This window comes from Burkholderia sp. 9779_493 (assembly GCF_015712215.1).
GTDB classification, from domain to species: domain Bacteria; phylum Pseudomonadota; class Gammaproteobacteria; order Burkholderiales; family Burkholderiaceae; genus Burkholderia; species Burkholderia cenocepacia.
In genome coordinates, this window is record NZ_JACCQA010000002.1 from 281,311 (window position 1) to 331,032 (window position 49,722).

General features: G+C 66.8%; 44 protein-coding genes, 1 other RNA gene and 1 pseudogene (1 of these 46 only partly in view). 35 read left to right on the forward strand and 11 right to left on the reverse strand.

Features of this window, described 5'->3' with window-relative positions:
• The 7 genes from H0X95_RS02885 to trxA all read right to left on the reverse strand — a co-directional run.
• Window positions 1-683, reverse strand: the 5' end (the start) of a protein-coding gene (locus H0X95_RS02885) for an ArnT family glycosyltransferase (protein WP_006485070.1). Its footprint begins 1,150 nt before the window's first position; the window shows 683 of its 1,833 coding nt (coding positions 1-683); the start codon lies at window positions 681-683; its stop codon lies beyond the left edge, outside the window.
• Window positions 684-828: 145 nt separating this feature from the next.
• Window positions 829-1,089, reverse strand: coding sequence for a type B 50S ribosomal protein L31 (locus H0X95_RS02890; RefSeq protein WP_006485080.1), 261 nt, complete (start codon window positions 1,087-1,089; stop codon window positions 829-831).
• A gap of 156 nt (window positions 1,090-1,245) precedes the next feature.
• On the reverse strand, window positions 1,246-2,079 hold the full coding sequence (locus H0X95_RS02895; protein WP_059720646.1) for a zinc-dependent peptidase: 834 nt from the start codon (window positions 2,077-2,079) through the stop codon (window positions 1,246-1,248).
• 38 nt (window positions 2,080-2,117) lie between these two features.
• The gene (locus tag H0X95_RS02900) at window positions 2,118-3,674 is read right to left on the reverse strand and encodes an MFS transporter (protein WP_059720645.1); all 1,557 of its coding nucleotides are present in this window, start codon (window positions 3,672-3,674) and stop codon (window positions 2,118-2,120) included.
• Window positions 3,671-4,171 carry a MerR family transcriptional regulator gene (locus H0X95_RS02905; protein WP_006485074.1) on the reverse strand — a complete coding sequence of 167 codons (501 nt, stop codon included), beginning with the start codon at window positions 4,169-4,171 and terminating at the stop codon, window positions 3,671-3,673. Before H0X95_RS02905 ends, H0X95_RS02900 begins: the two co-directional genes overlap by 4 nt.
• A 129-nt stretch (window positions 4,172-4,300) precedes the next feature.
• Window positions 4,301-5,563: a transcription termination factor Rho gene (gene rho / locus H0X95_RS02910; RefSeq protein WP_006478662.1), complete on the reverse strand. Its 1,263-nt coding sequence runs from the start codon at window positions 5,561-5,563 to the stop codon at window positions 4,301-4,303.
• A gap of 195 nt (window positions 5,564-5,758) precedes the next feature.
• Entirely contained in the window at window positions 5,759-6,085 is a 327-nt protein-coding gene (gene trxA / locus H0X95_RS02915) for a thioredoxin TrxA (protein ID WP_006402348.1), read from the reverse strand.
• A gap of 391 nt (window positions 6,086-6,476) precedes the next feature.
• Between trxA and ffs the strand changes: the two genes are divergently transcribed.
• The 10 genes from ffs (at window position 6,477) to H0X95_RS02965 (ending at window position 16,037) form a co-directional block, all read left to right on the forward strand.
• An RNA gene (gene ffs / locus H0X95_RS02920) (signal recognition particle sRNA small type) lies at window positions 6,477-6,575 on the forward strand.
• Window positions 6,576-6,702: 127 nt separating this feature from the next.
• On the forward strand, window positions 6,703-9,045 hold the full coding sequence (locus H0X95_RS02925) for a DNA polymerase III subunit gamma/tau (protein WP_059720644.1): 2,343 nt from the start codon (window positions 6,703-6,705) through the stop codon (window positions 9,043-9,045).
• A gap of 95 nt (window positions 9,046-9,140) precedes the next feature.
• Complete coding sequence (locus H0X95_RS02930; RefSeq protein ID WP_006482124.1) at window positions 9,141-9,467, forward strand: YbaB/EbfC family nucleoid-associated protein; 327 nt, start codon at window positions 9,141-9,143, stop codon at window positions 9,465-9,467.
• 31 nt (window positions 9,468-9,498) lie between these two features.
• On the forward strand, window positions 9,499-10,095 hold the full coding sequence (recR, locus tag H0X95_RS02935; protein WP_006478665.1) for a recombination mediator RecR: 597 nt from the start codon (window positions 9,499-9,501) through the stop codon (window positions 10,093-10,095).
• Between the two features lie 48 nt (window positions 10,096-10,143).
• Complete coding sequence (locus H0X95_RS02940) at window positions 10,144-11,349, forward strand: CaiB/BaiF CoA transferase family protein (protein ID WP_006482127.1); 1,206 nt, start codon at window positions 10,144-10,146, stop codon at window positions 11,347-11,349.
• A 221-nt stretch (window positions 11,350-11,570) separates the two neighbouring features.
• Window positions 11,571-12,332, forward strand: coding sequence for a 5'/3'-nucleotidase SurE (gene surE / locus H0X95_RS02945; protein ID WP_006482126.1), 762 nt, complete (start codon window positions 11,571-11,573; stop codon window positions 12,330-12,332).
• The gene (locus H0X95_RS02950) at window positions 12,329-13,261 is read left to right on the forward strand and encodes a protein-L-isoaspartate(D-aspartate) O-methyltransferase (RefSeq protein WP_034201645.1); all 933 of its coding nucleotides are present in this window, start codon (window positions 12,329-12,331) and stop codon (window positions 13,259-13,261) included. The genes surE and H0X95_RS02950 overlap by 4 nt, the downstream gene beginning before the upstream one ends.
• A 5-nt stretch (window positions 13,262-13,266) precedes the next feature.
• Window positions 13,267-14,157 (forward strand): peptidoglycan DD-metalloendopeptidase family protein, encoded by an 891-nt coding sequence (locus H0X95_RS02955; protein WP_034195698.1) that lies wholly within the window; start codon window positions 13,267-13,269, stop codon window positions 14,155-14,157.
• Window positions 14,158-14,168: 11 nt separating this feature from the next.
• Window positions 14,169-15,257 (forward strand): RNA polymerase sigma factor RpoS, encoded by a 1,089-nt coding sequence (gene rpoS / locus H0X95_RS02960; RefSeq protein WP_006484452.1) that lies wholly within the window; start codon window positions 14,169-14,171, stop codon window positions 15,255-15,257.
• A gap of 3 nt (window positions 15,258-15,260) precedes the next feature.
• Entirely contained in the window at window positions 15,261-16,037 is a 777-nt protein-coding gene (locus tag H0X95_RS02965) for a 3'-5' exonuclease (protein WP_006484453.1), read from the forward strand.
• A gap of 30 nt (window positions 16,038-16,067) precedes the next feature.
• On the opposite strand, the gene H0X95_RS02970 is transcribed toward H0X95_RS02965, so the two are convergent.
• A complete protein-coding gene (locus H0X95_RS02970; protein ID WP_006496409.1) occupies window positions 16,068-16,922 on the reverse strand; it encodes an endonuclease/exonuclease/phosphatase family protein in 855 nt (284 codons plus the stop codon).
• 227 nt (window positions 16,923-17,149) lie between these two features.
• Here H0X95_RS02970 and rlmD point away from each other — a divergent pair, with 227 nt between their 5' ends.
• Window positions 17,150-18,550, forward strand: coding sequence for a 23S rRNA (uracil(1939)-C(5))-methyltransferase RlmD (rlmD, locus tag H0X95_RS02975; RefSeq protein ID WP_369718879.1), 1,401 nt, complete (start codon window positions 17,150-17,152; stop codon window positions 18,548-18,550).
• A gap of 63 nt (window positions 18,551-18,613) precedes the next feature.
• On the opposite strand, the gene H0X95_RS02980 is transcribed toward rlmD, so the two are convergent.
• Complete coding sequence (locus H0X95_RS02980; protein ID WP_006761414.1) at window positions 18,614-19,312, reverse strand: Bax inhibitor-1/YccA family protein; 699 nt, start codon at window positions 19,310-19,312, stop codon at window positions 18,614-18,616.
• Between the two features lie 249 nt (window positions 19,313-19,561).
• Between H0X95_RS02980 and ndk the strand changes: the two genes are divergently transcribed.
• The 17 genes from ndk (at window position 19,562) to H0X95_RS03065 (ending at window position 38,276) form a co-directional block, all read left to right on the forward strand.
• Window positions 19,562-19,987 carry a nucleoside-diphosphate kinase gene (gene ndk / locus H0X95_RS02985; protein ID WP_006478674.1) on the forward strand — a complete coding sequence of 142 codons (426 nt, stop codon included), beginning with the start codon at window positions 19,562-19,564 and terminating at the stop codon, window positions 19,985-19,987.
• A gap of 55 nt (window positions 19,988-20,042) precedes the next feature.
• Entirely contained in the window at window positions 20,043-21,182 is a 1,140-nt protein-coding gene (gene rlmN / locus H0X95_RS02990; protein ID WP_006484457.1) for a 23S rRNA (adenine(2503)-C(2))-methyltransferase RlmN, read from the forward strand.
• A gap of 163 nt (window positions 21,183-21,345) precedes the next feature.
• Window positions 21,346-22,362 (forward strand): helix-turn-helix domain-containing protein, encoded by a 1,017-nt coding sequence (locus tag H0X95_RS02995; protein ID WP_012492656.1) that lies wholly within the window; start codon window positions 21,346-21,348, stop codon window positions 22,360-22,362.
• A gap of 112 nt (window positions 22,363-22,474) precedes the next feature.
• Complete coding sequence (ispG, locus tag H0X95_RS03000; RefSeq protein ID WP_006483314.1) at window positions 22,475-23,779, forward strand: flavodoxin-dependent (E)-4-hydroxy-3-methylbut-2-enyl-diphosphate synthase; 1,305 nt, start codon at window positions 22,475-22,477, stop codon at window positions 23,777-23,779.
• Between the two features lie 20 nt (window positions 23,780-23,799).
• Window positions 23,800-25,140, forward strand: coding sequence for a histidine--tRNA ligase (gene hisS, locus H0X95_RS03005; protein WP_058901517.1), 1,341 nt, complete (start codon window positions 23,800-23,802; stop codon window positions 25,138-25,140).
• 55 nt (window positions 25,141-25,195) lie between these two features.
• Entirely contained in the window at window positions 25,196-25,825 is a 630-nt protein-coding gene (locus tag H0X95_RS03010) for a tetratricopeptide repeat protein (protein ID WP_006478678.1), read from the forward strand.
• Window positions 25,826-25,866: 41 nt separating this feature from the next.
• On the forward strand, window positions 25,867-27,012 hold the full coding sequence (gene bamB / locus H0X95_RS03015; RefSeq protein WP_006483316.1) for an outer membrane protein assembly factor BamB: 1,146 nt from the start codon (window positions 25,867-25,869) through the stop codon (window positions 27,010-27,012).
• A gap of 246 nt (window positions 27,013-27,258) precedes the next feature.
• Window positions 27,259-28,596 (forward strand): ribosome biogenesis GTPase Der, encoded by a 1,338-nt coding sequence (der, locus tag H0X95_RS03020; RefSeq protein ID WP_006493685.1) that lies wholly within the window; start codon window positions 27,259-27,261, stop codon window positions 28,594-28,596.
• A gap of 141 nt (window positions 28,597-28,737) precedes the next feature.
• Complete coding sequence (gene hfq, locus H0X95_RS03025; protein WP_006399927.1) at window positions 28,738-28,977, forward strand: RNA chaperone Hfq; 240 nt, start codon at window positions 28,738-28,740, stop codon at window positions 28,975-28,977.
• 72 nt (window positions 28,978-29,049) lie between these two features.
• The gene (gene hflX / locus H0X95_RS03030) at window positions 29,050-30,222 is read left to right on the forward strand and encodes a GTPase HflX (RefSeq protein ID WP_006483315.1); all 1,173 of its coding nucleotides are present in this window, start codon (window positions 29,050-29,052) and stop codon (window positions 30,220-30,222) included.
• A 47-nt stretch (window positions 30,223-30,269) separates the two neighbouring features.
• Complete coding sequence (hflK, locus tag H0X95_RS03035; protein WP_077020209.1) at window positions 30,270-31,616, forward strand: FtsH protease activity modulator HflK; 1,347 nt, start codon at window positions 30,270-30,272, stop codon at window positions 31,614-31,616.
• Between the two features lie 15 nt (window positions 31,617-31,631).
• Window positions 31,632-32,531, forward strand: a complete 900-nt coding sequence (hflC, locus tag H0X95_RS03040) for a protease modulator HflC (protein ID WP_006485903.1) — start codon at window positions 31,632-31,634, stop codon at window positions 32,529-32,531.
• A 36-nt stretch (window positions 32,532-32,567) separates the two neighbouring features.
• Complete coding sequence (locus tag H0X95_RS03045; protein WP_006478685.1) at window positions 32,568-32,759, forward strand: DUF2065 domain-containing protein; 192 nt, start codon at window positions 32,568-32,570, stop codon at window positions 32,757-32,759.
• Window positions 32,760-32,872: 113 nt separating this feature from the next.
• Window positions 32,873-34,021 (forward strand): ATP phosphoribosyltransferase regulatory subunit, encoded by a 1,149-nt coding sequence (locus tag H0X95_RS03050; RefSeq protein ID WP_059720641.1) that lies wholly within the window; start codon window positions 32,873-32,875, stop codon window positions 34,019-34,021.
• A 113-nt stretch (window positions 34,022-34,134) separates the two neighbouring features.
• On the forward strand, window positions 34,135-35,481 hold the full coding sequence (locus H0X95_RS03055) for an adenylosuccinate synthase (protein WP_006496417.1): 1,347 nt from the start codon (window positions 34,135-34,137) through the stop codon (window positions 35,479-35,481).
• A gap of 7 nt (window positions 35,482-35,488) precedes the next feature.
• Window positions 35,489-36,085 carry a phosphoribosyltransferase gene (locus H0X95_RS03060; RefSeq protein ID WP_006485899.1) on the forward strand — a complete coding sequence of 199 codons (597 nt, stop codon included), beginning with the start codon at window positions 35,489-35,491 and terminating at the stop codon, window positions 36,083-36,085.
• Window positions 36,086-36,359: 274 nt separating this feature from the next.
• The gene (locus H0X95_RS03065) at window positions 36,360-38,276 is read left to right on the forward strand and encodes a potassium transporter Kup (protein WP_006485906.1); all 1,917 of its coding nucleotides are present in this window, start codon (window positions 36,360-36,362) and stop codon (window positions 38,274-38,276) included.
• 110 nt (window positions 38,277-38,386) lie between these two features.
• Here H0X95_RS03065 and H0X95_RS03070 read toward each other — a convergent pair whose 3' ends face one another.
• Window positions 38,387-40,711, reverse strand: a complete 2,325-nt coding sequence (locus tag H0X95_RS03070; protein ID WP_034201649.1) for a Tex family protein — start codon at window positions 40,709-40,711, stop codon at window positions 38,387-38,389.
• Between the two features lie 164 nt (window positions 40,712-40,875).
• Here H0X95_RS03070 and H0X95_RS03075 point away from each other — a divergent pair, with 164 nt between their 5' ends.
• The 3 genes from H0X95_RS03075 (at window position 40,876) to H0X95_RS03085 (ending at window position 44,225) form a co-directional block, all read left to right on the forward strand.
• A complete protein-coding gene (locus tag H0X95_RS03075; protein WP_006485898.1) occupies window positions 40,876-41,628 on the forward strand; it encodes a hypothetical protein in 753 nt (250 codons plus the stop codon).
• Between the two features lie 76 nt (window positions 41,629-41,704).
• Complete coding sequence (locus H0X95_RS03080) at window positions 41,705-41,920, forward strand: YdcH family protein (RefSeq protein WP_006478692.1); 216 nt, start codon at window positions 41,705-41,707, stop codon at window positions 41,918-41,920.
• 55 nt (window positions 41,921-41,975) lie between these two features.
• Window positions 41,976-44,225 carry an ATP-dependent DNA helicase gene (locus H0X95_RS03085; protein ID WP_006496420.1) on the forward strand — a complete coding sequence of 750 codons (2,250 nt, stop codon included), beginning with the start codon at window positions 41,976-41,978 and terminating at the stop codon, window positions 44,223-44,225.
• A 121-nt stretch (window positions 44,226-44,346) separates the two neighbouring features.
• Here H0X95_RS03085 and H0X95_RS03090 read toward each other — a convergent pair whose 3' ends face one another.
• Window positions 44,347-45,171: an outer membrane protein assembly factor BamD gene (locus tag H0X95_RS03090; RefSeq protein WP_006484415.1), complete on the reverse strand. Its 825-nt coding sequence runs from the start codon at window positions 45,169-45,171 to the stop codon at window positions 44,347-44,349.
• 41 nt (window positions 45,172-45,212) lie between these two features.
• Between H0X95_RS03090 and H0X95_RS03095 the strand changes: the two genes are divergently transcribed.
• The 4 genes and pseudogenes from H0X95_RS03095 to H0X95_RS03110 all read left to right on the forward strand — a co-directional run.
• Window positions 45,213-46,424 (forward strand): RluA family pseudouridine synthase, encoded by a 1,212-nt coding sequence (locus H0X95_RS03095; protein ID WP_034178468.1) that lies wholly within the window; start codon window positions 45,213-45,215, stop codon window positions 46,422-46,424.
• Between the two features lie 6 nt (window positions 46,425-46,430).
• Window positions 46,431-47,270 (forward strand): peptidoglycan editing factor PgeF, encoded by an 840-nt coding sequence (gene pgeF, locus H0X95_RS03100; protein WP_012492651.1) that lies wholly within the window; start codon window positions 46,431-46,433, stop codon window positions 47,268-47,270.
• A 360-nt stretch (window positions 47,271-47,630) separates the two neighbouring features.
• Window positions 47,631-49,496 carry a class I poly(R)-hydroxyalkanoic acid synthase gene (gene phaC, locus H0X95_RS03105; protein ID WP_006485252.1) on the forward strand — a complete coding sequence of 622 codons (1,866 nt, stop codon included), beginning with the start codon at window positions 47,631-47,633 and terminating at the stop codon, window positions 49,494-49,496.
• A gap of 99 nt (window positions 49,497-49,595) precedes the next feature.
• Window positions 49,596-49,722, forward strand: a pseudogene (locus H0X95_RS03110) (acetyl-CoA C-acetyltransferase); the annotation flags it as partial.

The following is a 49,722-nucleotide window of genomic DNA, read 5'->3' on the forward strand; positions in this document are numbered from 1 at the left end:
CCGATCGCGAGGCCCCACCACAGGGCGCCCTGCAGCGGCTTGTCGATGCCGCGCACGATCCCGTACACGAGCATCGCGATCCACGCGAACTGCGCGAGCTGCGGCGTCGTTTCGTGCCCGCGTTCCGCGAGGCCGAAGCAGGCGACGAGCACCAGCAGCGCACCGTCCGCGAGCGTGCGGCCGTAGTCGCGCGGCTCGGGCTCGCCGCCGAACGCGTACTTGAATGGTTGGACCTCGGCGCGCCGGCCGAGCAGGTAGGCCGCATACCAGACGAACGCGCACGCGACGCAGAACAGCACGCCGGTCGCGACGCGCGACGCGTTGCTCGCGTCGACCCACGGGCCGAGGCCGCGGATCGACAGCGCGCCGAGCCAGTAGCCGAGCGGCCCGTCGGTCGTGATGAACTTGCCGACCAGGTTCGGCAGCAGCCAGTCGTGCCAGCCGCCCTTGGCCATCGTCCACATCACGCCGAAGCCTGCCGCGTCCTCGTTTTTCCACGGGTCGCGGCCGAACAGGCCGAACGCCGCGTAGACGAGGCAGAGCGTGAGCAGCAGCCAGCGCGGCAGCGCACGCGTGGCGGAGGCGGTGAGACGGACGACAGGCTTCATGCAGATGAGCGATTTGTTATGGGCGGGCGGCCAGCGCGGTTGCGCGCGGTCGAGCCGGTTTCGAGCATCCGGCATTGTAGTCGCGCCCGCTGTTGTGCGTCAGGTCGTTGCCCGGGCGCCGGGCGGCGCGTCGTCGGGCGAGCAGAGACAAAAAAGGGCAGCCTGGGCTGCCCTTTTGTGCGATACCGGTACGTTGCAACCACCGGATACGGTGCGAAGCTTACTTCGCCTTGCCGTTGGCGCGTACGCCGAACTTGTTCTTGAACTTCTCGACACGGCCTGCCGTGTCCATGATCTTTTGCTGACCCGTGTAGAACGAGTGCGATTCCGACGACACTTCGATCTTGGCGAGCGGGTAGGTCTTGCCGTCGAGTTCGATGTTTTCGCGCGTCTGGATCGTCGAGCGCGTGATGAACTTGAAGCCGTTCGACATGTCTTGGAAGACGACTTCGCGGTAGTCCGGGTGAATGCCAGGTTTCATGATTTTCCTTGGTGATAGCGGTAGCCAACCCGCCGCTTGCCGTGTCGAGCCGCCCCGATGGAGCGATTCGGCTGACGTCAAGCCCGGCGCGAGCCACTTGCCTAAGGTCGAAAAACGGCGATTATGCCAGAAAATCAGACGGTTGACGAATAATTTTCACGGTGCGTCGAGCGCGCCGGTGCCGGCCGGATCCTGTCGGTAGTAGCGCGCGAGGAGCCGGTACAGCTCCGGAAATTCGGACTCGAACGCTTTCGGTCGCACGAACAGCGCCTCGCTGCATACCGCGAAGAATTCCGACGGGTGATCGGCCGCATAGGGATCGATCAGCGAATCCCGCTCGAAGCGCGCCCATGCGCGATCCGGCACCGCGTCGACGCGCGCGCAGAACTGGTCGTACGCATGTTCGAACACGTCGGCCCACGCCTGCGCGTCGAGGTGCGGCGCATGCCAGCGACGAAACAGGGGCGGATAGCCGTCGGCCGCGCCGCTGACCATGTCGATCTTGTGCGCGAACTCGTGGATCACGACGTTGTACGCGTCCCGGCCGTCCGTCATCTGCGCGTCTTCCCACGACAGGATCACCGGGCCGCCTTCCCAGGCCTCGCCGCTCGCATCCTGCTCGACTTCGTGGACGACGCCGTCCTCGTCCTGCACGGTCTTGCGGATCACGAATTCGCCCGGGTACACGACGACGCCGACCCAGCCGTCGTACAGCGACAGGTCCAGATTCAGCACCGGCAGGCAGGCCTGCGCGGCGATCGCGACGATCATCGCGTCGGTCAGCTCGAGCCCGTGCGCGGTCGAAAACGATTTTTTCGCGACGAACAGGCTCGTCAGCTCGCGCAGCCGCCCGAGCGCGTCGGGCGGCAGGGCGGCGAGGAACGGCAGGCGTTCGACGGTTTCCTGCCACAGCGGATCGGGAATCGGATGGCTGCGCAGCGCGCGGTCGCGGCGGCGGTCGTCGAACCAGCGGGTCAGTTTCGAAAGCATGGAGGCTGCGGACGAAAATCCAAAGCCTGTCTTTTAACTCAATCGATCTGTTTTTGCCATGCCGCGAAGAGGCCGCCGACGAGCGCCACGCCCGCGAGGAAGTAAAAGCCGTCGAGCGACGCGAGGAACGACGCCTGTTGCGCGACCATTCGCGCGATCGACGCGATCGCGAGGCCATGTGCGTCGTTCAGCGCGTGGCCGGCTGCCGCGTAATTGCGCGTCAGCGCGTCGACGGTCTGCTGGAACAGCGGGTCGAACAGGTTCGCGCGCTCGACGAGCCGCGTCTGGTGCACGGCGACGCGATGCTGCTCGACGATGATCACCGACGACGTCGCGAACGAGATCGTCAGTTGCCGCACGATGTTCTTCAGCCGGTAGCCGTGCGTGTATTCGTCGATCGCGAAGATCCGGAACGTGAGGTTCGCGACCGGCAGCACGATGAACAGCAGCAGCAATCCGCGCAGCAGCAGCGGGACGATCAGCGCGGCTTCGCCGACCTGCGGTGTCATCCGCGTCATCCACAGCGCGGCCGTGACGGCGATCGCGAACCCGGGCACGACGAACCACTTCTTGTGCGGGACGAATTTCGCGTAGCGCAGGTACGCGAACAGCGCGGTGGCGGAGATCAGCGACATCGTGCCGACCAGGCGCCCGGCATTCTCGACCGGATAGCCGAGCCCGCCCTCGAGAAATCGCGACGTCAGGTAACTGAAGCCCGTCGTCTCGTAGTAATAGAACATGTAGAGCAGCAGCCCGACCTGAAAAGTGCGCTCGCGGAACGCATGCAGCCGCACGAGCGGCGTCGGATGGTTCCACTGGTGATACGCGAACCACGCGAGCGCGCCGAGCCCGGCAAACGTCAGCATGATCAGCATCGGCGAGCCGCTGTAGAGCTGGTAATGCACCTGCTGCAGCACGATCTGCAGCGCCCCTTGCGCGAGCGCGAACACGACGTACGGCCAGAAGTGTCCGGAGCCGCGCTCGTCGTCCGGCGTGCGGCCCGAATCGGGCAGCGTGAGCAACGCGAGGATGGCGAACGCGATGCCGGCCGGCGCCGTGCACGCGAACAGGGCGCGCCACGTCGAATGCGCGACCAGCAGCCCGCCGACGATCGGCGCGAGCGCGCTGCCGAGCAGGATCATGATCAGGAACGCGCGTGTCGCGGGCGGCCGCTCCTGCGGCTTGAAGCTGATCTGGATCAGGATCCGGCACGCGCCCATCATCGGGCCGATGAAATAGCCCTGGAAGCCGCGCGCGAACGCGAGCTCCAGCGACGTGTCGGCCAGCGCCGCCGCGATCGCACCGAGGGAGAACATCAGCATGCAGCCCGCGACGTAGCGGCGATGGCCGAGCCGGTCGACCCACCATTGCTGCTGCAGGATGCCGAGCACGGCCGTGACCGCGTAGGCGCTCGACGACCACACGAGTTCGTCGGGCGACGCGTTGATGCCGCCCGCGATGTAGCTCGCGAAGAACGAGAAGACGGCGTTGTCGAAGTAGTCGATGCCGGTGACGAGAGCGAGCGCCCACGGGAACAGGTCCCCGCGCAGGTTCGAGCGGCTCCATAGCGGCGGCCGGCCCGGCACGGCGTTCATTCGCGGTCCTTGCGGGCGCGCCGCGCGCCGATTTCCGCCCGCCGCTGCGCGATCAGTTCATCGGCGTTTTCGCCGGCGAGGCGCCGCTCGACGTAGTCGATGTCGTGCTGCAACTCCTTGCGCAGCGCGACGGCTTCCTTCAACTCGCGCTGGACGGCCGCGATCCGCCGGTCGAGCGTGTCGATCTGCTCGGCGAGGCCGGCGCGGATGTCGCGCAACGACGCATCCGAATAGCGGCGCCGGCCGTCGCCCGTTTCTTCCAGCGGACGCTTCAGCATTTCGGTGATGCCGTGCAGCGAGAAGCCGAGCGCGCGCAGCCGCAGGATGCGCGCGAAACGCTCGAGGTCGGCTTCGTCGTAGAGACGGTAGCGGCCTTCGCTGCGCGACGGCGTGACGAGGCCGCGCTCTTCGTAATATTTGAGCGTGCGCGGCGTGACGCCGAGCCGCGACGCGGCGTCGCTGACGGTCAATAGCGGGGTGGAGGCGTCGGTCGGCATCGGGTATCGGGGATTCGGCGGGACAATGGCGCGATTATAGATCAACCTGTACGTTCACGTTCAGGTTGGGGCCGAAAAAACGGCCGCCGGGCAGGATGCGCGGGCGGCCGTGTCGCGGGGCGGGGGCGATCAGCCGCCGCGGCGCATCAGGTCGAAGAACTCGGAGTTGCTCTTCGTCTGGCGGATCTTGTCGAGCAGGAATTCCATTGCCTCGACTTCGTCCATGTCGTGGATGAACTTGCGCAGCACCCAGATCTTCTGAAGGATCTCGGGCTTGATCAGCATTTCCTCGCGACGCGTGCCCGACTTGTTCAGGTTGATCGACGGATACACGCGCTTTTCCGCGAGACGGCGCTCGAGGTGCACTTCCATGTTGCCGGTGCCCTTGAACTCTTCGTAGATCACGTCGTCCATGCGGCTGCCGGTTTCGATCAGCGCGGTGCCGATGATCGTCAGCGAACCGCCTTCCTCGATGTTGCGCGCCGCGCCGAAGAAGCGCTTCGGACGCTGCAGCGCGTTCGCGTCGACACCGCCCGTCAGCACCTTGCCCGATGCCGGGATCACGGTGTTGTACGCACGCGCGAGACGCGTGATCGAGTCGAGCAGAATCACGACGTCGTGCTTCATTTCGACGAGGCGCTTGGCCTTCTCGATCACCATTTCGGCGACCTGCACGTGGCGCGTGGCCGGTTCGTCGAACGTCGACGCGATCACTTCGCCGGCGACCGAGCGCTGCATTTCGGTCACTTCTTCCGGGCGCTCGTCGATCAGCAGCACGAACAGGATCACGTCCGGGTGGTTCTGCTTGATCGCATGCGCGATGTGCTGGAGCATCACGGTCTTGCCGGACTTCGGCGACGCGACGAGCAGGCCGCGCTGGCCCTTGCCGATCGGCGCGATCATGTCGATGATGCGGCCCGTGACGTTTTCCTCGCCGCGCATTTCGCGTTCGAGCGACAGCGGCTTGTTCGGGTGCAGCGGCGTGAGGTTCTCGAACATGATCTTGTGTTTCGAGGCCTCGGGCGGCTGCCCGTTGACTTTGTCGACCTTCACCAGCGCGAAGTAGCGCTCGCCGTCCTTCGGCGTGCGGACTTCACCTTCGATGGTGTCGCCGGTGTGCAGGTTGAAGCGGCGGATCTGCGACGGGCTGATGTAGATGTCGTCGGTGCTCGCGAGGTACGACATTTCCGGCGAGCGCAGGAAGCCGAAGCCGTCCGGCAGCACTTCGAGCGTACCGTCGCCGAAGATCGTCTCTCCCGTCTTGGCGCGCTTTTTGAGAATGGCAAACATCAACTCCTGCTTGCGCAGGCGGTTCGCGTTTTCGATCTCCAGGCCGTTGGCCATTTCGATCAGTTCGGACACGTGCAGAGACTTGAGCTCGGATAAATGCATACGGAGAACCCGCCAGGGAGGAGAAGCGACGAAAGAAAATAAGGGAGGAGGGCGAGCGGAGGCGCTCAGAGACTTAAATGCGTCTTGTCGACGTTTTTTAATTCTAGCATAGGCCGATTCGCGCTTGAGCGAGCGATCGGCGGCTTGACGACGGACGTGTTGCCGACTGACAACACGTCCGTGGAACTGCCGGTATTACAGGTGGCTGTCCAGGAAGGCGGTGAGCTGCGACTTCGACAGCGCGCCGACCTTCTGCGCGGCGGCCGCGCCGTTCTTGAACAGAATCAGCGTCGGGATGCCGCGCACGCCGAACTTCGCGGGCGTGGCCTGGTTGTCGTCGACGTTGATCTTCGCGATCTGCAGCTTGTCGCCGTAGTCCTTCGCGACTTCGTCGAGGATCGGGGCGATCATCTTGCACGGGCCGCACCATTCGGCCCAGAAATCGACGAGTACGGGCTTGTCGGACTTGACGACGTCCTGTTCGAACGATGCGTCGCTGATGTGTTTGATCTGTTCGCTCATTGGGTCAATACCTCTTACGGTTCGGGGACTGCCTGCTTGCGCGTTGCGGCGTACCGGCCGCCGTAGGCTGCCGGCCGCTGCGGCAGGTCACTCCGCCTTCCGGAAGGGAGGGGGCGTAAGCGCTGCATGCCGCGGCTCGCGGGTCGTTCGGGCGTCATATTAGCCTAAATTGCTATCTGCTGCGGGCGGCGATAGTAGCCGCTACGCGAGTAGGGGTACGACGCGACGTTCGACCGTCGTGCCACGCAGGTGGAGGCCGGTCCGCAAATTACAAGGGGGTGGGCCGCATGCGGTGCGCGCGAACGGGCGATGCGCGGGTTTGCCCGGCGATATTCGCTTTGATGCGAACAAACGGTCGCATTCGTCCGGAAGCGGTGATAGAATATGCCGTGACGGGCCTCCTCGCATGGTGGGGCGGTGAACCTGGTCAGGTCGGGAACGAAGCAGCCACAATCGTTTTCCGCCAGTGCCGAGGGTTGGGCTCGTCACCTTCCTTCTCGCCCCGTTCGCAGGGCGTTTTTTATTTCTGCGTCACACTCCGTTCGACCTCCACCTTGCCCGTGTTCCGCACCGTTTCGCGTGTCGGCGCGACGCAGCGTTACTGATACAATTTCCCGATGACCTATCAAGTTCTCGCACGCAAGTGGCGTCCGAAGGATTTCGCTTCGCTCGTCGGCCAGGAGCACGTCGTCAGGGCGCTCACGCACGCGCTCGACGGCGGGCGTCTCCATCACGCCTATCTGTTTACCGGAACCCGCGGTGTCGGCAAGACGACGCTGTCGCGGATCTTCGCGAAGGCGCTCAACTGTGAAACCGGCGTCACGTCGCAGCCGTGCGGCGTGTGTCGCGCGTGTCGCGAGATCGACGAGGGTCGTTTCGTCGATTACGTCGAGATGGACGCGGCGAGCAACCGCGGCGTCGACGAAATGGCCGCGCTGCTCGAGCGCGCGGTGTACGCGCCCGTCGATGCGCGCTTCAAGGTCTACATGATCGACGAAGTGCACATGCTGACGAATCACGCGTTCAACGCGATGCTGAAGACGCTGGAAGAGCCGCCGCCGCACGTCAAGTTCATCCTCGCGACGACCGATCCGCAGAAAATCCCCGTCACCGTGCTGTCGCGCTGTCTGCAGTTCAACCTGAAGCAGATGCCGGCCGGGCACATCGTGTCGCATCTCGAGCGGATCCTCGGCGAAGAACGGATCACGTTCGAGCCGCAGGCGCTGCGCCTGCTCGCGCGGGCCGCGCAGGGCAGCATGCGCGACGCGCTGTCGCTGACCGACCAGGCGATCGCCTATTCGGCGAACGAGGTGACCGAGTCGGCGGTGTCGGGCATGCTCGGCGCGCTCGACCAGACCTACATGGTGCGCCTGCTCGACGCGCTCGCGGCCGGCAACGGCCCGGAAATCCTCGCGATTGCCGACGAGATGTCGCTGCGCAGCCTGTCGTTCTCGACCGCGCTGCAGGATCTCGCGAGCCTGCTGCACCGGATCGCGTGGGCGCAGTTCGCGCCGGGCTCGGTGCTCGACGAATGGCCGGAAGCGGCCGACCTGCGCCGGTTTGCTGAGACGCTGAGCCCTGAGCAGGTGCAGTTGTTCTATCAGATCGCGACGGTCGGGCGCGCCGAACTCGGCCTGGCGCCGGACGAATACGCCGGTTTCACGATGACGCTGCTGCGGATGCTCGCGTTCGAGCCGGCCGTCGGCGCCGGCAGCGCACCGGGCGGTCAGCCGTCCGTGCCGCCGCGTGCGGTGCCGGCTCCGCGTGCTACGGCGGCACCGGCCGCCGCCGCGGCGAAGCCGGTATCGGCCGCGCCGGCAAGCGCAGCGCGCCCGCCGGTCGCCCGTTCGGCGCCGGTGCAATCGAGCGATGAAGCCGAACGGCCGGCCGCCAAGCCGGCTGCCGTTCAGTCACCGGCAGAAGCAGCGCCGGAACCGGTCGCGGCTGACGTGCAAGCTGTCGAGCCTCCTCAGCCGGAAACGAAGGCAGCGCCCGCCGGCGACACGCCGCCTCCCGCGCGCAAGGAACCTGAGCCGCCCGCCGTTGCCGTCGTGCAGCGAAACGACGAACCGGCTCCGCAGGCGGAACCGGCGCAGCGCGTCGCATCGCCCGAGCCGGCCGCCGCACGGCCGGCGGCGCGCGCGGGCGGTGCCGCCGCCGCACTCGACGTGCTGCGCAATGCGGGGATGCGCGTGTCGTCGGACCGCGGGCGCGCAGGCGCTGCCGCCAAGCCGGCTGCGGCCCAGCCGGCTGCTGAAAAGCCGGTCGCGCCGCGTCCGGCCGTCCAGGTGCCGACGCCGCGTGCTGCCGCCCGTGCGCCGCAAGCAGCCGATTCGCGCCAGCCGTCGCCGCCGTGGGAAGACATCCCGCCCGACGACTACGTGCCGCTCAGCGCCGACGAAATGTTCGGCGGGTCCGACGACGGCTTCGTGCCGGTGTTCGACAGCGGTCCCGACGACGTGCGCGTGACGCCGAAGCCGGCGGACGCGCGTCCGGCCGCGCCGATCGACACGCGTCCGCTGCCGCCCGCGATCGCGCTCGATCCGATCGGTTTCGACGGCGAATGGCCGGCGCTGGCCGCGCGGTTGCCGCTGAAGGGTGTCGCGTACCAGCTCGCGTTCAACAGCGAGCTGACGGCCGTCGACGCAACCGCATTGAAATTGTCCGTGCCGGTGCCGCAGTATGCGGACGCCGCACAGGTGGCGAAGCTGAAGGCCGCACTGGCCGATGCGCTCGGCAAGCCGGTCGAGGTGACCGTCGAGGTCGGGCCCGCGCGGCGCACCGCGGCGGCGCTCGATGCGGCCGCGCGCGCGGCGCGCCAGCGCGAAGCCGAACAGGAGATTCACGGCGATCCGTTCGTCCAGCAGCTCGTGCGCGAGTTCGGTGCACGCATCGTCGAAGGGTCGGTGCGCCCGCTCGCCGATTCGGCGCCGGACGGCGCGCCGCCGACGCTGCATTGAACTGAGCGCCCCGCGACAGGCACAATCACGCCCCGCACACATTGGCCGGCACGCGCCGCGTGCCGGTTTTCACACGATCAAGAAGGAGTATTCCCATGTTGAAAGGCAACCTCGCCGGACTGATGAAGCAAGCGCAGCAAATGCAGGAAAACATGAAGAAGATGCAGGAGCAGCTTGCGCTCATCGAAGTCGAAGGGCAGTCGGGCGCCGGCCTCGTCAAGGTGACGATGACGTGCCGCAACGAAGTGCGCCGCGTGTCGATCGACCCGAGCCTGCTCGCGGACGACAAGGACATGCTCGAGGATCTCGTCGCCGCTGCGTTCAACGACGCGGTGCGCAAGGCCGAAGCCACGTCGCAGGAAAAGATGAGCGGCATGACCTCGGGCCTGCCGCTGCCCCCGGGCTTCAAGCTGCCGTTCTGAGCGCGGCGTCCTTGCCACTGTTTGCCGCCGTATGAAACAGCCGTCCGCCCTGTCCGCCCTCGTCGAAGCGTTGCGCGTGCTGCCCGGCGTCGGGCCGAAATCCGCGCAGCGCATGGCGGTTCACCTGATGCAGCACGACCGTGAGGGCGCGGAGCGGCTCGGCCGGTCGCTGCTGTTCGCGACCGAGCACCTGCAGCACTGCGAGAAGTGCAACACGTTCACCGAAGCGCAGATCTGCGAGGTCTGCAGCGACGAGGAGCGTGATCCGACGCTGCTGTGCGTCGTCGAGACGCCTGCCGACCAGATCATGCTCGAGCAGACGATGACCTACCGCGGGTTGTATTTCGTGCTGATGGGGCGACTGAGCCCGCTCGACGGGATCGGCCCGAAGGAAATCCATTTCGACCGCCTCGTGCGGCGCGCGTCCGACGGCGTCGTCAAGGAAGTCGTGCTCGCGACCAACTTCACGAACGAAGGCGAAGCCACCGCCCACTACCTCGGCCAGACGCTCAAGGCGCGCGGGCTGGCGGTCACGCGCCTCGCGCGCGGCGTGCCGGTGGGCGGCGAGCTCGAGTACGTCGACGCGGGCACCATCGCCCGCGCGATGCTCGACCGCCGCACGATGTAAGCCGGGCGCCGCCTGCGGGCGGCGCCGTTCCTCATGCCAGGGAGACACATGAGCACCAGCCAGGGCCCGCTCGCGGGCGTCAAAGTGCTCGAATTCGGAACGCTGATCGCGGGGCCGTTCGCGTCGCGGCTGTTCGCCGAATTCGGCGCGGAAGTGATCAAGATCGAGGATCCGAACGGCGGCGACCCGCTGCGCAAGTGGCGCAAGCTCCATCCGGAGCAGGGCGGCACGTCGCTGTGGTGGTCCGTGCAGGCGCGCAACAAGAAATCGGTCACGCTGAACCTGAAGGCCGACGCCGGCAAGGCGATCGCGCGGCAGCTCGCAAGCGAGGCCGACATCGTGATCGAGAACTTCCGCCCGGGCCTGCTCGAAAAGCTCGGGCTCGGCTACGACGTGCTGTCGGCCGACAATCCGGGCCTCGTGATGGTGCGCCTGTCCGGCTACGGGCAGACGGGCCCGTACCGCGACCGGCCCGGCTTCGGCGCGATCGCCGAATCGATGGGCGGGCTGCGCCACATCACCGGCTATCCGGATCTGCCGCCGCCGCGCATCGGCATCTCGATCGGCGACTCGATCGCCGCGCTGCACGGCGTGATCGGCGCGCTGATGGCGCTCCATCACCGCAAGGTCAACGGCGGCGCGGGGCAGGTGGTCGACGTTGCACTGTATGAAGCCGTCTTCAACATGATGGAAAGCGTGGTGCCCGAGTACGGCGTGTACGGGATGGTGCGCGAGCGCACCGGCGCGTCGCTGCCGGGTATCGTGCCGTCGAATACGTATGCATGCCGCGACGGCAGCATCGTGATCGGCGGCAACAGCGATCCGATCTTCAAGCGGCTGATGAAGGCGATCGAGCGCGACGACCTCGCCGACGATCCCGCGCTCGCGCAAAACGACGGGCGCGTGCCGCGCACGCAGGAAATCGACGACGCGATCGCCGCGTGGCTCGCGCCGCGCACGATCGAAGAGGCGCTCGCCGTGCTGAATGCGGCCGACGTGCCGGCCGGGCGCATCTACAGCGCCGCCGACATGTTCACCGATCCGCAGTTCGTCGCGCGCCAGATGATCCAGCGTTTCAAGCTGGCCGACGGCACCGACATTCCGCTGCCGAACATCACGCCGAAGCTGTCGGACACGCCGGGCGAAACGCGCTGGCTCGGGCCCGAGCTCGGCGAGCACACCGACGAGGTGCTGCGCGGCCTCGGCTACGACGCGCAGGCGATTGCCGCGCTGCGCGAGGCGGGCGCGATCTGAGTGCCCCGCGGCCTGGCGCCTTGCGCCGGGCCGCCCGACGGACGCCTTTTCCGACGAGTCGTTCGTCGGGGCGAAAAACCCCGGCGACCCGGTGTTTTCCCCGGCGCATGGAATGCCGCCGCACGATGCGGCGGCGCATCGTGCGCCCATGCGTATACCCACCCGTCCGCGGCCGCCGGACTGTCGCTCTCGCGCCATCTTTCCTCGGTTACAATCGCCGGATGCGAATCCTACTCAGCAACGACGACGGCTATCTCGCCCCCGGTCTCGCCGCGCTCAGCGAAGCGCTGCAGCCGCTGGCCGAGCTCACGGTGATCGCGCCCGAGCAGAACTGCAGCGGCGCGTCGAACTCCCTCACGTTGTCGCGGCCGCTGTCGGTGCAGCGCGCAGCGGGTACGGGTTTCTTCTACGTGAACGGCACGCCGACCGATTCGGTGCACGTCGCGCTGACGGGGATGGCCGATGAGAGGCCCGACATCGTCGTATCCGGCATCAACAACGGCCAGAACATGGGCGAAGACACGCTCTATTCGGGGACAGTTGCAGCCGCCACCGAGGGCATCATGTTCGGTGTGCCGGCGATTGCGTTCTCGCTGGTCGACAAGGGCTGGGCCCAGCTGCCGGACGCCGCGCGCGTCGCCGCGGAAATCGTCGCGCATTACCTCGCGCACCCGCTGCCGGGCAACCCGCTGCTGAACGTCAATATTCCGAACCTGCCGTACGACGAGCTGAAGGGCTGGAAGGTTACGCGCCTCGGCAAGCGTCATCCGTCGCAGCCGGTGATCCGCCAGACCGACCCGCGCGGCGAGCCGATCTACTGGATCGGTGCCGCGGGCGACGCGCTGGACGCCAGCGAGGGCACCGATTTTCACGCCGTCGCAAACGGTTTCGTGTCGATCACGCCGCTGCAGCTCGATCTCACGCATACGCAGATGCTGCCCGCGACGCGCGAATGGGTGCGCGCCGGAGGGCGGGCTTCATGAGCGGCGAGCGCGCGAAGCGGTTCCCGCTCGCGCTCGAAGATCTCAAGCGAGCGCCACGCAAGTCGGACGGTCGGGCCGGTGAACGCCAGGCGGCGGGCGCGGTGCCGAAGGCCGCCGACAAACCCGCAGCCGTGCTGAAACCGGTTGCGGTGAAGCCGGCCGCCGTGCGGGCGCCGCTGCCGGGTATCGGCGCCGCGAAACCGGCGACCGCACCGAAGCCGACCGTGCTCAAGCCAGCGCTGCCGAAGCCGGCTGCGCCCACGATCGCGCCGGCCGGCGCGTTCGCCCTCACGTCGGAACGTGTGCGCGAGCGGATGGTCGAACGCCTGCGCGCGAACGGCGTGACCGATACGCGCGTGCTGGACGCGATGGCCGCGGTGCCGCGCCACATGTTCGTGGATCCGGGGCTCGCGACGCAGGCCTACGAGGATTCGGCGCTGCCGATCGGCCATCAGCAAACCATTTCAAAGCCGTCGGTCGTCGCGCGCATGATCGAGCTCGCGATGGCCGGCCGCACACTCGAGCGCGTGCTCGAGATCGGCACGGGCTGCGGCTATCAGGCCGCCGTGCTGAGCCACGTGGCACGCGACGTGTATTCGATTGAACGCATCAAGCCGCTGTATGAGCGCGCGAAGCTGAACCTGCGGCCGCTGCGCGTGCCGAACATCCGTCTGCACTATGGCGACGGGCGTGTCGGCCTGCCGTCCGCGGCCCCGTTCGACGCGATCGTGATCGCGGCGGCGGGGCTCGACGTGCCGCAGGCGCTGCTCGAGCAGCTCGCGATCGGCGGGCGGCTCGTCGCGCCGGTCGGCGCGCAGAGCGGGCAGCACCAGGTGCTCACGCTCGTCGAGCGCGTCGCGCACGCGCAATGGCGAGAGTCCCGGCTTGATCGCGTTTTCTTTGTCCCTTTAAAATCCGGAGTGATTTGAAACCGATGAGTATGTTGCGCGCGATGCAAAACAACCGATCCCGGGAACCGCTCACGCTCGCCCAGCGCGCGATCTGTGTGGCTGCGTTCTCCACGCTACTGGCCGCCTGTGCGACGCGGCTCGACAACGCGCCCGTCGTCGACCGCTCCGGGTCGCTCGGCACGACCGCCACCGCGCAGCCCGCGGTGCCGCTCGGCCCGCCGCCGCCTGGCTTCTATCGTGTGAAGCCGGGCGACACGCTGTACCGGATTGCGCTCGAGAACGGGCAGAACTATCGCGACATCGCGTCGTGGAACAACCTGGCGAACCCGAACCAGATCGAAGTCGACCAGCTGCTGCGCGTGGCGCCGCCGGGCGGCGCCGCGGTCGCGGGTGCGCCGGCCGCCGCGCCGATCGTCGGTGGTGCGGTCGCGACGGCACCGCTGAGCAGCGGCCCGGCCGCGCCGGCTGCCGGCACGTCGTCGGCGCTGGCCGCCACGCCGCCGGCGGCGGCAACCGGATCGAGCGATACGGCCGCGGCGCCGAGCGGCCCCGTGACGTTCGCGTGGCCCGCGCGCGGCCCCGTGCTGAACGGGTTCGACGACGCGAAGAACAAGGGTGTCAATATCGGCGGGACGGCCGGCGAGGCCGTGAAGGCGGCGGCGGACGGCCGCGTCGTTTACTCCGGCAACGGTCTGCGTGGTTACGGCAACCTCATTATCATCAAGCACGATGCAACTTACCTCACGGCGTATGCACACAATCGCGCTTTGATGGTAAAAGAGGGGGACGCGGTAACGAAGGGGCAGAAGATCGCCGAGATGGGTAACAGCGATGCCGACCGCGTGATGCTGCATTTCGAGGTTCGCCGGCAGGGTAAGCCTGTCGATCCGCTGAAGTATTTGCCGCCTCAATAACCGAGACGACCATGCCGAAATCGAAGCGCCACGAGCCGCAAGCCGAGTCTGAGAAGATCAGTCGTGCCACGCAAGCATCGGTGGGGCGAGTGGGTGCTTCGACGGACGACGAAGACGACGTCGCGGAAAACGAACGTGATCTCGAGGCACGCGACGCCGAGGCCGAAGGTGGCGACGACGAGCGCGAAGGCCGTCAGGAAGCCGCGCCCGACGTCGACGATTTCCGCACGCTGCTGCAGGCCGAACTCACGGCCGACACGATCCAGCATTACCTGAACCGCATCAGCGTGAAGCCGCTGCTGACCGTCGAGGAAGAGCAGCGCTATTCGCGTCTTGCGAAGGCCGGCGAATTCGAGGCGCGGCAGGTGATGATCGAGCGCAACCTGCGTCTCGTCGTCAGTATCGCGAAGGGGTACCTGAACCGCGGCGTGCCGCTGCTCGACCTGATCGAGGAAGGCAACCTCGGCCTGATGCACGCGATCGAGAAATTCGACCCGACGCGCGGTTTTCGCTTCTCGACCTACGCGACGTGGTGGATCCGGCAGAGCATCGAGCGGGCGATCATGAACCAGGCCCGCACGGTGCGCCTGCCCGTGCACGTGATCCGCGAACTGAACCAGGTGCTGCGCGCGAAGCGCCACCTCGAAAAGAATTCGATGTCGACGGGCGAGGCGGCCGAACGCCGTGAAGCCAGCATCGACGACATCGCCTATCTCACCGGCAAGACCGCCGAGGAAGTCACCGATATCCTCGCGCTCAACGAACACACGGCGTCGCTCGACGCGCCGCTCGACCTCGATCCCGCGAGCAGCCTGCTCGACCTGCTGCCCGACGACCAGAGCCAGTCGCCCGACGCCGAGGTGCAGCACCGCGAGCTCGAAACGCTGACGCGCGCGTGGCTGTCGCGGCTGTCCGACAAGCACCGGCACGTGATCGAGCGCCGCTTCGGCCTGAACCACATCGAACCGGCGACGCTCGAGGAGCTCGCCGACGAGATGGGGCTCACGCGCGAGCGCGTGCGGCAGATCCAGCAGGAAGCGCTGGTGCGCCTCAAGCGGTTCTTTGCCTCCAACGGCGTGCGCAAGGACGCCGTTCTGTAACTGATGACTCCGATTCTCGTTTTTGACATCGAGACGATTCCCGATGTCGACGGCATTCGCCGTCTGGAAGACCTGCCCGCGACGCTCGACGATGCCGCGGTGGCCGAGCATGCATTCGCCGCACGCCGCGAGAAGACCGGCAGTGATTTCCTGCCGCATCACCTGCAGCGGATCGCGGCGATTTCGTGCGTGTTCCGCGACAACAACGGTTTTCGCGTGCGCTCGCTCGGCACGCCGCAGGACAACGAAGCCACGCTGATCCAGTCGTTCTACCGCGTAATCGAGAAATACACGCCGCAGCTCGTGTCGTGGAACGGCGGTGGCTTCGATCTGCCGGTGCTCCATTACCGCGCGCTCGTGCACGGCATTCCCGCCACCCGCTACTGGGATCTCGGCGAGGACGACCGCGAGTTCAAGTGGAACAACTACATCTCGCGCTATCACTCGCGGCATACCGACCTGATGGACGTGCTCGCGATGTATCAGGCGCGCGCCAATGCGCCGCTCGACGCGCTTGCGAAGCTGTGCGGCTTTCCGGGCAAGCTCGGGATGGACGGCAGCCAGGTATGGCCGGCGTTCCAGGACGGGCGAATCGAGGAAATCCGCAACTACTGCGAAACCGACGTCGTCAATACCTACCTGCTGTATTGCCGGTTCCAGTTGATGCGCGGCGGCCTGACGCCGAGCGAGTACGCGGACGAGATCCTGCTCGTGAAGAACGCGCTTGCGCTGGAACCGGCGCCACACTGGGTCGAATACCTGGCCGGCTTCGACGCGTAGCGCGGACAGGCCGCGCCGCGGCCGGCCCGATCAGCCGAGGTCGAGCAGCACCGGCTGGTGATCGGACGCGCGCACGTAATCGTCGATCTCGCAGCGGGTGACGCGCGGCAACAGCGTGTCGGTCACGAACACGAAATCGCACGCGAGCGGCCCGTCCGACCATTGCACCGTATCGTAGACGCCGGCCGTCGGCGGCGGCGTGCGGCCGGGGTGCCGCGCAACCCACGCGTCGATGAAATCCGGCGCGTCGGCAAGCGGCGCCAGGAAGCGCCGGTATGCGTCGCTGCCGAATGCACTGTTGAAATCGCCGCAGACGATCGCATCGCGTGGCTGTCCGGTCGCGCTGAACGGCCCCTCGGCGGTTTCGGCGCGGGCCGGGTGGGTCGCGTGCGCACAGGCCTCGCGATGCCGGTCGCGCAGCGCGTCGACCTGCGCGAGCCGCTGGCGCGCCGAGTAATACTCCAGATGCGTGGTGACCACGCGCAACGGCCCGAACGGCGCCTGCAACTCGATGTCGAGCGCGACGCGCGGCATCGACGGCGCGCCGGCGTCGGCCGGCCACGGCAGCGACTGGCGCAGCACGCGCCCGACCGGCAGCCTTGTCGCGATGGCGTTGCCGAACTGGCGGCGCGGTGCGCCCGGCCGGATGGCCGGCAGGTCGGCGCCGATCGCGTCGACGACCGCATAGCCGGGCAGCAGCGCGGCGAGTTCGGCGAACTGGTCGGGGCCCGGCCGGCCGGGCAGTGCGTCGAAGCCGCGCGTGACTTCCTGCAGGCACAGCACGTCGAAATCGCCGAGCTCGCGAATGGCTGCGACGGTGCGGGGAAGATCGACGACGCCGTCCGCGTCCCGACCCCATTGGATGTTCCAGTCGATCAATCGCATGGTCGAATCTCCCGTCGGGCGAAATGTCGGGCCTTGGGCCTCGGGCGTTGCCCCGGCTGATTTGCGGCCGGGCATTGCCGCAGGCGCATCCCGCAGCCGCATTGCGTGGCCGCCCGGGCGCGCTACGGGCTGTCCGTGCGCAAGTTCGACGCCTGCCTCATCCAAAGCGCGCGACGGAGGCTTTCGTCGTCTACAATCTCGCCTTCTTCAACGTTTGTCAGGAAAAGCTGGTGTCCGAAGCCGTCCCCACTTCTGCGCGCAAATCCAAAAATGCGCCCGTCGCGCCCGGGCCCGCCCCGGTTCTCGAGATCGAATCGCTCGACATGGAAGCGCGCGGTGTCGGCCGCACGGTGACCGAGGACGGCGGGCCGGGCAAGGTGATCTTCGTCGAAGGCGCGCTGCCGGGCGAGCGCGTGACTTATTCGAGCTACCGCCGCAAGCCGAGCTACGAGCAGGCGACGGTCGTCGACATTCTGCGCCCGAGCGTATTGCGCACGCAGCCGAAGTGCAAATTCTTCGGCACCTGCGGCGGCTGCTCGATGCAGCATCTCGACATGCGCGCGCAGGTGGCGGTCAAGCAACGCGTGCTCGAAGACAACCTGTGGCATCTGGCGAAGCTGCGCGCGGAAACGATGTTTGCGCCGATCCACGGCCCGTCGTGGGGCTACCGCTACCGGGCGCGCCTGACCGTGCGCAACGTCGCGAAGAAGGGCGGCGTGCTGGTCGGGTTCCACGAGAAGAAGAGCAGCTACGTCGCCGACATGACGAGCTGCGAAGTGCTGCCGCCGCACGTGTCGGCGATGCTCGTGCCGCTGCGCCGGCTCGTCGAGGGACTGTCGATTCGTGACCGGATGCCGCAGATCGAACTCGCGGTCGGCTCGACCGTCACCGCGCTCGTGCTGCGCGTGCTGGAGCCGATCAATGCGGACGACGAAGCGCTGCTGCGCGCGTTCGCGGACGAGCACAACGTGCAGTTCTGGTTGCAGCCGAAGGGGCCGGACACGGTGACGCCGTTCTATCCGCTCGACGTGTCGCTCGACTACACGCTGCCGGAATTCGGCATCCGCATGCCGTTCAAGCCGACCGACTTCACGCAGGTCAATCACCAGATCAACCGCGTGCTGGTGGGTCGCGCGCTGCGCCTGCTCGCGCCGTCGCGCGACGATCGCGTGCTCGACCTGTTCTGCGGGATCGGCAACTTCACGCTGCCGCTCGCGCGGCTGTCGCGCGAAGTGATGGGCATCGAGGGCAGCGACACGCTGACCACGCGCGCGCTGGCGAACGCACGCGAGAACGGGGTCGACGGCCATACGACGTTCGCGTGCCGGAACCTGTTCGAAGTGACCGGCGACGACCTCCGCGCGCTCGGCGCATTCGACAAGTTCCTGATCGACCCGCCGCGCGAAGGCGCGCTCGCGGTGTCGAAGGCGCTGGCCGAGATCGCGCAGAGCGGCGAAGGTCCGCTGCCGAAGCGCATCGTGTACGTGTCGTGCAACCCGTCGACGCTCGCGCGCGATGCAGGCCTGCTCGTGCACGAGGCCGGCTACCGGCTGAAGGGCGCCGGTGTCGTGAACATGTTCCCGAATACGTCGCACGTCGAATCGATCGCGCTGTTCGAGCGCGATTGAGCCGGGCGGCGGACGTAAAAAAACCGGCCCGCGGGCCGGTTTTTTCGTGGTGCGCAGCGAACGTCAGTTGCGGTTGCCGCCGAAGATGCCGAGCAGCGCGAGCAGGTTCGTGAACACGTTGTACAGGTCGAGGTAGATCGCGAGCGTGGCCGAGATGTAGTTCGTCTCGCCGCCGTTCACGACGCGCTGGACGTCGAACAGCATGTACGCCGAGAAAATCGCGATCGCGAGCACCGATACGGTGAGCATCAGCGCCGGCAGTTGCAGGAAGATGTTCGCGACCGACGCGAGCAGGATCACGATCACGCCCATGAACAGCCACTTGCCGAGCCCGGAGAAGTCGCGCTTGCTGACGGTGGCGATCGTCGCCATCGCGGCGAAGATGATGCCGGTGCCGCCGAACGCGAGCATGATCAGCGACGGGCCGTTCGAGAAGCCGAGGATGAAGCTCAGCAGCCGCGACAGCATCAGGCCCATGAAGAACGTGAAGCCCAGCAGCACGAACACGCCGGCTGCGCTGTTTTTCGTCCGCTCGATCGCGAACATGAAGCCGAACGCGATCGCGAAGAACGCGAGCAGGCTCATCATCGGGCTCGTGGCCGCGAACAGCGAGAAGCCCGTCGCGACGCCGACCCAGGCGCCCAGCACGGTCGGCACCATCGACAGCGCGAGCAGCCAGTACGTGTTCCGCAGCACGCGGTTGCGAACCTCGGCGGTGCTGACGGAACCGCCGCGGCCGAAATTGTACGGATAGTCGTTCATGGTTTCTCCTAACATTGAACGCGTGGGCGTCCGGGGCCGGTTCGGCGCGCGCGATGTGCGGCGCAGCAAACCGGGACAGCTATGGCTAAGATACGTTCCGTGCCGGGAGGTTTCAATGGCCCGGCGGCACAAAACATATGGATTCTGAACCTTTCATTCGTGTAAGGGTTCAATCGCAATGATACACGGGATCGTGCTACAATAGCGGATTCATTTGAACCTGTAACTTCTTAATTTTTTGGAGTTTTTATGGCAATCGAGCGCACCCTGTCGATCATCAAGCCGGATGCGGTGGCAAAGAACGTGATCGGCCAGATCTACAGCCGTTTCGAAGGCGCCGGCCTGAAGATCGTCGCATCGCGCATGGCACACCTGTCGCGTGCTGACGCAGAGAAGTTCTATGCAGTTCACGCAGCGCGTCCGTTCTTCAAGGACCTCGTCGACTTCATGATCTCGGGCCCGGTGATGATCCAGGTTCTGGAAGGTGAAGGCGCGATCCTGAAGAACCGCGACCTGATGGGCGCAACGGATCCGAAGAAGGCGGAAAAGGGCACGATCCGCGCCGACTTCGCCGACAGCATCGACGCGAACGCCGTCCACGGCTCGGACGCTGCGGAAACGGCAGCGGTCGAAATCGCGTTCTTCTTCCCGGAAATGAACGTTTACTCGCGTTAAGCCCTGGCTGACAGCAAGTAGGCAGGATTCAGCGCACGCGGCAAGGCAGCACATCATGACGAGCGAAACTTCCGTCAATCTTCTCGACTTCGATGCCGAGGGTCTTGTCGCGTACTGCGGCAGCCTGGGCGAGAAGCCGTTCCGCGCCAAGCAATTGCAGCGCTGGATCCACCAGTACAACGCCGGCGATTTCGACGGCATGACCGATCTCGCGAAGTCCCTGAGGGAAAAACTCAAGGGCCGCGCGTCGATCGTGATGCCGGAGATCGCCAGCGATCACGTTTCCACCGACGGCACGCGCAAGTGGCTGATCGACGTCGGAAACGGCAATGCGGTCGAAACCGTGTTCATCCCGGAAGAGACGCGCGGCACGCTGTGCGTGTCGTCGCAGGCCGGGTGCGCGGTGAACTGCCGCTTCTGTTCGACGGGCAAGCAGGGTTTCTCCCGCAACCTGTCGACAGCTGAAATCATCGGCCAGCTCCGGATGGCCGAATTTGCATTGCGCGCGTCGCTGGGCCGCGCGCCCGGCCCGAACGGCAAGGCCGAACGGGTCGTCACCAACGTGGTGATGATGGGCATGGGCGAGCCGCTCCTGAATTACAGCGCGGTCGTCCCCGCGATGCGACTGATGCTCGACGACAACGCGTACGGCCTGTCGCGCCGCCGCGTCACGCTGTCGACGTCCGGCGTGGTGCCGATGATGGACCGCCTCGGCGCCGAGTTGCCGGTCGCGCTCGCCGTTTCGCTGCATGCGCCGAACGATGCGCTGCGCGACGAGCTGGTGCCGCTCAACAAGAAGTACCCGCTTCGCGAGCTGATGGCCGCGTGCCAGCGTTATCTCAAGGTCGCGCCGCGCGACTTCATCACTTTCGAATACTGCATGCTCGACGGCGTCAACGACACCGAAGCGCATGCGCGCGAACTGCTGGCCGTCACGCGCGACGTGCCGTGCAAGTTCAACCTGATCCCGTTCAATCCGTTTCCGGAATCGGGCCTCATCCGCTCGAAGCCGGAGCAGATCAAGCGCTTCGCGCAGGTTCTCATCGACGCGGGTGTCGTCACGACCGTGCGCAAGACGCGCGGCGACGACATCGACGCCGCGTGCGGGCAGCTGGCCGGCGCGGTGAAGGATCGCACGCGCCTCGCGGAACGAACGGGCGCAGCAGGAAAAATCATCGAAGTTCGGGCAGTTTGACGGGGGCACCTGGCCGGGGTGCCCGAACCCTTTGGCGGTGCAACACGCGAATAGCGATCGGTCGCGGCGCCTCGGCGCCGCGCAGGGTATGAACAGTTGCGGGTGCCGGCCGGCGGGAGTCGGCGGCGGCCGCCAGTGAAGAAGAATCGACGCGAGGACAAGGATGAGTGAGCCGCAGCCGTCTAACGGCGCAGAGACGAATGCCGCGAAGCCGGCACCGGCGGGACTGGAATCGCTGGCGGCGGTCGGCAGCCGGCTGGCGCAGCTTCGGGAGACGAAGGGCTGGTCGGTCGACGACGTGTCGGCGCGACTCAAGGTCGCACCGCAAAAGCTCCGGGCGCTCGAGGCCGGCGACATCAGCCATTTGCCCGGCGTGACGTTCGCGCTCGGGGTCGTGCGCAGCTATGCGAAGATGCTCGGCGTCGATCCGGAACCGTTCGCGCAGGCGCTGCGCCGCGAGCGCGGGGTGCCGGAAGTCGACCTGTCGATGCCGGCGTCGTCGGGCACGGATCTGCCGCGCGGCCGCGTGTCGATTCCGCTCGGCGGCTCGTCGCGTCACCATCCGTGGCTGTGGGGGACGGGGATCGTCATCGTCGCGGTGGTCGCCGTACTGATGTGGCACACTGGCGGCGATTCGTCGAGCCTGCTCGCACGCTTCAAGGGCGGCGACGCCGAGCATGCGTCGGCCGCGAGCGCGGCGACGGCATCGTCGGCTGCTGAAGAAGCGGCCACGAACGCCGCGTCGGGCGCGGTGACGAATGCGGTTCCGGCCCCGGCTGCTGCATCGGCTGCCCCGGCGCAGGCGATCGCGTCGGCTGTTCCGGCGCCCGCGGCGCCGGTCGCGACTGCCGCTGCGTCGCAGCCCGTGGCGGCCACGGCGGCGGCAAGCACGGCCGCGCCGGCCCAGCCGGCCAGCGTCGTGGTGGCGGCCGGTCAGTCGATGGTCGAACTGAAGGTCAAGCAGGATTGCTGGTTCAGCGTGCGCGACAAGAACGGCAAGGAGCTGTTCTCGGCGCTGGTGCGCGCCGGCGAAACGAAGCAGGTGGCCGGTGACGGGCCGTTCAAGGTCACGATCGGCAACAAGGCCGGCCTCGACGCGGTTGCGTTCGACGGAAAACCGGTCGATCCGGCAAAATATTCGGCAGCGCGGGGTAACGTGGCGCGGTTCACGTTGCCCTGACGTCAAGCGCCGTGGCGAAGGCCTGTCGTCGATCTCGGCAGGCCGTGAGGGCACGGCGCTTTTTCAATTCATGCGCCGCGTCGCGGCGCATTCCGCGTAAATGGATCTATCGATGCAATCCGAAGCTCAATCCCCACGCAGCAGTCAGATTTGTTCAACCGAGCCGGTGTTCGGCGGGCATCAGCCGCGCCGTGTATCGCATGCGGTGGATGTCCGCTGGGGCGGGCAACTCGTGACGATCGGCGGCGACGCGCCGGTGCGCGTGCAGTCGATGACGAATACCGACACGGCCGACGCGATCGGCACGGCGATCCAGATCAAGGAACTCGCGAATGCGGGCTCCGAACTGGTGCGCATCACGGTCAACACGCCCGAAGCCGCGGCCGCCGTGCCGGCGATTCGCGAGCAGCTCGACCGGATGGGCGTGACCGTGCCGCTCGTCGGCGATTTCCACTACAACGGCCACCTGCTGCTGCGCGACTACCCGGGCTGTGCGGAATCGCTGTCGAAGTACCGGATCAACCCCGGCAACGTCGGTCAGGGCGCGAAGCGCGACACGCAGTTCGCGCAGATGATCGAGGCCGCGGCGAAGTACGACAAGCCGGTGCGGATCGGCGTGAACTGGGGCAGTCTCGACCAGGACCTGCTCGCGCGCATGATGGACGAGAACGGCGCGCGGGCGCAGCCGTGGGACGCGCAGAGCGTGATGTACGAGGCGCTGATCCAGTCGGCGATCGGCTCGGCCGAACGCGCGGTGGAGCTCGGCCTGGGCCGTGACCGCATCGTGCTGTCGTGCAAGGTCAGCGGCGTGCAGGACCTGATCGCCGTGTACCGCGAACTCGGCCGCCGCTGCGGCTTCGCGCTGCACCTCGGACTGACCGAGGCCGGCATGGGTTCGAAGGGCATCGTCGCGTCGACGGCGGCGCTCGGCGTGCTGCTGCAGGAAGGGATCGGCGACACGATCCGCATCTCGCTGACGCCGGAACCGGGCGCGTCGCGCACGGGCGAAGTGATCGTCGGCCAGGAAATCCTCCAGACGATGGGCCTGCGCTCGTTCGCGCCGATGGTGATCGCGTGCCCGGGCTGCGGCCGTACGACGAGCACGCTGTTCCAGGAACTCGCGATGCAGATCCAGACCTACCTGCGCGAGCAGATGCCGGTCTGGCGCAAGGAATATCCGGGCGTCGAGAAGATGAACGTCGCGGTGATGGGCTGCATCGTCAACGGCCCGGGCGAATCGAAGCACGCGAACATCGGCATCAGCCTGCCGGGTTCGGGCGAGAACCCGGCCGCACCCGTCTTCATCGACGGCGAGAAGGTCAAGACGCTGCGCGGCGAGCGGATCGCCGAGGAATTCCAGCAGATCGTCAGCGACTACGTCGCACGCAATTACGGCCGCACCGAGGCCCTGAACTAATTCGTCCACACACACGAACGATGACTGAACAGAAACGCAAGATCGAGAGGCTCACCGGCGTCAAGGGCATGAACGACATCCTTCCGCAGGATGCCGGCCTGTGGGAATTCTTCGAAGCTACCGTGAAATCGCTGCTGCGCGCGTACGGCTACCAGAACATCCGCACGCCGATCGTCGAACATACGCAGCTCTTCACGCGCGGCATCGGCGAAGTCACCGACATCGTCGAGAAGGAGATGTACAGCTTCACCGACGCACTGAACGGCGAGAACCTGACGATGCGCCCGGAAAACACCGCGGCCGTCGTGCGTGCGTCGATCGAGCACAACATGCTGTACGACGGCCCGAAGCGCCTGTGGTACATCGGCCCGATGTTCCGTCACGAGCGTCCGCAGCGCGGCCGCTATCGGCAGTTCCACCAGGTCGGCGTCGAGGCGCTCGGCTTCGCGGGTCCCGATGCGGATGCCGAGATCATCATGATGTGCCAGCGCCTGTGGGACGACCTCGGCCTGACCGGCATCAAGCTCGAGATCAACTCGCTCGGCCTCGCCGAAGAGCGCGCCGCGCACCGCGTCGAACTGATCAAGTACCTCGAGCAGTTCGCCGACGTGCTCGACGAGGACGCGAAGCGTCGCCTGTATACGAACCCGCTGCGCGTGCTCGACACGAAGAATCCGGCACTGCAGGACATCGCGCAGAACGCACCGAAGCTGATCGACTTCCTCGGCGACGAATCGCGCGCGCACTTCGAAGGGCTGCAGCGCCTGCTGCTCGCGAACAACATTCCGTTCAAGATCAACCCGCGTCTCGTGCGCGGGCTCGATTACTACAACCTGACCGTGTTCGAGTGGGTGACCGACAAGCTCGGCGCGCAGGGCACGGTCGCGGCCGGCGGCCGCTACGATCCGCTGATCGAGCAGCTCGGCGGCAAGCCGACCGCCGCGTGCGGCTGGGCGATGGGCATCGAGCGCATCCTCGAGCTGCTGAAGGAAGAGGATCTCGCGCCCGAGCAGGAAGGCGTCGACGTGTACGTCGTGCACCAGGGCGAAACCGCGCGCGAACAGGCGTTCATCGCGGCCGAGCGTCTGCGCGACACGGGCCTCGACGTGATCTTCCACTGCAGCGCCGACGGCGCGCCGGCGAGCTTCAAGTCGCAGATGAAGCGGGCCGACGCAAGCGGCGCCGCGTTCGCGGTGATCTTCGGCGAAGAAGAGGTCGCGAACGGCACGGTGGGCGTGAAAGCGTTGCGCGGCGCGGGTGCGGAAGGGGAAAAGAACGTTCAGCAGACCGTACCGGTCGAAAGCTTGACCGAATTCCTAATCAATGCGATGGTTGCATCCGCCGAAGACGGCGACGACTGATCGCGCTGGCATCCGCTCGACAAGAAAAGCCTGAACAGGAAGGAATCGCTCGCCGATGAGTTATCACGACGAACAAGAATCGATTGAAAGTCTGAAGGCGTGGTGGGCCCGCTGGGGCAACCTCACCACGTGGATCGTGCTCGCGGCGCTCGTCGTCGCGGCCGGTTTCAACGGCTGGAACTACTGGCAGCGCCGTCAGGCTGCCGAGGCGTCCGGGCTGTACGAGCAGGTCCAGAAGGCTGCCGCCGCGAACGACAAGGCGACGATGGCCCGCGCGGCTGCCGACATGGAAGACAAGTTCGGCAGTACGCCGTATGCGCAGATGACGGCGCTCGCGGCCGCGAAGACGCTGTATGCGGCCGGCGACGCGGCCGGCGCGAAGGCACAGCTGCAATGGGCCGTCGATCACGCCAAGGACGACGAGTACAAGCAGATCGCGAAGCTGCGTCTCGCGTCGCTGCTGCTCGACGAGAAGGCGTACGACGCGGGCCTCGCGCTGCTGTCGGGTACGCCGGTCGATGCATTCAAGGGCCTCGTGGCCGATCGGCGCGGCGATCTGCTTGCCGCGCAAGGCAAGACCGACGACGCGCGCGCCGCTTACAAGCTCGCGCTCGACGGCCTGTCGAAGGACGACCAGTCCGCGCGCCAGCTCGTGCAGTTCAAGCTGGACGCGCTCGGCGGCTGAATTCCGGTCCCCTCAACCTCTTAACTCTGCTTCGCTAACCGATGAATTTGCTGAAACGTTACGCTGTGCCCGTTGCCTGCGCGGCGGCTGTCCTCGCTTTGGCGGCTTGCTCGTCGTCGAAGGACGCGCGCCGCGTGCCGACGCCGCTCACCGAGTTCAAGCCCGTCATGGACGTGCAACAGGTCTGGAAGGCGAGCGTCGGCAAGGGCGGGCGCTACCTGTTCTCGCCGGTGGCCGTGGGCGACGCCGTCTATGCGGCGGGCGAAAACGGTTCGGTCGAGAAGATCGACGCGAAGACGGGCCAGACGCTGTGGCGCTCGAAGGTCGGTTCGGACCTGTCGGCCGGAGTCGGCAGCGACGGCAACCTGACCGCGGTCGGTGCGTTGAAGGGCGGCGTGTTCGTGCTGGGCCCGGACGGCAAACAGCTGTGGAAGACCAGCGTGCAGGGCGAGATCTTCTCGCCGCCGCTCGTCGGCAACGGCCTCGTGGTCGTCCGCACGATCGACGGCCAGGTGATCGCGTTCAACGCGCAGACGGGCGAGCAGAAGTGGAACTACCGCAATCGTGCGGTGCCGCTGAACCTGCGCGTGTCGGCGGGCATGACGTTTGCGGGCGACGCGGCCGTGCTCGCGGGCTTCCCGGGCGGTGGTCTCGTCGCGATCAACCTGCAGACGGGCGAGCCGTTCTGGCAGACCCCGGTGTCGTTCCCGAAGGGCGTGACCGAGGTCGAGCGCATCAACGACGTCAGCGGTCCGCCGACGCTCGTGGGCGCGGAAACCTGCGCAGTGACGTTCCAGGGTCAGCTCGGTTGCTTCGATGCGAATTCGGGCCGGCCACTGTGGGAAAAGCCGTTCTCGAGCCGCAGCGGCCTCGCGCAGGACGATTCGGTGGTCGCCGGCGGCGACGACTGGTCGGTCGTCACCGCGTACGACGCGGCCACGGGCAACCAGCTCTGGCGCAACGACAAGCTGAAGAGCCGTGACGTCGGCGTGCCGTACCTGCTCGGGCACGCGGTCGTGATGGGCGATTACAAGGGCTTCGTGCACTTCCTGTCGCGCGAGGATGGCAGCTTCATCGCGCGGATGAAGACCGACGGCAGCGCGATCACGGCGGCGCCGGTCCTCGCGGGCAATACGCTCGTCGTGCAGACGAAGGACGGTGGCCTGTACGGGTTCCGTCCGCGCTGACGCGCACGAAACAGGCGTGGCCGTGGCGCGGCGGGCAGGTCCCGCGCGCCGCGGCCGCGCGACTTGAAGGCGGCCGGCGTTCCCGGCCGCTCGGTATTTGAAAGGCAGTTCGAGACGAAAGACGACGGCGCGCGCGCGCGCCGGGCGCGCGCATCCGGCGCGGCGCGAATTCGTGATATTTTCATTCAGCGCAGCCGCCCGCAGCAGCGGGCCTCCCGCTGCTGCGCTTCACCGTAGAAAACACAGATGAAACCGGTCATTGCCCTCGTTGGGCGCCCCAATGTGGGGAAATCCACGCTGTTCAACCGGCTCACGCGCTCGCGCGATGCGCTGGTCGCCGACTTGCCGGGCCTGACGCGCGATCGCCATTACGGCGAAGGGCGCGTCGGCGAACGGCCTTACCTGGTCGTCGATACGGGCGGCTTCGAACCCGTCGCGAAGGACGGCATCCTGCACGAAATGGCGCGCCAGACGCGGCAGGCCGTCGAGGAGGCCGACGTCGTCGTGTTCATCGTCGACGGCCGTAACGGACTCGCGCCGCAGGACAAGTCGATCGCCGACTACCTGCGCAAGACCGGCCGGCCGATCTTCCTGGTCGTCAACAAGGCCGAGGGGATGAAGTACACGGCGGTCGCGACCGACTTCTACGAGCTCGGGCTCGGCGATCCGCGCGCGATCTCGGCCGCGCATGGCGACGGCGTGACCGACATGATCAACGAGGCGCTCGAAGTCGCGTACGCCGGCCAGCCCGAGGAAGCGGAGGAGGATGATCCGTCGCGCGGCATCAAGATCGCGATCGTCGGCCGTCCGAACGTCGGCAAGTCGACGCTCGTCAACGCGCTGATCGGCGAAGACCGTGTGATCGCGTTCGACATGCCGGGCACGACGCGCGATTCGATCTACGTCGACTTCGAGCGTAACGGCAAGAAATACACGCTGATCGACACGGCCGGCCTGCGGCGCCGCGGCAAGGTGTTCGAGGCGATCGAGAAGTTCTCGGTCGTGAAGACGCTGCAGTCGATCTCCGACGCGAACGTCGTCATTCTTCTGCTGGATGCGCAGCAGGACATTTCCGACCAGGACGCGCACATCGCCGGCTTCGTCGTCGAGCAGGGCCGCGCGCTCGTGATCGGCGTGAACAAGTGGGACGGCCTCGACGACCACGCGCGCGACCGCGCGAAAGCGGATTTGACCCGCAAGCTGAAATTCCTCGACTTCGCGAAATCGCATTTCATTTCGGCCGCGAAGAAGACGGGTATCGGCGCGCTGATGCGCTCGGTCGACGATGCCTACGCGGCGGCGATGTCGAAGCTGCCGACACCGAAGCTCACGCGCGCGCTGATCGAGGCGGTCGAATTCCAGCAGCCGCGCCGTCGCGGCCCGGTGCGTCCGAAGCTGCGCTACGCACACCAGGGCGGCCAGAATCCGCCGATCATCGTGATCCATGGCAACGCGCTCGACGCGGTGACGGAAACCTACAAGCGCTACCTCGAAAACCGGTTCCGCGAAACTTTCTCGCTGACCGGGACTCCATTGCGCATAGAGTTCCGTTCGTCGAACAACCCGTACGCGGACAAGGGCTGAAGCACGTCCCGCAAGGGCTAGGCCGCATGGCCTACGCCCGGGCGGGGCAGGCAAAATCAGCTATAGTGTAGCGATTGGCGCCGGATCTCTTTTTCTTCGCCGCCAATCCAGATCAACCTGCAAAAAAAGATGGAGTACGCCATGAGCAACAAAGGGCAATTGTTACAAGACCCGTTTTTGAACGCACTGCGCAAAGAGCACGTTCCCGTTTCGATTTACCTCGTCAACGGCATCAAGCTTCAAGGGAACATTGAATCGTTCGACCAGTACGTCGTGTTGCTCCGTAATACGGTGACCCAGATGGTTTACAAGCACGCCATCTCGACGGTCGTGCCGGCGCGCCCGGTGAATTTCCACCCGGACGCGGAAGCCTCGTCCTAACCTATCGCAGCGGCCGGCATCCGGTCGCCGCGAGCGACCGATGCCAGCCGCCTTATCTTGACACCCGATAATTTGATCAACGCAGCGCTCGTCGGCATCGATTTCGGCAAGACCGATTTCGAAGCCAGTCTCGAAGAACTCAGTCTTCTCGCCTCCAGTGCGGGAGCCCGTCCCGCCGTCACCCTCACGGGTCGACGCGCCAGTCCCGATGCCAAGATGTTCATCGGCAGCGGCAAAGCCGAAGAATTGCGGCTCGCCTGCGATGCGCACAACGTCGAAATCGTCATCTTCAACCACGCCTTGGCGCCCGCCCAGCAACGCAATCTGGAGCAGGCGCTTAACAGGCGCGTGGTCGATCGCACGAGCCTCATCCTCGACATCTTCGCGCAGCGTGCCCGCAGCCACGAAGGCAAGCTGCAGGTCGAGCTCGCGCAGCTTCAATACCTGTCGACCCGGCTGATTCGCGCGTGGACCCACCTGGAGCGGCAAAAGGGCGGTATCGGCCTGCGCGGCCCGGGCGAAACCCAGCTCGAAACCGACCGCCGGCTGATCGGCGAACGCATCAAGATGCTGAAGTCGCGGCTCGACCGGCTGCGTCGCCAGCACAGCACGCAGCGCCGGCAGCGCGCGCGCAGCGGCACGATGTCGGTGTCGCTCGTCGGCTATACGAACGCGGGCAAGTCGACGCTGTTCAATGCGCTGACGAAAGCGCAGGCCTACGCGGCCGACCAGCTGTTCGCGACGCTCGATACGACGTCGCGGCGCGTGTACCTCGGCGACGAGGTCGGGCAGATCGTCGTGTCCGATACGGTCGGGTTCATCCGCGAGCTGCCTCACCAGCTCGTCGCGGCGTTTCGCGCGACCCTCGAGGAAACGATCCATGCGGATCTGCTGCTGCATGTGGTCGATGCGTCGAGCGCGGTCCGGCTCGAGCAGATCGAGCAGGTCAACGGCGTGCTGCACGAGATCGGCGCGGACACGATCCGGCAGGTGCTGGTCTTCAACAAGATCGATGCCGTGCCCGAGCTGGCGGCCCGCGGCGACGCGGTCGAGCGGGACGAGTATGGTAATATTTCGCGCGTCTTTTTGAGCGCGCGCACCGGTCAGGGTCTCGATACGTTGCGTGCCGCCATCGCCGAAATCGCCTCCGCGGAACACCTTTCCAGCGCGACGTTACCCGACGCGCTCGATGGCACGTCCGCTGAACCGCACGAAGACCACACGATTTCCGAACACGGGCGCTAACCGGTCCCGGCCGGTTCGCCGGCGTCTAATCTGGTGAACAAACTCTGGTGAACGAATACAACGAGCGGAGTACCTGGCGGCGGATGCGCGCCTTGCTGTCGATCAACGATCCCCGCTGGGGACGCGGCGAAGGCAATGGCAAGGACGGATCCCGCCCCCGCGCGAACGAATCGAAGCGTCCGCAAGGCGGCGACGGCGACGGTCCGCCCGATCTCGACGAGATGTGGCGCAACTTCAACCGGCGCCTGAGCGGCCTGTTCGGCGGCAAGGGCGGCAACGGCTTCCGTCCCGACAACGGCCGGGCCGCACGGGTCGGCGTCGGCATCGTGATCGGCGTGCTGGTCGCGGTGTATGCGGGCAGCGGGCTGTTCGTCGTGCAGGAAGGCCAGACGGGCGTCGTGCTGCAGCTCGGCAAGCTGTCGGGCACGGTCGGCCAGGGCGTGCACTGGCGCGCGCCGTATCCGTTCGCATCGCACGAGATCGTCGACACGTCGCAGGTCCGTTCGATCGAGATCGGCCGCAACAACGTCGTGCGTCTCGCGAACGTGAAAGAAGCCGCGATGCTGACGCGCGATGCCGACATCGTCGACGTGCGCTTCATCGTCCAGTACCGGATTCGTTCCGCCACCGATTACCTGTTCCGCAGCGTCGATCCCGAGCGCAGCGTGTCGCAGGCCGCGCAGGCCGCGGTGCGCGCGATCGTCGGCACGCGCAGCGCGGCCGACATGCTGAACCAGGACCGGGATGCGCTGCGCGAGCAGCTGTCCACCGCGATCCAGCGCGATCTCGACCGCTACCAGTCGGGGCTCGAGGTCACGGCCGTCACGATGCAGAGCGTCGCGGCGCCCGACCAGACCCAGGCCGCGTACGCCGAAGTCGCGAAGGCGCGCGACGAGCGCGAGGCCGCGAAGCGCGCCGCGCAGGCGTATGCGAGCGACCTGCTGCCGAAGGCGCAGGGCGATGCGGCGAAGCTCGTCGACGAAGCGAAGGCGTATGCCGACCGCGTGGTCACCGAAGCCGAAGGCGACGCGGACCGCTTCAAGCAGGTCTACGCGCAGTACTCGAAGGCGCCGGCGGTCATCCGCGAGCGGATGTACCTCGAGACGATGCAGGAAATCTATTCGAACGCGACGAAGGTATTCGTCGGCAACAAGGGCGGCAACGGCGTCGTGTATCTGCCGCTCGACAAGCTCGTCGAGCAGGGGCGGCAAAACGCCGCGGCGTCGGCCGGCGCATCCGCCGCCGATGCGGCGTCCGCACCGGCGGCAACCGTGCCGTCGGCAGCCGCTGCCGCGCCGGCGAGCGCCGCACCGGCCGCCACCGCGTCGGGCGTCGACGTGCTGCGATCGCGCGAAGCGTTTCGCAGCCGGTCGCGTGAAGACGATACGAAGTAACGGGGAGCGCAGAACATGAACCGAATCATTGCGCTCGTCGTCGCAATCGTGATCGTCGCCTTCGCGGCATCATCGACGGTCCTCACCGTCGATCCGCGCCATGCGGCCGTGTTGTCGGGCCGCGACGGCACGCAGCCCGAGCTCGCGGGCCCCGGCGTCCACTTCAAGCTGCCGCCGCCGCTGCAGACGGCCACGCTGATCGATACGCGCCTGCAGTCGCTCGAGTCGTCCGATCCGCTGCAACTGGCAACCGAAGACAAGCACGACCTGCTCGTCGCGTATGCGGTGAAGTACCGGATCAGCGATCCGATGAAATATTTCACGGCGACGGGCGGCGACCCGGCGGCGGCGGCCGAACGGCTGTCCGGCGCGCTGAAGAGCGCGCTCGGCGACGCATTCGGCAAGCGCGCGCTCGACGATGCCCTCGGCGGTCAACGTGCGATCGCCGATGCGGCACGCGATGCGACGAAGGCGAATGCGACCGGTTTCGGCGTCGACGTGGTCGACGTCCAGCTGACGCGCGTCGACCTGCCGGCCGCGCAGACGGATGCCGTCTATCAACGGATGATCGGTGCGTTGCGTGACCAGGCGGCGCAAGTGCGCGCGCAAGGCGCGGCCGACGTCGAGCAGATCAAGGCCGACGCCGAACGCGAGCAGCAGGCCGTGCTCGCGAACGCGTACAAGTCCGCGCAGACGATCAAGGGCGAGGGCGATGCGAAGGCCGCGACGATCGCCGCAGACGCGTTCGGCCGCGATCCGCAGTTCTATCAGTTCTACGCGAGCCTGCAGGCCTACCGGAATACGTTCAAGCGCAACGACATCATCGTCGTCGATCCCGACAGCGAGTTCTTCCGCTTCATGCGCAGCCCGACGGGCGGCGCCGCACCGGCGGCGCCTGCTCCCCGCAAACATTGACCTTGGGGCGCCGCGTCGAGCGGCGCCGTCGCTCGCATGGACCTGGCTGGCTCGTTGTTGCTCGCAGTAGCGCTGATGCTGATCATCGAGGGGGCGTTCCCCTTCGTGTTTCCCGTCGCCTGGCGCGACACGTTTCGTAGAATAGCCGAGCGGCCGCCGCATCATATCCGGATCGGCGGGCTGATCGTGATGGTGCTCGGGCTCGTGCTGCTGCTGCTCGCGACCTGACCGGAGCCCCGATCCGGACGGCGCATCCGCCGTTCGTTCCGCCCGATTTCGAAGTTCCGATTCAACTCGCGGCGCGCGTGTCGCGCGCCGTTTCCCGTCGTAGGACCGTACCGATGTCGACCTGGTTACTTCCCGAGAATATCGCCGACGTGCTGCCGTCGGAAGCGCGCAAGATCGAGGAGCTGCGCCGCAGGCTGCTCGACCGCTTCCGTTCGTACGGCTACGAAATGGTGATGCCGCCGCTGCTCGAGTATCTCGAGTCGCTGCTGACGAGCGGGGGCGCCGATCTGCGCCTGCGCACCTTCAAGCTGGTCGACCAGTTGTCGGGCCGGACGCTCGGCCTGCGCGCGGACATCACACCGCAGGTCGCGCGGATCGACGCGCACCTGTTGAACCGTCAGGGCGTGACGCGCCTCTGCTATGCGGGCCACGTGATGCATACGCGTCCGCGCGGGCTGCACGCGACGCGCGAACAGATCCAGATCGGCGCGGAAATCTACGGCCACGCCGGCCTGGAAGCCGATCTCGAGATCCAGCAGCTGATGCTCGACGCGCTGCATCTCGCGGGCCTGTCGCGGATCCGCCTCGACCTCGGTCACGCGGGTGTGCTCGCGGCGCTGCTGGCGCGCGACGCGCAGGCCGCGGAGCGCGGCGAGTCGCTGTACGACGCGCTGTCGGGCAAGGACGTGCCGCTGCTGAACGAGCTGACCGACGATCTCGGCGCCGATACGCGCGCCGCGCTGCGTGCGCTGCCGAACCTTTACGGCGACGCGAGCGTGCTCGTCGAGGCGCGCACGCGCCTGCCGGTGCTGCCCGAAATCACGCGGGCGCTCGACGATCTCGCGCAGCTTGCGTCGCAGGCGAAGGGCGTCGAAGTCGCGATCGATCTCGCCGATTTGCGCGGTTACGCGTATCACAGCGGCGCGATGTTCAGCGCCTACATCGACGGCGTGCCGAACGCGATCGCGCGCGGCGGTCGTTACGACCACGTGGGGCAGGCCTATGGCCGGGCCCGCCCGGCAACCGGCTTTTCGCTCGACCTGCGCGAACTCGCGCGGATTTCGCCGGTCGAGGCGCGCGGCACCGCGATTCTCGCGCCGTGGGCGCAGGACGACGCGCTCGGCGCGGCGGTCGCGGCGCTGCGCGATGCGGGCGAGGTCGTGATCCAGGCGCTGCCGGGCCACGACCACGTGCTCGACGAATTCGCCTGCGATCGTTCGCTCGTCGAGCGCAACGGCGCATGGGTGGTCGAACCCCGATAAACAGGCGTTCGCGGGCTGCGCTTCGGCGTGCATATCGTTGAAGCGAAACGGAAAAATTCGGAATCGCCCGCGAACATAGGTAGAATACGTTTTTAACCAGCTAACGAATCAACATGTCTGCCAGCGCAGTGAACGTGACTCCCGGGCGCAATGTCGTCGTCGTGGGAACGCAATGGGGTGATGAAGGCAAGGGCAAGATCGTCGACTGGCTGACGGACCACGCTCAAGGCGTCGTGCGTTTCCAGGGCGGTCACAACGCCGGCCACACCCTCATCATCGGCGGCAAGAAAACGATCTTGCGCCTCATTCCGTCGGGCATCATGCGTGAAGGCGTCGCCTGCTACATCGGCAACGGCGTTGTTCTGTCCCCCGAAGCACTGTTCAAGGAAATCGGCGAGCTCGAAGAGGCCGGCGTGAACGTACGCGACCGTCTGTTCATCTCCGAAGCCACGACGCTGATCCTGCCGTACCACATCGCGATCGACCAGGCGCGCGAAGCGCGCAAGGGCGCGGGCAAGATCGGCACGACGGGCCGCGGCATCGGCCCCGCGTACGAAGACAAGGTCGGCCGCCGCGCGCTGCGCGTGCAGGACCTGTTCGACGCGAAGACCTTCGCCGATCGCCTGCGCGAAAATCTCGATTACCACAACTTCGTGCTGACCCAGTATCTGGGCGGTGCGGCCGTCGACTTCCAGGCCACGCTCGACACGATGCTCGGCTATGCCGACCGCCTGAAGCCGATGGTGGCCGACGTGTCGCGCCGCCTGTACGACGCGAACAACGCGGGCCAGAACCTGCTGTTCGAAGGCGCGCAAGGCACGCTGCTCGACATCGACCACGGCACCTATCCGTTCGTCACGTCGAGCAACTGCGTCGCGGGTGCGGCGTCGGCGGGCGCGGGCGTCGGTCCGCAGAAGCTCAACTACATCCTCGGCATCACGAAGGCGTATTGCACACGCGTCGGCTCGGGCCCGTTCCCGAGCGAGCTGTACGATGCGGACAACCCACAGCGCCAGGACCAGGTCGGCGTCACGCTCGCGAACGTCGGCAAGGAATTCGGTTCGGTCACCGGCCGTCCGCGCCGCACCGGCTGGCTCGACGCGGCTGCGCTGCGCCGTTCGATCCAGATCAACGGCGTGTCGGGCCTGTGCATGACGAAGCTCGACGTGCTCGACGGCCTCGACGAAGTCAAGCTGTGCGTCGGCTACAAGGTCGACGGCAAGGACGTGGACATCCTGCCGCGTGGCGCGGTCGACGTCGCGCGTTGCGAGCCCGTGTACGAAACGTTCTCCGGCTGGAAGGAAAGCACGGTCGGCATCAAGACGTGGGACGCGCTGCCGGTGAATGCACAGGCATACCTGTCCCGCGTCCAGGAAGTGGCTGGCGTGCCGGTCGACATGGTGTCGACGGGCCCGGACCGCGACGAAACGATCCTGCTCCGCCATCCGTTCAAGGTGTAATTCCCAGATGACGCAGCAAATCACGATGACGGCGGCAGACTTGATGACCGATCCGCGCAACGACGACAAGAACCTGTGGGTAGGCTGGGACGAGTATCACCGGCTGATCGAGCTGCTCGCGCTCCAGGTGCACGCCTCGGGCTGGAAGTTCGACCAGATCCTGTGCCTCGCGCGCGGCGGCCTGCGCGTCGGCGACCAGCTGTCGCGCATCTACGACGTGCCGCTCGCGATCCTCGCGACGAGCTCGTACCGGGAAGCAGCCGGCACCGAGCAGGGCGAGCTCGACATCGCGCAGTACATCACGATGACGCGCGGCAACCTGGCGGGCAACGTGCTGCTGGTCGACGATCTCGTCGATTCCGGCGTCACGCTCGCACGCGTGCAGGAGCACCTGAAGGAACGCTATCCGTCCGTGACGGCCGTGCGTTCGGCCGTGCTCTGGTACAAGGGTTGCTCGAAGGTCAAGCCCGACTATCACACGCAGTTCCTGCCGACGAATCCGTGGATTCATCAGCCGTTCGAGGAGTGGGACACGGTTCGTCCGCACAACCTCGAGGCGTGGATCAAGCGCGGTCGCGCACAGCGCGACGGTTCGGGCGCGTAAGCGTCCGGCCGATCGAAGGAAAGTCTTGTACGGCGCCGCTTGCGGCGCCGTTTTTCATTGGCGCGCGGGTGGCGCCGGGCGGCGTGTGCGGCGGACCCGATAGGCAGGCGGCGCGGCCCCGGCTATGATGGCAGCCCTGCCACAGGTCGCGCCGGATTGCATGCGCGGCGTGGATCACGTGGTTCCACGGCAACACGGCAGGACGGCGTTTCACGGGGGCGCGAGTAGAATAGCGCTCGTTTTGTCCGACCCGGACCCGATTATTACGCTTCATATGAACGACACGACTCACGCGACCGACGCCGCACACGCGCCGCATTCGACGCAACAACACTCGATGCGGGCGCTAGCGATAGCAGCCATCGGCGTCGTGTTCGGCGACATCGGCACCAGCCCGCTGTATTCGCTCAAGGAGGCGTTCAGCCCCGCGCACGGCATTCCGCTGACCGAAGGCTCGATTCTCGGCGTGATCTCGCTGCTGTTCTGGGCGATCATCCTGGTGGTCGGCGTCAAGTACCTGCTGTTCGTGATGCGGGCGGACAACAACGGCGAGGGCGGCGTGCTCGCGCTGATGGCGCTGTCGCTGCGCCCGCTCGACTCCAAGACCCGGGTCGCGGGCGCGCTGATGGCGCTCGGGATATTCGGCGCCTGCATGTTCTACGGGGACGCGGTGATCACGCCGGCGATTTCCGTGATGTCGGCCGTCGAAGGTCTCGAGATCGCGACGCCGCACCTGTCCCATCTCGTGTTGCCGATCACGATCGTGATCCTGATCGCGCTGTTCTGGATCCAGCGGCACGGTACCGCGCTGGTCGGCAAGCTGTTCGGCCCGATCATGGTGCTGTGGTTCGTCGTGATCGCGGCGCTCGGCGTGTACCACATCGTTCGCGTGCCGGGCATCATCGCGGCAATCAATCCGTATTACGCGGCATCGTTCATGGCCGACCACCTGCTGCAGGCTTACGTCGTGCTCGGCTCGGTCGTGCTGGTGCTGACCGGCGCGGAAGCGCTCTACGCGGACATGGGCCACTTCGGTGCCAAGCCGATCCGGTACGCCGCGTACGGGCTCGTGATGCCGTCGCTCGTGCTGAACTACTTCGGGCAGGGCGCGCTGCTGATCCAGAACCCGAAAGCGATCGAAAACCCGTTCTTCCTGCTGGCGCCCGAATGGGGGCTGCTGCCGCTCGTCGTGCTGTCGACGGTCGCGACCGTGATCGCGTCCCAGGCCGTGATCTCGGGCGCTTATTCGCTGACGTCGCAGGCGATCCAGCTCGGCTACGTGCCGCGCATGAAGGTGCTGCATACGTCCGAGCTCGCGATCGGCCAGATCTACGTGCCGGTCGTGAACTGGCTGCTGCTGGCCGTGATCCTCTGTATCGTCGTCGGCTTCAAGAGCTCGGACAATCTCGCGGCCGCGTACGGCATCGCGGTGACGGCGACCATGGTGATCACGACCGTGCTCGCGTGTGTCGTGATGGTGAAGGTGTGGAACTGGAACCGGCTGCTGGTCGGCGCGATCATCGCGGTGTTCCTCGCGATCGACCTCGGCTTTTTCGGCGCGAACCTGCTGAAGGTCGCGCAGGGCGGCTGGCTGCCGCTCGGTATCGGCGCGTTGCTGTTCTTCCTGCTGATGACCTGGTACAAGGGGCGTCACATCGTCAAGGAGCGCACGGCGGCCGACGGTATTCCGCTGGAGCCGTTCCTGCAGGGCCTGCTCGCGCATCCGCCGCATCGCGTGTCGGGCACCGCGATCTATCTGACCGGCAACGACAAGCTCGTGCCCGTCAGCCTGCTGCACAACCTGAAGCACAACAAGGTGCTGCACGAACGGACCATTTTCCTGACGTTCGTCACGCGCGACATTCCGTACGTGCGCGACGACAAGCGCCAGAGCGCGCGCGATGCGGGCGGCGGGCTGTACATCGTCAAGGCCGAGTACGGCTTCAACGAGACGCCGGACGTGAAGGCCGTGCTCGAGGAATTCGGCCGCACGCACGACATGACGTTCGAGCTGATGGACACGTCGTTCTTCCTCGCGCGCGAAACGGTCGTGCCGACGCATCTGCCAGGGATGTCGATCTGGCGCGAGCGGGTGTTCGCATGGATGCACCAGAACGCCGCGAAGCCGACCGATTTCTTCGCGATTCCGGCGAACCGCGTCGTCGAGCTCGGGACGAAGATCGAGATCTGACGGGCCCGGCGCGCGGGCCGTCCGGCCGCGCGTCACAGGTACCCGGATAATGAAAAAGCCCGCCTTTCGGCGGGCTTTTTCGTACGGCGACGGCGGGTCTATTCGCTTGTTCAGCGCTTGAGCTTCGCGAACGCCGCGGCCATCGCGCCGGCCGGCTCCGGCTCGCGCGAACGCTGCGGGCGGGCGGCGCCGCGCCCTGCGTTGCCGCGATCCTGGCCGCCGCGCGACGACATGCCGGGCGCTGCCGCGTCGTCGTCGAGGCGCATCGTCAGCGCAATGCGCTGGCGCTTCACGTCGACGTCGAGCACCTTCACCTTGACGACCTGGCCGGCCTTCACGACCTCGTGCGGGTCCTTGATGAATTTCGTCGACATCGCGGACACGTGGACGAGGCCGTCCTGGTGCACGCCGATATCCACGAACGCGCCGAACGCGGCGACGTTCGTCACGACGCCTTCCAGCGTCATGCCCGGTACGAGATCCGAGACCTTCTCGACACCTTCGCGGAACGTGGCCGTCTTGAATTCCGGACGCGGATCGCGACCCGGCTTTTCCAGTTCGGCCAGGATGTCGCGCACGGTCGGCAGGCCGAAACGTTCGTCAACAAATTCCGTCGGCGACAGGCCGGACAGCGCTTCGCGGTTGCCGAGCACGTCGTCGATGCGCTTGTTGATCTTCGCGAGTATCCGTTCGACGACCGGATACGCTTCCGGGTGCACCGACGAGCGGTCGAGCGGGTTCTCGCCGCCGTTGATGCGCAGGAAGCCGGCGGCCTGCTCGAAGGTCTTGTCGCCGAGGCGCGGCACCTTGCGCAGGTGCTCGCGCGACGGGAACGGGCCGTTCGCATCGCGATAGTCGACGATGTTGCGCGCGAGCGTCGCGTTCAGGCCCGACACACGGGCGAGCAGCGGGGCCGACGCGGTGTTCGCGTCGACGCCGACCGCGTTCACGCAATCCTCGACGACCGCGTCGAGCGAGCGGGCGAGTTCGCGCTGGTTCACGTCGTGCTGGTACTGACCGACGCCGATCGCCTTCGGCTCGATCTTCACGAGTTCGGCAAGCGGGTCCTGCAGGCGGCGGGCGATCGACACGGCGCCGCGCAGCGATACGTCGAGTTCCGGGAATTCCTTCGCGGCGAGCTCGGACGCCGAGTAGACCGACGCGCCGGCTTCCGACACGACGATCTTCTGCAGGCGCAGCTCCGGATGTTTCGCGATCAGTTCGCTCGCGAGCTTGTCGGTTTCACGCGACGCGGTGCCGTTGCCGATGCTGATCAGTTCGGCCTGCGTCTGCGCGGCGATGCGCGCGAGTTTCGCGATCGAACCGTCCCAGTCGCGGCGCGGCTCGTGCGGGTAGATCGTGTCGGTCGCGAGCACCTTGCCGGTGCGGTCGACGACCGCGACCTTCACGCCGGTGCGCAGGCCGGGGTCGAGGCCGATCACGGCCTTCGGGCCGGCCGGCGCGGCCAGCAGCAGGTCGTTCAGGTTGCGCGCGAACACGCGGATCGCTTCGGTTTCGGCCGTTTCGCGCAACTGCGTGAGCAGTTCGTTTTCGATATGCGGCTGCACCTTCACGCGCCAGCACCAGCGGCAGACGTCGGACAGCCATTTGTCGGCCGGGCGATTCTGGTTCGCGATGCCGAAATGGCGCGCGATCATCGCCTCGCCGGGATGCGGCACTTGCGCGTCGAGCTCTTCGCCCAGACCGAGCTTGATCGTCAGCACGCCGGCGTTGCGGCCGCGGAACAGCGCGAGCGCGCGGTGCGACGGCACGGTCTTGATGGTTTCCGCGTAGTCGTAATAGTCGCGGAATTTCTCGCCTTCCTCGTTTTCCTTGCCCTCGACGACGGCCGACGACACGACGCCCTGGTTGTGCAGGTAGTCGCGCAGCTTGCCGAGCAGCTCCGCCGTCTCGCCGAACTGTTCGGACAGAATGTCGCGCGCGCCGTCGAGCGCGGCCTTCACGTCGGCGACGCCCTTGTCGGCGTCGACGTACGCGGCCGCCTCGGCCTGCGGGTCGAGCAGCGGGTTCGCGAGCAGCGCCTGCGCGAGCGGTTCGAGGCCGGCTTCGCGGGCGATCTGCGCACGCGTGCGGCGCTTCGGCTTGTACGGCAGATAAAGGTCTTCGAGCACCTGCTTGCTGTCGGCCGCGTCGATCGCGGCACGCAGCTCGTCGGTCAGCTTGCCTTGTTCGTCGATGCTCGACAGGATCGTGGCGCGGCGATCCTCGAGCTCGCGCAGGTACAGGAGGCGTTCCTCGAGCTGGCGCAGCTGCGTGTCGTCCAGGTTGCCGGTCACTTCCTTGCGGTACCGGGCAATGAACGGAACGGTCGAGCCTTCGTCGAGGAGTTGCACGGCCGCCGCGACCTGGCGCGGCTGGACGGACAGTTCGGTGGCGATGCGCTGTACGATCTTGAGTGCTACGGTTTCCGTCATGTCGTGGATGGTCTGTCTGCCTGCTGAAATCGCGGCGCGGGCCGGCAGGCCCGGAGCGGCGGGCTGCCCGGCGGGCCCGACGGGCCAGAGGCCGCGGATGAATGAAGCGGGGCATTTTGCCATAAATGGCGGAGCGTCCAGCCGGGGGTGATAGAATTTGACACATGTCCCGCAGCTTTCCTACGACGTTGCCAACTTCCCGCATTTCTCTCGTCGCGCTCGGCGCAGCGCTCGCCGCGGCTTTGTCTGCCGGGCCTTCCGGCGCATTCGCGCAGGCCGCTGACGCCAGCGCGCCGGACGCCGTCGCGTCCGCGCCCGTTGCCGCCTCCGCCGTCCCGGATTTCGACGCCCGTCAAAAAGTGCTCAATCAACGCTCCGCGGAAAACGATTATCGTTATGCGGTGGCGGAGCACGATTGTTACAGCAAGTTCTTCGTCAATCACTGTCTCGGCAAGGCGCGCGACCAGATGCGCGAGGAACGGGCGAGCATTCGCCAGGAGCAGCTCGCGCTCAACGACGAGCAGCGTGCGGTGCGCGCGCAGCAGCGCGACCAGCAGCAGGCGCTGAAGCAGGCCCGGAACGCGGCGGAAGCGCCGCAGCGGGCGGCGAACGAAGCGGCGAACGCGGCTGCATTCCGCGACAAGCAGGAGCAGAATGCACTGAAACAGGCGCAGCGCGGCGCGGAAGGACCGCAACGCGCGGCGAGCAAGCAGGCATACGACCAGAAGCAGGCGGATTTCCAGCGCAAGCTCGACCAGGCGCACCAGCAGGCGGCGCAGAAGGCGCAGGAACGGGCGGACAACGCCACGCGCTACGAGCAGAAGCAGAAGGAAGCCGCGCAGCACAAGGCCGATGTCGAGCGGCGTCAGCAGGAAGCGGCCGAGAAGGCCAAGCAGCAACAGCAGCAGGGGCAGTAACGTGTTGAATTGATCGGGATCAGTCTCGGGCGCGTCGGCACGCCGGCCGTCGCGCTGCTTCGATGAGGAGGCAACTATGCAAAACCGTCACACGGAACAGCAGCAGGAATTGCACAACCGTTTGGCTGCATTGCAGGAGCAGCACCAGCAGCTCGCTCGGGAGATCGAGCTGAAGGAAGGACACTCCGACATCGACGACATCACGCTGCACCGGCTGAAGAAGGAAAAGCTGGCGGCCAAGGACAAAATCATTTTGCTGCAATCGCAGCTCGAACCGGATAAGCGCGCCTGAGCGCGGCCTGGCAAGCGCCGGCGCCGCCCGGGCGCTGGACACAGGAACGCTTGCCTTGAATTCACCGCTTGAAGCCACCCCCGATGCCCGGCGTGACACGACGTCCGCCGGGCGCGTTCGTGCGCCCGAAGGCACTTTCGAGCTGAGCCGCAAGCGTGTCGACGAGCTCGACACGATCTTCGGCGAAGGCGGGTTGCTGGCGCGCGCGCTCGACGGCTATCGGCCGCGTACGTCGCAGATCGAGATGGCGCGCGCGGTCGCGTCCGCGATGGAAGCGTCCGCGCGCCGGATGCCCGAACCCGAGATCTTCGAAACCCGCAAGCGGCCGGCACGCCGTCTCGGCGACGGCGACAAAACGGCCGGGCCGGCGGCGGACGATGCCGCGGCAGCCGAACCGGACAACGACGCGGGCGACAACACGCTGATCGTCGAAGCCGGCACAGGTACCGGCAAGACCTACGCGTATCTGGTGCCCGCGATGCTGTGGGGCGGCAAGGTGATCGTGTCGACCGGCACGAAGCACCTGCAGGACCAGCTGTTCCAGCGCGACATCCCGACCGTGCGCAACGCGCTCGCGGTGCCGGTGTCGGTCGCGATGCTCAAGGGCCGCGCCAACTATCTGTGCCACTACTACCTGCAACGCACGGCCGACAACGGCCGGCTGCCGTCGCGGCAGGACACGGCCTATCTGCAGGAAATCGTCCGCTTCGCGAAGATCACGAAGAGCGGCGACAAGGCCGAACTCGCAAGCGTGCCGGAAAACGCGCCCGTGTGGTCGATGGTCACGTCGACGCGCGACAACTGCCTCGGCCAGGAATGCCCGCACTACAAGGAATGCTTCGTGATGCAGGCGCGGCGCGAGGCCCAGCAGGCCGACATCGTCGTCGTCAACCATCACCTGTTCTTCGCGGACATCATGCTGCGCGACACGGGGATGGCCGAGCTGCTGCCGAACGCGAACACGATCATCTTCGACGAAGCGCATCAGCTGCCGGAGACGGCGACGCTGTTCTTCGGCGAGACGCTGTCGACGACGCAGATCCTCGAGCTCGCGCGCGACACGGTGGCCGAAGGCCTGAGCCATGCACGCGACGCGGTCGAGTGGGTGAAGCTGGGCGGCGATCTCGAGCGCGCGGCGCGCGACTTGCGTCTCGCGTTCGCGAACGACCAGATCGTGCGCATGTCGCTCGCGCAGCTCGGCGACGATCACCCGATGTTCGGTGCGCTCGACGCGCTCGACGCTGCGCTCGATGCGCTCGCCTCGGCACTCGCGAGCCAGGCCGAGCGTGCGGAATCGCTCGGCGCGTGTCTGCGGCGCGCCCGCGAGCTGCAGGACCTGCTGGCCGGCTGGGTCGCGCCCGGCGCGGCGGAAGCGGCCGCGCAGGCCGATGCGGCCGTGGCAGGCGACAACGCGGCCACTGACGGCGATCCGAACGAGAAGGTGCGCTGGGTAGAGGTGTTCGCGCATACCGTGCAACTGCACGAAACGCCGCTGTCGGTCGCGCCGATTTTCGCGAAGCAGCGTGCGGGTGTGCCGCGTGCGTGGGTGTTCACGTCGGCCACGTTGTCGGTGCGCGGCGATTTCACGCACTACGCGGCGCAGATGGGCCTCAGCTCGCGTCGTTCGATGACGCTCGCCAGCCCGTTCGATTACCAGTCGCAGGGGTTGCTGTACGTGCCGCGCAACCTGCCGCAACCGTCTTCGCCGGCGTTTACCGATGCCGTCTTCGATGCTGCGTTGCCGGCGATCGAGGCGTCCGGCGGTGGCGTGTTCATGCTGTGCACGACGCTGCGCGCGGTCGACCGGATCGCCTCGAAGCTGCGCGACGTGATCGAGGCGCGCGGCTGGAACACGCCGCTGCTCGTGCAGGGCGACGCAAGCCGTACCGAGCTGCTCGACCGCTTCCGCGCGTACGGCAATGCGATCCTGGTCGGTAGCCAGAGTTTCTGGGAGGGCGTCGACGTGCGCGGCGATGCGTTGTCGCTGGTCGTGATCGACAAGCTGCCGTTCGCGCCGCCGGACGATCCGGTGCTGGCCGCGCGGCTCGATGCGTTGACGAAGAAGGGGCTGAGCCCGTTCGCGGTGCATCAGCTGCCGCAGGCCGTGATCACGCTGAAGCAGGGCGCGGGCCGGCTGATTCGTGCGGAGACGGATCGCGGCGTGCTGATGATCTGCGACACGCGACTCGTCGACAAGCCGTACGGGCGCCGGATCTGGCAAAGCCTGCCGCCGTTCAAGCGCACGCGCGAGATCGCGGTCGTGCAGGATTTCTTCGACGAGCACCGCTCGGACAAGCGCGCTTGATCGCGCGCGCGGCACTTGTCGCTTGATTGTCCCGGTGCCGCTTGCATGCGGCGCCAATAAAAAACCCGGCTCGATGGCCGGGTTTTTTGTGTGCACAACGGATGTTACATCGCGCCGTGCTTCAGAACTGCCACCACGACTTCTTCGCACCGGGGCGCGAATGGCCCGTCACATACGGGCTGTCGGGGAACGTGCCCGCGAGCACGCGCTTGGTGTCCTCGGCGAGTTCCGGCTGGTTCAGCTTGCCGTACGACAGGATCATGATGTGCAGCGCATCCTCGATCGCCGGCGCGCCCTTGTAGTCCTTGATCGCGAGCTGGGCGCGGTTGATGGCCGCGACATACGCGCCACGACGGTAGTAGTAGTCGGCCGCGTGCACTTCGTGCGACGCGAGCGCGTTGACGATGTAGCGCATCCGTGCGGCCGCGTCGGGCGCGTACTTGCTCTTCGGGAAGCGATCGACGACGACCTTGAACGCATCGTACGATTCGCGCAGCGCCTGCGGATCGCGTTCGCTCATGTCCTGGCCGGAGAAGCGCCCGAACAGGCCGAGATCGTCGTTGAAGTGGATCATCCCCTTCAGGTAGTACGCGTACGGGATATCCGGATGATCCGGGTGGAGCTGGATGAAGCGGTCGACGGCCTGGTCGGCGGCTGCCGGTTCGTTGTCCTTCCAGTTGCAGTACGCGACGTTGATCTGCGCCTGCTGTGCGAAATGGCCGAACGGATCGCGGCCTTGCAGCGATTCGAAATATTTCGCGCACTTGCCCCAGTCGCCGCCGGACAGTGCGTCCTGGGCCTCTGAGTATAATTTGTTGTTCGACCAGGTAGCCGTCTCGTCCTGCTTCTGCGGCAAGCCGTGGCAGCCGGCGATGAGGGCCGCGGCCGCTACCGCCGCAGCCCGGGCGGCGACGGTTCTGGCCGTGCGTTTGGTCGAATTCATCATGCTCGCATGTCCTAGCTTCAAGTCTCGGTGACCCAGTCTAAATGACCCGTTCAAGTTCGCAGAATGCCCAGCCGGGCACACCAAATCGCGAAGATTATAGCCCAAGCGATCGGCCCGCCGACGCTGCCTCGGGGGATTCCCTCGATGACGATCTGGCCGGCGACGCGATGCAGCCGCCCGTCGTGCCGTCCGTGGCGGGCGATGACGCGCCGCGTATCGTCGAAGTGCCGCTGTCGCTCGCCGGCGAACGGCTCGACAAGGCGCTTGCCCAACTGTTCCCCGAATTCTCGCGCAGCCGCCTGCAGAGCTGGATCGAGGCGCAGCGGGTGCTCGTCGACGGCGCGCCGGCGAAGATCCGCCAGCCGGTGCCGCTCGGCGCGAAGATCGCGCTCGTGCCCGATCTGCTGCCCGAGCAGCTCGCGTTCACGCCGGAGCCCGTGCCGCTCGACGTGATTTACGAGGACGACGCGCTCGTCGTCATCAACAAGCCGGCCGGCCTCGTCGTGCATCCGGCCGCCGGCAACTGGAGCGGCACGATCCTCAACGGCCTCCTGCATCGCTACGGCGACGCGGCGGCCGGCCTGCCGCGCGCGGGGATCGTCCACCGGCTCGACAAGGAAACCTCCGGCCTGATGGTGGTCGCCCGCACGCTGGCCGCGCAGACGGACCTCGTGCGCCAGCTGCAGGCCCGCACGGTGAAGCGCCGCTATTTCGCGCTGGTGTGGGGCACGATGCCCGAGGCGGGCACGATCGACGCGCCGATCGGCCGCGATCCGCGCGAGCGCACGCGCATGGCCGTCGTCACCGGCGCGTCGGGCAAGCCCGCGCGCACGCATTTCCGCACGGTTGACACATGCCTGTGGCAACGTCAGCCGGTTTCGGCGATTCAGTGCGATCTCGAAACCGGCCGTACGCACCAGATCCGTGTGCATTGCGCGCATGCCGGACATCCGCTGCTCGGCGATCCGGTCTACGGGCGCGCGCGCGGCAAGCGCTCGGTCACGCCGCTGCCGGACGGGTTCGCGCGACAGGCGCTGCATGCGTGGCGGCTCGGCCTCGTGCATCCGGTCACGGGCAAGGCGATGCAGTGGCGCTGCCCGCTGCCGGACGACATGAACGCACTGGTCGCCGCGCTCGGCTTCGGGCAGGGCGACGAGGAATTCGACGACGACGACGGTGTCTACGACGATGACGATTTCGGCGGCGAGTATCACGACGACGAGCCGTATCTGGACGACGATGAGGAGGAGTGAGTGCCGATGACGAACCTGGCGCCGTTGACGTGGCAGGACTGCGTGCGGCCCGACTGGCAGGTGTCGCCGCGCGTGCGCGCGCTGATCACGACCCGCGACGGCGGTGTGAGCGAAGGCCCGTACGGGCGCTGGCAGGACGGCGCCGCGCTGCCGGGCGGGATGAATCTCGGCCTGCATACCGGTGACGATCCCGGCCATGTCGCCGCCAACCGCGCGCGCGTGCTGGCCCTCGCTGGCCAGTCGGGCGCCGCATGGCTCGAGCAGGTTCACGGCGCGCAGATCGTGCAGGCGGACGCGGTGATCGCCGCCGCGCCTGGTGCCACGGCGCCGGTGCAAGCCGACGCGAGCGTGACCGATCAGGCAGGCGCCGTCTGCGTGGTGATGGTGGCCGATTGCCTGCCCGTGCTGCTGTGCGACGCGCAGGGCCGCGCGGTCGGCGCCGCGCATGCGGGCTGGCGCGGGCTCGCGGCCGGCATCGTCGAGCAGACGGCGGCGCGCGTCGCGGCGCTTGCGGGCGGCGCGACGGACGCGCTGCATGCGTATCTCGGTCCGGCGATCGGCCCGCAGGCGTTCGAGGTCGGCGCCGATGTGCGCGATGCGTTTCTCGACACGGCTCCGCAGTCGGAGCATGATGAAACCCGTCATGCGTTCGTCGCGATCGACGGCGCGCCCGGCAAGTTCCTGGCCGACCTCTACGCGCTCGCGCGCCTGCGACTCGCGCGTGCGGGTGTGGCGCACGTGAGCGGCGGGACGGCGTGCACGGTCGCCGAGCGTGCGCGCTTCTATTCGTACCGGCGCGACCGCGTGACGGGGCGCATGGCCGCGGCAATCTGGCTGGCCGATTGATTGCATGCGCATGCGCGCCGGCTTTGTTGCGCCGCGAAATCGAGTTATCTCGATATTGAGGCGGCAATACGGCGTTGCATGCGCGACTGAATGAAAAATCCCGACGTCAAGCTAAACAAAATGTTTTATGTTTCGCCGGAACCCTTGTCCCGTCTGTTGTGCGCGGATTATCTCCGTGCCGAAATGTTCAGTGGTTTGACGGGGCGCTTCACATGGGGAAAACGATAATGATAAAAATACCGCACTGCGGCAGAATCTGGAGACGCCTCTCCAGAGCATGACGGCCCGGCTCGCAGCCGGCACGCCGCGCGCGAGCAGGATTTCACGATTGACGCTCACGAATCACCGGTAAGGCAGGTAATGACAGCATCGAAAAATTCGTCGACGTCCGCGCATGCGGGCACTTCCGCGGGCAGCACCGGTTTCGATCCGGCCGCCCAGCCGATGCAGCAGATGTTCGAGTCGTGGTTGAACGCGTGGCGCGGTTTTGCAGATCCGGCGCGCGCCGCGACGGCATCGGCCTCCGTCAATCCGTTCGCGACATTCCAGTTCCCGACGTCGTTTCCGTTCCAGATGCCGTCGATGCCCGACTTCGGCGCGATGGCGTCGCCGTTCGCGGGGCTGAAGCTGCCGGTTGCCGCGATTCCGCCCGAACGGCTCCAGGCATTGCAGGCCGACTACGCACGCGATTGCATGACGCTGATGCAGCAGGCGGCCGCCGCGAAGCTCGAGTCGCCGGAGCTGAAGGACCGCCGCTTCAGCGGCGACGCGTGGAAGGCGTCCCCCGCGCATGCGTTCGCGGCCGCCTGGTATCTGCTCAACGCGCGCTATCTGCAGGAGCTGGCCGACGCGCTTCAGACCGATCCGAAGACGCGTGAGCGCATCCGTTTCACGGTCCAGCAATGGACGGCCGCCGCCGCGCCGAGCAACTTCCTCGCACTCAATCCCGACGCACAGAAATCGATCCTCGAGACGCAGGGCGAAAGCCTGCGGCAGGGGATGATGAACCTGCTCGGCGACCTGCAGCGCGGCAAGATTTCGCAGACCGACGAATCGCAGTTCGTGGTCGGCAAGAACCTCGGATGTACCGAAGGCTCGGTCGTGTACGAGAACGACCTGATCCAGCTGATCCAGTACACGCCGAAGACGGACAAGGTGTTCGAGCGGCCGTTGCTGATCGTCCCGCCGTGCATCAACAAGTTCTACATCCTCGACCTGCAGCCGGAGAATTCGCTCGTCGCGCACGCGCTGTCGAACGGTCATCAGGTATTCCTCGTGTCGTGGCGCAACGCGGATGCATCGGTCGCGCACAAGACGTGGGACGACTACATGAACGAAGGGCTGCTCGCGGCGATCGACGCGGTGCAGCAGATCAGCGGCCGCGAGCAGATCAACACGCTCGGCTTCTGCGTCGGCGGCACGATGCTCGCGACCGCGCTCGCGGTGCTCGCCGCGCGTGGCGAACATCCGGCCGCGTCGATGACGCTGCTCACCGCGATGCTCGACTTCACCGATACGGGCATCCTCGACGTGTTCGTCGACGAGGCGCACGTGCAGATGCGCGAGCAGACCATCGGCGGCAAGAACGGTGCGCAGCCGGGGCTGATGCGCGGCGTCGAGTTCGCGAACACGTTCTCGTTCCTGCGGCCGAACGATCTCGTGTGGAACTACGTCGTCGACAACTACCTGAAGGGCCGCACGCCCGCGCCGTTCGACCTGCTGTACTGGAACAGCGATTCGACGAGCCTGCCGGGCCCGATGTACGCGTGGTATCTGCGCCATACCTATCTGGAAAACAAGCTGCGCGAGCCGGGTGCGCTGACCGTGTGCGGCGAGTCGGTCGACCTGTCGCTGATCGACGTGCCGACCTTCATCTACGGTTCGCGCGAGGATCACATCGTGCCGTGGCAGACGGCCTACGCATCGACGTCGATCCTGTCGGGCCCGCTGAAGTTCGTGCTCGGCGCGTCGGGACACATCGCGGGCGTGATCAATCCGCCGGCGAAGAAGAAACGCAGCTACTGGGTCAACGAGGGCGACCTGCCCGAATCCGCGGACGACTGGTTTGCCGCGGCGACCGAGCAGCCGGGAAGCTGGTGGACGACGTGGGTCGAGTGGCTCGACGCGTACGGCGGTCGCAAGGTCGCGCCGCCGGCCCAGCCGGGTTCCGCGCAATTCCCGGTGATCGAGCCGGCGCCCGGGCGCTACGTGTTGCAGCGCGATTGACGAAAACCGGACAGCGGCGCACGCTGTCCGGTGCACCGCAGTTTTTTTAACAGGGCCGGTAACGACGCGCCGTGTCGTGCGGGCCTGGAGGAAAGGGAAATGACGGATGTAGTGATCGTATCGGCCGCGCGGACCGCGGTCGGCAAATTCGGCGGCTCGCTGGCGAAGGTTGCGGCGCCCGAACTGGGCGCGACGGTGATCCGCGCAGTGCTGGAGCGTGCGGGCG

What these genes read in the sequence shown, in the direction of transcription:
- H0X95_RS02890 (WP_006485080.1), bottom strand. Translation starts at nt 1,089, where the DNA reads ATGAAACCTGGCATTCACCCGGACTACCGCGAAGTCGTCTTCCAAGAC.
- H0X95_RS02895 (WP_059720646.1), bottom strand. Translation starts at nt 2,079, where the DNA reads ATGCTTTCGAAACTGACCCGCTGGTTCGACGACCGCCGCCGCGACCGC.
- H0X95_RS02900 (WP_059720645.1), bottom strand. Translation starts at nt 3,674, where the DNA reads ATGAACGCCGTGCCGGGCCGGCCGCCGCTATGGAGCCGCTCGAACCTG.
- H0X95_RS02905 (WP_006485074.1), bottom strand. Translation starts at nt 4,171, where the DNA reads ATGCCGACCGACGCCTCCACCCCGCTATTGACCGTCAGCGACGCCGCG.
- rho (WP_006478662.1), bottom strand. Translation starts at nt 5,563, where the DNA reads ATGCATTTATCCGAGCTCAAGTCTCTGCACGTGTCCGAACTGATCGAA.
- trxA (WP_006402348.1), bottom strand. Translation starts at nt 6,085, where the DNA reads ATGAGCGAACAGATCAAACACATCAGCGACGCATCGTTCGAACAGGAC.
- H0X95_RS02925 (WP_059720644.1), top strand. Translation starts at nt 6,703, where the DNA reads ATGACCTATCAAGTTCTCGCACGCAAGTGGCGTCCGAAGGATTTCGCT.
- H0X95_RS02930 (WP_006482124.1), top strand. Translation starts at nt 9,141, where the DNA reads ATGTTGAAAGGCAACCTCGCCGGACTGATGAAGCAAGCGCAGCAAATG.
- recR (WP_006478665.1), top strand. Translation starts at nt 9,499, where the DNA reads ATGAAACAGCCGTCCGCCCTGTCCGCCCTCGTCGAAGCGTTGCGCGTG.
- H0X95_RS02940 (WP_006482127.1), top strand. Translation starts at nt 10,144, where the DNA reads ATGAGCACCAGCCAGGGCCCGCTCGCGGGCGTCAAAGTGCTCGAATTC.
- surE (WP_006482126.1), top strand. Translation starts at nt 11,571, where the DNA reads ATGCGAATCCTACTCAGCAACGACGACGGCTATCTCGCCCCCGGTCTC.
- H0X95_RS02950 (WP_034201645.1), top strand. Translation starts at nt 12,329, where the DNA reads ATGAGCGGCGAGCGCGCGAAGCGGTTCCCGCTCGCGCTCGAAGATCTC.
- H0X95_RS02955 (WP_034195698.1), top strand. Translation starts at nt 13,267, where the DNA reads ATGAGTATGTTGCGCGCGATGCAAAACAACCGATCCCGGGAACCGCTC.
- rpoS (WP_006484452.1), top strand. Translation starts at nt 14,169, where the DNA reads ATGCCGAAATCGAAGCGCCACGAGCCGCAAGCCGAGTCTGAGAAGATC.
- H0X95_RS02965 (WP_006484453.1), top strand. Translation starts at nt 15,261, where the DNA reads ATGACTCCGATTCTCGTTTTTGACATCGAGACGATTCCCGATGTCGAC.
- H0X95_RS02970 (WP_006496409.1), bottom strand. Translation starts at nt 16,922, where the DNA reads ATGCGATTGATCGACTGGAACATCCAATGGGGTCGGGACGCGGACGGC.
- H0X95_RS02980 (WP_006761414.1), bottom strand. Translation starts at nt 19,312, where the DNA reads ATGAACGACTATCCGTACAATTTCGGCCGCGGCGGTTCCGTCAGCACC.
- ndk (WP_006478674.1), top strand. Translation starts at nt 19,562, where the DNA reads ATGGCAATCGAGCGCACCCTGTCGATCATCAAGCCGGATGCGGTGGCA.
- rlmN (WP_006484457.1), top strand. Translation starts at nt 20,043, where the DNA reads ATGACGAGCGAAACTTCCGTCAATCTTCTCGACTTCGATGCCGAGGGT.
- H0X95_RS02995 (WP_012492656.1), top strand. Translation starts at nt 21,346, where the DNA reads ATGAGTGAGCCGCAGCCGTCTAACGGCGCAGAGACGAATGCCGCGAAG.
- ispG (WP_006483314.1), top strand. Translation starts at nt 22,475, where the DNA reads ATGCAATCCGAAGCTCAATCCCCACGCAGCAGTCAGATTTGTTCAACC.
- hisS (WP_058901517.1), top strand. Translation starts at nt 23,800, where the DNA reads ATGACTGAACAGAAACGCAAGATCGAGAGGCTCACCGGCGTCAAGGGC.
- H0X95_RS03010 (WP_006478678.1), top strand. Translation starts at nt 25,196, where the DNA reads ATGAGTTATCACGACGAACAAGAATCGATTGAAAGTCTGAAGGCGTGG.
- bamB (WP_006483316.1), top strand. Translation starts at nt 25,867, where the DNA reads ATGAATTTGCTGAAACGTTACGCTGTGCCCGTTGCCTGCGCGGCGGCT.
- der (WP_006493685.1), top strand. Translation starts at nt 27,259, where the DNA reads ATGAAACCGGTCATTGCCCTCGTTGGGCGCCCCAATGTGGGGAAATCC.
- hfq (WP_006399927.1), top strand. Translation starts at nt 28,738, where the DNA reads ATGAGCAACAAAGGGCAATTGTTACAAGACCCGTTTTTGAACGCACTG.
- hflC (WP_006485903.1), top strand. Translation starts at nt 31,632, where the DNA reads ATGAACCGAATCATTGCGCTCGTCGTCGCAATCGTGATCGTCGCCTTC.
- H0X95_RS03045 (WP_006478685.1), top strand. Translation starts at nt 32,568, where the DNA reads ATGGACCTGGCTGGCTCGTTGTTGCTCGCAGTAGCGCTGATGCTGATC.
- H0X95_RS03050 (WP_059720641.1), top strand. Translation starts at nt 32,873, where the DNA reads ATGTCGACCTGGTTACTTCCCGAGAATATCGCCGACGTGCTGCCGTCG.
- H0X95_RS03055 (WP_006496417.1), top strand. Translation starts at nt 34,135, where the DNA reads ATGTCTGCCAGCGCAGTGAACGTGACTCCCGGGCGCAATGTCGTCGTC.
- H0X95_RS03060 (WP_006485899.1), top strand. Translation starts at nt 35,489, where the DNA reads ATGACGCAGCAAATCACGATGACGGCGGCAGACTTGATGACCGATCCG.
- H0X95_RS03065 (WP_006485906.1), top strand. Translation starts at nt 36,360, where the DNA reads ATGAACGACACGACTCACGCGACCGACGCCGCACACGCGCCGCATTCG.
- H0X95_RS03070 (WP_034201649.1), bottom strand. Translation starts at nt 40,711, where the DNA reads ATGACGGAAACCGTAGCACTCAAGATCGTACAGCGCATCGCCACCGAA.
- H0X95_RS03075 (WP_006485898.1), top strand. Translation starts at nt 40,876, where the DNA reads ATGTCCCGCAGCTTTCCTACGACGTTGCCAACTTCCCGCATTTCTCTC.
- H0X95_RS03080 (WP_006478692.1), top strand. Translation starts at nt 41,705, where the DNA reads ATGCAAAACCGTCACACGGAACAGCAGCAGGAATTGCACAACCGTTTG.
- H0X95_RS03090 (WP_006484415.1), bottom strand. Translation starts at nt 45,171, where the DNA reads ATGATGAATTCGACCAAACGCACGGCCAGAACCGTCGCCGCCCGGGCT.
- H0X95_RS03095 (WP_034178468.1), top strand. Translation starts at nt 45,213, where the DNA reads ATGACCCGTTCAAGTTCGCAGAATGCCCAGCCGGGCACACCAAATCGC.
- pgeF (WP_012492651.1), top strand. Translation starts at nt 46,431, where the DNA reads ATGACGAACCTGGCGCCGTTGACGTGGCAGGACTGCGTGCGGCCCGAC.
- phaC (WP_006485252.1), top strand. Translation starts at nt 47,631, where the DNA reads ATGACAGCATCGAAAAATTCGTCGACGTCCGCGCATGCGGGCACTTCC.